We start from the raw sequence: 55830 nt of genomic DNA, 5'->3' as shown, positions 1-55830 counted from the left end.
GCCTGCTGCGGTTCGCGGCCCGCGCGGCCGCCCTCACCTGCTCCCGCGCGGGCGCGGAACCGCCGTACGCCTCCGAACTGGGCGGGATGTAGCGCGGCGCCCCGCGGGGAGTTCCCACGGGGCGCCGCATCCTGCCGAGTGCCTTCGGCCTGCCACCGTCGCGTGGCGTGAGCGGGTCAGGCCTTGCGGGCCCTCGCCGTCTTCTTCGCCGGCGCCGCCTTCTTCGTGGCGCCGGCCGCCTTCTTCGTCGTCGCGCTGTCGGCGGCCGTGGCCGTCCTGGCCGTGGCGGTCTTCTTGGCGGTCGACTTGGCCGCGACCGTCTTCCTGGCCGTCGTCCGCCGCGAGGCCTGCGCCGGAACGGCGTCGCTGATCCGGTCGGGGGAGAGGATCTCGCGCAGGAACTTGCCGGTGTGGCTGGTCGCCACTCCGGCGACCTGCTCGGGCGTGCCTTCGGCGATGACGAGACCACCGCCGGCGCCGCCCTCGGGTCCCATGTCGACGACCCAGTCCGCGGTCTTGATCACGTCGAGGTTGTGCTCGATGACGATGACCGTGTTGCCCTTGTCGACCAGGCCGGACAGGACCGTCAGCAGTTTGCTGATGTCCTCGAAGTGCAGACCGGTGGTCGGCTCGTCCAGGACGTACACCGTGCGCCCGGTGGAGCGGCGCTGGAGTTCGCTAGCGAGCTTCACGCGCTGTGCCTCGCCGCCGGACAGGGTGGTGGCGGACTGGCCGAGCCGGACGTAGCCGAGACCGACGTCGTTCAGCGTCCTGAGGTGGCGGGAGATCGACGGCACGGCCTCGAAGAAGTCCATCGCCTCCTCGATCGGCATGTTGAGCACGTCGGCGATGGACTTGCCCTTGTAGTGGACGTCCAGGGTCTCCCGGTTGTACCGGGCGCCGTGGCAGACCTCGCACGGGACGTAGACGTCCGGGAGGAAGTTCATCTCGATCTTGATGGTGCCGTCGCCCGCGCAGTTCTCGCAGCGGCCGCCCTTGACGTTGAAGGAGAAGCGGCCGGGCAGATAGCCGCGGACCTTGGCCTCGGTCGTCTCGGCGAACAGCTTGCGGACGTGGTCGAAGACCCCGGTGTACGTCGCCGGGTTCGACCGCGGGGTGCGGCCGATGGGCGACTGGTCGACGTGGACGACCTTGTCGACGAGGTCGTCGCCCTCCACGCGTGTGTGCCGCCCCGGCACGTTTCTCGCGCCGTTGAGCTCGCGGGCCAGGTGCGTGTAGAGGATGTCGTTGACCAGCGTCGACTTGCCGGAGCCGGACACGCCGGTGACCGCGGTGAAGACGCCCAGCGGGAAGGACACGTCGATGTCCTGGAGGTTGTTCTCGCGGGCGCCGTGCACGGTGAGCTGCCGGGACGGGTCGAGCGGACGCCTGATGTCGGGCAGCGGGATGGACTTCTTCCCGGACAGGTACTGCCCGGTCTGCGACTCGGTGTTGGCGAGCAGTTCCTTCAGGGAGCCGCTGTGCACGACCTTGCCGCCGTGTTCGCCCGCGCCGGGGCCGATGTCGACGATCCAGTCGGCGACCTTGATGGTGTCCTCGTCGTGCTCGACGACGATGAGCGTGTTGCCCATGTCACGCAGCCGGACCAGGGTCTCGATCAGCCGGTGGTTGTCGCGCTGGTGCAGGCCGATGGACGGCTCGTCGAGCACGTAGAGGACGCCGACGAGTCCGGAGCCGATCTGGGTGGCCAGCCGGATGCGCTGGGCCTCGCCGCCGGAGAGGGTCCCGGCCGCGCGGTTCAGCGAGAGGTAGTCCAGACCGACGTCGACCAGGAAGCGCAGTCGTTCGTTGACCTCCTTCAGCACGCGCTCGGCGATCTTCTTGTCGCGGGCGTTGAGCTTCAGCTCGCCCAGGAAGTCGGCGCAGTCGCTGATGGACATCGCGGCGACCTCGGCGATCGACTTCTCCATGATCGTGACCGCGAGGACCAGCGGCTTCAGGCGCGTGCCCTGGCAGGTGGGGCAGGGCACCTCGCGCATGTAGCCCTCGAAGCGCTCGCGGCTCGCGTCGCTCTCGGCCTCGCTGTGCCGGCGCTTCACGAAGGGGAGTGCGCCCTCGAACGGGGTCGTGTACACGCGCTCGCGCCCGTACCTGTTGCGGTAGCGGACCTCGATCTGCGTCTTGTGGCCGTGCAGCAGGGCCTTCCTGGCGCGCAGCGGCAGGCCCGCGAACGGGATGTCCGTCCGGAAGCCGAGCGCGTCCGCGAGGGCGCCGATCAGCCGGCCGAAGTAGTCCTTGGTGTGCCCGTGCGACCACGGGTGGATGGCGCCCTCGTCGAGGGACTTGTCCTCGTCCGGGACGATCAGTTCGGGGTCGACCTCCATGCGCGTGCCGATGCCGCTGCACTCGGGGCAGGCGCCGAAGGGCGAGTTGAACGAGAAGGAGCGGGGCTCCAGCTCCTCGAAGGAGAGATCGTCGTACGGGCAGTACAGGTGCTCCGAGTACATGCGCTCGCGCTCGGGGTCGTCCTCGGGGAGGTCCACGAAGTCGAGCACGACCATGCCACCGGCCAGGCCGAGGGCGGTCTCCACCGAGTCGGTGAGGCGGCGCTTGGCGGACTCCTTCACCGTGAGGCGGTCGATGACCACCTCGATGGTGTGCTTCTCCTGCTTCTTCAGCGTGGGCGGGTTGGAGAGCTGGATGGTCTCGCCGTCCACGCGCGCGCGGCTGTACCCCTTGGTCTGGAGATCGGCGAAGAGGTCGACGAACTCGCCCTTGCGCTCGCGCACCAGCGGCGACAGCACCTGGAAGCGGCTCCCCTCCGGCAGCTCCAGGACCTTGTCGACGATGGCCTGCGGCGACTGGCGCGAGATCGGCCGGCCGCACTCGGGGCAGTGCGGCTTGCCGATGCGCGCGAAGAGCAGCCGGAGGTAGTCGTAGACCTCGGTGATCGTGCCGACCGTCGAGCGCGGGTTGCGCGAGGTCGACTTCTGGTCGATGGAGACCGCCGGGGAGAGACCTTCGATGAAGTCGACGTCCGGCTTGTCCATCTGGCCGAGGAACTGCCGGGCGTACGAGGACAGCGACTCCACGTAGCGGCGCTGGCCCTCGGCGAAGATCGTGTCGAAGGCCAGCGAGGACTTGCCCGACCCCGACAGGCCCGTGAAGACGATGAGCGAGTCACGTGGCAGGTCGAGCGAGACATTCTTCAGGTTGTGCTCGCGCGCGCCACGGACGATGAGACGGTCGGCCACGCCGGTCCGCACCTTTCTTGAGAGAAGTGACAGGGGCGGGGCCCCCGTCTTTCTCAGACTAGGGGGAGCCACTGACAACGCCGGTCGGATTCCCGGTCGCATAACAATCCCCGACCATCCAGCATGCCCGACGCCGCACCCGACCATATAGCACGTGCATTCGAATTACGGGTCCGGTCCGCCCGCTTCACCCGAAGGAGTGGCGCGGCTAGGGTCGTCGTCATGATTGATCACGCACGTGACCTGGCGTCTGTACGTGACGCGACCGACCGGCTGCTCACCGCAGCCGCCGCACTGGACAACGCGGCCGTGGCCGAGTCGTCACGGCTGCCCGGCTGGAGCCGCGGCCATGTCCTCGCGCACATCGCCCGTAACGCGGACGCGCTCGTGAACGTCCTCGAAGGGCGCCCCATGTACGCCTCGGCCGTCGCCCGGGACGCCGACATCGAGCAGGGCGCCCCCCGCAGCCTCGACGTCCAGCTCGCCGACCTGCGCGACAGCGAGGCCCGCTTCCAGGCGACGGGGGCCGTGCCGGCGGACTGGTCACGCACGGTGGAGCTGCGCAACGGTGTCACCGACACCGCGGCCCGGGTGCCCTTCCGGCGATGGGTCGAGATCGAGCTGCACCACGTGGACCTCGGGATCGGGTACGAGCTGGACGACCTGTCGGCGGAGTTCTCCCAGCGGGAGATCGACTTCCTGGCCGCGCGCTTCGCCGGGCAGCCCGAGGTGGCCTCCACGCGGCTCAGCGACGGCACGCGCGCGTGGAGCACCGGCAGGCGGACCGCCGAGCCCGAGGTCACCGTCACCGGGTCGCAGGGCGAGCTGCTCGGCTGGCTCGCGGGGCGGCGTGACGGGTCCCGGCTCACGGTGACGGGCGGCGCGCTCCCGACGCTCCCTCCGCTGTAGGACATCCCCGTAGCCCCTGAGGATCCCGTCGGGCGTCGGCGGTCCGCTGAGCCTGGAGGATCCCCGTAAGGGCGTCGCGGTCCGCTGTCGGTCGTGAGCGGTCCTCGGGCCGCTCCCCGGCGATAGGCTGATCGCCATGACGTACAGCGGACAGGTGACGGTCGGCGGCCCGGCGGACGTGCACGAGCTCAAGGACCTGATGATCACCAAGATCGCGGTCGGCCCGATGGACAACAACGCCTATCTGCTGCGCTGTCGGGCCACCGACGAGCAGTTGCTGATCGACGCGGCCAACGACGCGGACACCCTGCTCGGCACGATCGGCGACGACGGCATCGCGTCCGTCGTCACCACCCACCAGCACGGCGACCACTGGCAGGCGCTCGCCGCGGTGGTCGCCGCCACCGGCGCCCGGACCCACGCCGGCCGGGAGGACGCCGAGGGCATCCCGGTGCCGACCGACGTGCCGGTCGACGACGGCGACGTCATCCGGGTGGGACAGGTCGAGCTCACCGCGCGCCATCTGGTCGGACACACGCCGGGTTCGATCGCGCTCGTCTACGACGACCCGCACGGTCACCCGCACGTGTTCACCGGGGACTGTCTCTTCCCGGGCGGCGTGGGCAACACGCGCAAGGACCCGAAGGCGTTCGCCAGCCTGATCCACGACGTCGAGACGAAGATCTTCGACGTCCTGCCCGACGAGACCTGGGTCTACCCGGGGCACGGCGACGACACCACGCTGGGCGCGGAGCGGCCGCATCTGCCGGAGTGGCACGCGCGCGGGTGGTGAACCCTCGGTACACAGCAGGCGCGCGGCGCTGAACGCACGCCCCGTGTGAAGCTTGTGCACGCACCGGCGTCCTGTGCGCGCTCCCGGCCCGTCTGCTCGCGGGGTCAACTGGTAGCAGCCCCGCCCAGGATGACGGCTCCTGCGCGGTACGGGCCGCCGGCCTCTCGTTCCCCGCCCTCGGCCGGCGGCCCAGGCACAGCGCAGGACCAGGCACAGGACCAGGCACAGGAACTGGCACAGGAACTGGCACAGGACCAGTACAGGAACTGGCATAAGAACAAGCACGGTGGCGTGCCGCGCGGTGCCTGTTCACACGCGCGCAACACCCGTTCCCACCATGCGGACAACCGCGGTCGTGACCTCGACAAACGCGGCTTCCGCTGCCAATCTCCCGCCATGCACCCTGCCGCTCGTGTTCTGCGCCGCGCCGTCGCCGGCGCCACCGTAGCCCTGCTCGCCACCGCCGTCGGCTGTGCACCGCAGCCGGAGGAGAACTCGGCCGCCAAGCCCTCCGGTCCGGGCGCGCGCAGCTGCGCGAAGGACGAACTGGCCACCAAGACTCCGGGCAAGCTGACGATCGCCACCGACGAACCCGCGTACGAGCCATGGTTCAAGGACGACAAGCCCGCCGGCGGCGAGGGCTTCGAGTCGGCGGTCGCGTACGCCGTGGCCAAGCGGCTCGGCTACGACAGCGGTGCCGTCGTATGGCAGAGCGTCCCCTTCAACAAGGCGTTCGCGCCTGGGGAGAAGACCTTCGACTTCGACATCAACCAGGTGTCCATCAGCGCCGAACGCGCGAAGGCCGTGGACTTCTCCTCCGGCTACTACGACGTACGCCAGGCCGTCATCGCGCTGAAAGGCTCCAAGGCCGCGAAGGCCACGAGCATCGCGGACCTGAAGGACGTGAAGCTGGGCGCCCAGGTCGGCACCACCAGCCTCGACTACATCGACGACGTGGTGAAGCCCGCGCGGGCCGCCGCCGTGTACGCCAAGAACGACCAGGCCAAGTCGGCGCTGAAGAACGGTCAGGTCGACGCCGTCGTCACCGACCTGCCGACCGCCTTCTACATCACGGCGGCCGAGGTGACCGACGCGAAGATCGTCGGCCAGTTCGAGAACCGGGCCGGCGCTGCGGAGCAGTTCGGGCTCGTGCTCGACAAGGGCAGCGCGCTCACCTCCTGCGTGACGGGGGCCGTGGACGCCCTGCGCGAGGACGGCACGCTGGCGAAGCTGGAGCAGCGGTGGCTCTCCGACGCCGTCGACGCCCCGGTCCTCAAGTGACGCTCACGAAGGACGAGTCCGGCCAGGAGGACGCGGACGACGGGGCCGGCCGGAGCGGCGACGCCACGGGGATCGCGCCCGGGGCGGACGACGCGTACACCCCGTCTCCGCGACGCCTGGAACGCGAGCGCCACAAGCGGGCCCGGGCGCGCCGCGCCACGGCGGTCGCCGCGCTCTCGACCCTGGTCACCGGTGTCGTCCTCTACCTGGTCGTGGTCGGCGCGCCGGGCTGGCCGCGCACCAAGGAGACGTTCTTCAACGGGCGGTACGCGCGCGAGGCGTTCCCCAAGGTGCTCGACGGGCTGTGGCTGAACGTCCGGCTGCTGCTGGTCTGCGGCACCGCCGTACTGGTCCTGGGGATGCTCATCGCCATCGCCCGGACGCTGCGCGGCCCGGTGTTCTTCCCGCTGCGGGTCCTGGCGGCCGCGTACACCGACTTCTTCCGCGGACTCCCCCTCATCATCAATCTGATGATCGTGGTCCTGGGCGTGCCCGCGCTGCGGCTGCAAGGGGTGACGGTCGACCCGATCCTGCTGGGCGGTACGGCGCTCACGCTGACGTACTCGGCCTACGTCGCCGAGGTGTTCCGCGCCGGCATCGAGTCCGTGCACCCCTCGCAGCGCGCAGCGGCCCGTTCCCTCGGCCTGAACAACCTTCAGGCGCTGCGGTACGTGATCCTGCCTCAGGCGGTACGCCGTCAGGTGCCGCCGCTGCTCAACGATCTGGTGTCGCTCCAGAAGGACACCGGTCTCGTGTCGATCGGCGGGGCGATCGACGCCGTACGGGCCGCGGACATCATCGTGGGCCGCAGCCTCAACTACACGCCCTACGTCGTCGCGGGCCTGGTCTTCGTGGCGCTGACCATTCCGATGACCCGCTTCACGGACTGGGTGACGGCCAGGATGGACCGTCGGCGGGCTCAGGGAGGATCCCTATGAGCGACACTCCGGTGCTGCGGATGGAATCCGTCCGCAAGACCTTCGGCGGCTCCGTCGTCCTGCGGGACGTCGACCTCACGGTCGCCCCGCACACGGTGACCGCGCTGATCGGCGCCTCCGGCTCCGGCAAGTCCACCCTGCTGCGGTGCGCGAGCCTCCTGGAGGACATCGACGACGGCGCGATCTGGCTGGACGACGAGGAGATCACCGACCCGCGTGTGGACCAGGACGCGGTACGCCGCCGTATCGGGGTGGTCTTCCAGGCGTACAACCTGTTCCCGCACATGACGGTGTCGCAGAACATCACGCTCGCCCCTCGCCGGGTGCACGGCGTCTCCCGCGCGCGGGCCGAGGAGCGGGCCGGGGAACTGCTGGAGCGGCTGGGGCTCGCGGGCCGGGCCGGGGAGTACCCCGACCGGCTGAGCGGAGGCCAGCAGCAGCGTGTGGCGATCGCGCGCGCCCTGGCCGTACGTCCCCGGCTGCTGCTCCTCGACGAGGTCACCGCCGCCCTGGATCCCGAACTCGTGGGCGAGGTCCTCGATGTCGTCCGCGATCTGAAGGACGACGGCATGACCATGGTGCTCGCCACCCACGAGATGGGCTTCGCCCGCGAAGTCGCCGACCAGGTCTGTTTCCTGGACGGAGGCGTGGTGCTGGAACGCGGCACCGCCGAGCAGCTCTTCGGCGACCCGCAGCAGGAGCGCACCCGGCGTTTCCTGCGGCGGATCGTGGAGGCGGGTCGCCTGTAGCTCGGCGGGGTTACGCGTCGGCCCGGACCGGGCCGGCCAGCGCGGCGACCCGCTCCACCCCGAACACGTACCCCTGCACCCCGCACCCGGCGATGACACCGTCGGCGCGCAGCGAGACGTAGGAGTGGTGCCGGAACGACTCGCGCCGGTGGATGTTGGAGATGTGGACCTCCAGCACCGGCAGGCCGTCGCAGGCGTTGAGCGCGTCCAGGATCGCGACGGACGTGTGCGAGTAGGCGCCCGGGTTGATGACGATGCCGCAGTGGTTCAGGCGGGTCTCGTGGATCCAGTCGACCAGTTCGCCCTCGTGGTTGGACTGCCGGAAGTCCACCGTGCCGCCGTGCGCGGCCGCCGCCTTGACGCACAGGGCCTCGACGTCGGCGAGCGTGTCGGAGCCGTAGATCTCCGGCTGGCGCTGCCCCAGGAGGTTCAGGTTGGGTCCGTTGAGGATCATGATCGGGGCGTTGGCCAGGGTGCGGGGCACGGTTCCTCCGGTCCGTTCGAGCGGTGCGTCCACCAGGGGCGGTCCTTCGGGAACGCCGTTCGGACCCGGTCTATCACGATGCCGCCGAACGTCGACCGCGCTCCCGCGCGCCCCCGTAACCCATGGTCACCGTGGGTAGTTGACGCGGCATGCACGATGTACACACCGTAAGGAAACCCGGCATGCTGCGGCTCGCGACCGCCTCGCTCGCCGGAACGGCCATCGAGTTCTACGACTTCTTCGTCTACGGGACCGCCGCGGCGCTGGTCCTTGGGCCCCTGTTCTTCCCGACGTTCTCGCCGCTGGCGGGGACGCTGGCCGCCTTCGGAACCTTCGGCGTGGGCTTCGTGGCGCGGCCGCTGGGCTCGGTGCTGTTCGGGCACGTCGGGGACCGGCGCGGACGGCGGCCGGTGCTCGTCGCGTCCCTGCTGCTGACCGGCGCCTCGACGGTCGCGGTCGGCTGCGTCCCGTCGTACGACACGATCGGCGTGGCCGCTCCCGTCCTGCTCCTCGTCCTGCGCTTCCTGCAAGGGCTGGGGCTCGGCGGGGAGTGGGGCGGTGCGGTGCTGCTGACCGCGGAACACGCGCCGGCGGAACGGCGCGGGCTGTGGGCGAGCTTCCCGCAGATCGGGCCCGCGGTGGGCTTCCTGCTGGCCAACGGCGTGATGCTGGTCCTGTCGGCGACGCTGTCCGACGCGCAGTTCGCCCAGTGGGGGTGGCGGGTGCCGTTCTGGGCGGCAGGGCTGCTGGCCACGGCGGGGCTGTGGCTTCGCTCGTCGCTCACCGAGAGTCCACGTTTCCTGGAGATCGACGACCCCGCTCGGGTACCGCTCGCCGAGGTCACACGCGACCACTGGCGGCTGGTGCTGCTCACGGCGGGCGCGCTCGCGGCCGGGTACGCGATCTTCTACGCCGTGACGACCTGGTCCCTCGCCTTCGGGACGGAACGGCTCGGGGTGGACCGCACGGTCATGCTCGCCTGCATCATGGCGGCGGTGGTGGTGAAGGGCGCGCTGACGCCGCTGGCGGCGGTGCTGGGCGACCGCTTCGGGCGGCGGCCGATGTGCCTGGCCGGGTGCGCGGGCTCAGTCCTGTGGATGTTCCCGATGGTCGCGCTCCTGGCCACCGGCCAGCCGCTGCTGATGTTCCTCGGCTTCCTGGGCGCGCTGATCGCGTTCATCACGATGTTCGCCGTGATCGCCGCCTATCTGCCGGAACTGTACGAGCCGCGGGTGCGCTGCACCGGCGCCGCGGTCGGGTACAACCTCGGCGGTGTCCTCGGCGGCGCGCTCACACCGATCGTGGCGACGGCACTCGCCGAACACGGCGGACGGGTCCCGTGGGGCGTCGGCGCCTATCTGACGGCCGTCTCGCTGCTCAGCCTCGCCTGCTTCGCCCTGCTGCCGGAGACCCGGCCGGTACGGGTGCCCACGCCGGCGCCGGTCTGGGACTGACCGCCGGTCCCGGGCACGCGCGGAGTCCGGCAGGCGACGACCGCGGCCGGCGGTACCCCGAGGAGCCGGCGCCGGTCAGGGGTTGATCGCCAGCTCCAGGTAGGCGGCGAACAGCACCAGGTGCACGCCGCCCTGGAGCGGCGTGGCCCGGCCCGGCACCACGGTCAGCGAGCTCACCACCACGGTCAGGGCGAGCAGCACCATGTGGGTGGAGCCGAGGCCGAGGACGAGCGGTCCGGAGAGCCACAAGGACGCGAGGGCGACCGCGGGGATGGTCAGGCCGATGCTGGCCATCGCGGAGCCGAGGGCGAGGTTGAGGCTGGTCTGCACCCGGTCGCGGCGGGCGCTCCGCAGCGCGGCGATGGTCTCGGGAAGCAGCACCAGCAGTGCGATGATCACGCCGACCACGGCCTGGTGCAGTCCGGCGGCCTGCACGCCCGACTCGATCGTCGGCGACACTCCCTTGGCGAGGCCCACGACTCCGATCAGGGCGAGGCCCAGCAGTCCCAGGCTGAGCTGTGCGGTGCGGCGGGACGGCGCCTCGGCGTGCTCGTCCGTGGTGATCACCCCGCCCTGCCGGGTGATCGGCAGGAAGTAGTCGCGGTGTCGCACGGTCTGGGTCGCCACGAACAGGCCGTACAGGATCAGTGAGGACAGTGCGGCGAAAGTGAGCTGTACGGAGGAGAACTCGGGGCCCGGCTTGCTCGTGGTGAACGTGGGCAGCACCAAGCTGAGCGTGGCCAGCGTCGCGACTGTCGCGAGGGCGGCGCCGGTCCCCTCGGGGTTGAAGATCGCCGTACCGTGGCGCAGCGAGGCGACGAGGAGGCTCAGGCCGACGATGCCGTTGCAGGTGATCATCACGGCCGCGAAGACCGTGTCCCTGGCCAGGGTCGAGCTCTTGGCCCCGCCGTCCGCCATGAGGGTCACGATCAGGGCGACCTCGATGATCGTGACGGCGACGGCGAGCACCAGGGAGCCGAAGGGTTCGCCCACCCGGTGCGCGACCACCTCTGCGTGGTGCACGGCGGCCAGCACGGCCCCGGCCAGGACCACGGTCACCAGGGCGACCACCGCGCCGGGCAGATCGCGCCCCCAGGTGAGGACGAGCAGGACGATCGCGATCACCGGCACGAGCGACGTCCACTGCGTGGTGAGCGACCTGAGCCGAGCGATCATGGAGCGATCGTCGCAGAGGCGTTCGTCGTTCGCATTTTGCGGCTGCGGGATCAGCATCGCCCCGTCCTGGAGGACGAGGCGATGCGTGGGGCACCCGGCGTAGCACCGGGAGCGGGTGGCGGCAATCAGCCGCGCACCCCTCCCCGTGGCGGTTGTTCCTACGCCTGACGTGGTCAGACGTCGATGCTGTCCTTCGGAGCGCCTTCGCCGGCGGCCCGCGCCGTCTCGGCCGTCGCCTGCTTCCGTGAGGCGCGCAGACTGGTGATCGTGGTGACGATCAGGACGGAGCAGATCACGCCGAGCGAGACCGGGATGCTGATCTCCGGGACGTGCACCCCGGCCTCGTGCAGCGCGTGCAGCACCAGCTTGACGCCGATGAAGCCCAGGATGATCGACAGGCCGTAGGAGAGGTGGACCAGCTTCCTCAGCAGGCCGCCGATGAGGAAGTACAGCTGCCTCAGGCCCATGAGCGCGAACGCGTTGGCCGTGAAGACGATGTAGGGGTCCTGGGTCAGGCCGAAGATCGCCGGGATGGAGTCGAGGGCGAACAGCACGTCCGTCGTACCGATCGCGAGCATCACGACCAGCATCGGGGTCATGACCCGCTTGCCGTTCTGCTGGATCCACAGCTTGGTGCCGTGGTAGCGGTCGGCCACGCCGAAGCGGCGCTCGGCGGCCTTGAGCAGCTTGTTCTCCTCGAACTCCTCGTCGTCCCGGTCGGCCCGGGCCTCCTTGACGAGCTTCCAGGCGGTCCAGATCAGGAAGGCGCCGAAGATGAAGAAGACCCAGCTGAAGCTGGCGAGGATCGCGGCGCCTGCGGCGATGAAGACGGCCCGCAGGACCAGGGCTATGAGCACGCCGACGAGGAGCACCCGCTGCTGGTACTGCGTGGGCACCGCGAATTTCGCCATGATCAGGACGAAGACGAAGAGGTTGTCGACGCTCAGCGACTTCTCGGTGATGAAGCCCGCGAAGAACTCTCCGGCGGGCTGGCCGCCACCGAAGAGGAACAGGCCGAGGCCGAAGAGGCCGGCCAGGGCGATCCAGACGACCGTCCAGATGCCCGCTTCCTTGACGGACACGTCGTGCGGCTTGCGGCCGATGAAGAAGTCGACCGCGATCAGGGCGGCCAGGCCCGCGATGGTAAGGACCCACAGGGTCAGGGAAACATCCACTGCGCCTCCGGCAGTACGTAACGGCAGGTAGTCAGCGTCGTCGCGCTGCCGGAGGTCTCTTCCACCCCGGGCCCGGCGCTCGGAGCGCCTGTGCAGCCGCACGGGCCGACGCCCCGGGATCTGGCCAGATCCGTATTGACGGGTACGCCGCAGCAGATAGGGAGTACTCCCCTCCGTACGGAAAACAGTACCCAATCACCAAGGAAAGGTAAAGCGATTGGCAAAAGAAAGACCAAATATGCAGGTCAGTGCACTTTACGTATGCTTGACGTAAGCGTGGAGGCCGCTATCCGTGCCAGCCGCGACGGGCCGCCGCCACCTGCGTGAGCACGCTCTGCAGGACCTGACTGCCGGGCGGTACGAGCGAGGGCTCGTACGTCCAGGCGTGCCCGACCCACGGGTCGGCGAGGTGGTCGTCCGGCAGCGGGGTCAGTCGCAGCAGCGAGCGCCACAACGGGTCCAGCAACGGACCGTAACCGGCGGCGTCCTCGCGGTCGGCCACCATCATCAGGTGGACACCGACGGCCGGACCCTCGTCCGCGAGATACCGCAGCTGGGTCACGGCACGGTCGTCGAAGCCGTGCGGAAAGTCGTTGACGACGAGCAACTGCTGCGAGGTGTCGAAGCCCGGCGGCAACGAGTCGGCCGCGCCGGCGCGCGCCGCCATCTGGACCAGGTCCACGCGCCGGGTGAGCAGGCCCAGGACGTCCGCCACACCCGCGGCGCCGACGGCGGGCGCAGCGGCCAGCACATCGGTCTGCGCCAGTGGCGCGAGCGAGCGTGCCGCCGAACCGGCCGGGTCGATCACGTGCACGGTGAACTCGCCCGCCGGGTGCACGGCGAGCAGCCGGGCCGCGTGCGCCACCGCTGTCTCCATCGCGAGGTGCCGCAGTTCATGGGCGTCGGCGAACGAACCGTCGGACGATCCGGCCTGTCCGCTGTCGATCCACAGACCGCGCTCCAACGGCAGCCTCACCAGCATCGGAATGCGCAGCTGAGAGGCTTCGGGCAGGTGGAGATCGCCGATGCGCAGCGCCATGGGCATCTCCATCGGCACCCGGTAGCCGTGCCAGACGGGGCTGCCCCAGCCGGCGTACGCCGGCGGCAGCGCGGGCTCGACGACCTCGGCCTCGGCGGTGAGCTGGGCGAGATCCCGGTCCAGGGCCTGCGTGGCCTGGTCGACGAGCCGGCTGTACTTGGCGTGGGCCGCCTCTCGTGCGGCGTCGCCCTGCCCGCCGATCCGGCTGCGCGGGTCGGACAGCACCTGGTCGAGCTCCTTGTCCCGGCGGGAGTCGGCGAAGTCGACGGCACTGCGGTAGGCGGCCGTGGTGCGGGCGAGGTCCTCGAACATGCCCCACACCTGGTTGTAGAGCCGCTCGTCCATGGACCAGCCGGTCGCATCGCCCGCGACGGGCCGCGCGGGCTGCCCGGGCGAGGCCGGGGGCGCGGTGGGCGGGGGCGTCGAGGTTGCGTTCTGCCGACGGGGATGGCTGTAGTCGATCGGACCGGTCCCGGTGGTCGGCGCGGAGGGCGCCGTGACAGCGGAGGGATCGGCCGGCGCGGCGGAGGGCGTGACGGTGGCGTCGGCCGACGTCGTGCCGCCCGGATACGCGGATGGCGGCCCGGGCTGCCCCGGTACCCCGGGCGACTGGAGGGCGTACGGGTCCTGGGGCACAGCAGTGGGCTGCGACGGTACGGGGCCGGTGGCGCCCTGGGCCGACGTGCCACCGTGTTCCGGGCCGCGGGCCGCGGGCTGCCGGGAACGGTCACCGTCCGCAGCGCGCGGGGAGGGTGCCTGGACCGAGCGGGCCAGGCCCTCGGCCACCGCCTCCTGGATACCGGCCGCGAGATGCCGGGCCTCGGGCAGGCCCTGGTCGGTGAGGAGTTCGGCGAGACCGCCCGCGTATCCCTGGCCGACGGCGCGGACCTTCCACGCGCCCTGTCTGCGGTAGAGCTCCACGGCGACGACGGCCGTCTCTGCGTCCAGGCCGGTCATGGTGTAGCTGGCGACCTCGCTGCCGTCCAGGCCCGTGACGGCGACGAACGGTGCCGCGACCACGCCGAAGCGGTCCGGGCCGATGGCGTCGGGCAGGGCGAGCAGCACGCTGAGACGGTGCACGGTCTCCGGCATGGCGGCCAGGTCCACCGCGAGGCGGTGGTCGGCGGCCGCCTGGCGGGAGACCTCGAGACCGGGCAGGGCGGGGGCGCCCGGGTGGGCGACCCACTCGGCACCGTGGATCCTGCCCTGCTCGTCGCCGAGCGTGGCGGCGGCCACGACCGGCCTGCCCGCCGAGACCCGGATCTCCAGACGGACCTGGGAGAGCGGGTGGTTCTGCCCCCGCACCAGCTCGGCCGTCATCGCCTTCGCCCCCTGCTGTCGCCGTGTCGTGTCGTGTGCCGCCTGCGCGGTCGTCCTACAGCAGCGGCAGGATCGCCGGCATCAGGTCCTGGAAGGTGCGGCCGTTGGCCGGGGTACCGAGGGCCGTCATCGACCAGCCGGAGCCGGACCGGTGCACCTTGGCCATGACCTGGGCGGTGTAGGAGCCGCCGCCCGCCAGCGTGTAGCGGGCGAGTTCCTGGCCGTTGGTCTCGTCGACCAGACGGCAGAACGCGTTCTGCACTTCCTGGAAGGTCTGGCCCGTGAAGGAGTTCACGGTGAAGACGATCTGGTCGATGTGGACCGGCACGCGCTGGAGGTCGACGAGCACGGCCTCGTCGTCACCGCCCTGGCCGACACCGCCGACGAGGTTGTCACCGGTGTGGCGCACCGAGCCGTCATCGCTGACCAGGTGGCGGAAGAAGACGACGTCGACGGGCTGCTTGTCCGCGAACAGGACGGCGGAGGCGTCGAGGTCGATCTCCCGGGTGCGCGAGCCGAACAGGCCCCGCCGGGGAGCCGCCTGCCAGCCGAGACCCATGCGGACCGCGGTCAGGCTGCCCCCGTCGTTCTTCTGCAGACTGATGGCCTGACCCTTGGTCATGTTGACGGTCACGGCTTCTTCCCCTCTCGAACTGTCCCCTGTTGCCGCGGATTCCGCGGGTTGTCCAGAACCCTACGCAGTGGCACGTACCGCGCCGAACCCCGGTCCGCACTTTGTGTCGGTCTTGCAACACAGTGCGCTACACCGGGGTCCGGCGGAGCATCGGGATCAGGCCAGGCCCGCTTCCCGCATCTGCCTCAGTTCCTTCTTCATCTCCGACACCTCGTCGCGCAGCCGGGCGGCGATCTCGAACTGGAGGTCCGCTGCGGCGGCGCGCATGCGCTGTGTCAGCTCCTCGATCTGCTCGGCGAGGTCGGCCGCCGGACGGTCGGTCGGCACCGTCTCCTTGTCCTTGCCCCTGGCGGCCTTGCCGGCCTTCGCGCCCTTGGCCGCCTTGCCACCGAGGGAGGGCACCGGGGCCTTCGTGCCGTGCCCGTCCTTCTTCGCCCGGCGATAGCCGGAGCCGAGCAGCTGCTCGGTGTCGACGTCCTCGCGGGCGATCTGCGCCACGATGTCGTTGATCTTCTTGCGCAGCGGCTGCGGGTCGATGCCGTGCGCCGTGTTGTACGCGACCTGCTTCTCGCGCCGTCGGTTGGTCTCGTCGATGGCCCGCTCCATCGCCGGGGTGATCTTGTCGGCGTACATGTGGACCTGGCCGGAGACGTTGCGCGCGGCGCGGCCGATGGTCTGGATCAGGGAGGTGCCGGAGCGCAGGAAGCCCTCCTTGTCGGCGTCGAGGATCGCCACCAGGGAGACCTCGGGCAGGTCGAGTCCCTCACGCAGCAGGTTGATGCCCACGAGGACGTCGAACTCGCCGGAGCGCAGTTCACGCAGCAGTTCGACGCGGCGCAGGGTGTCGACGTCGCTGTGCAGATAGCGCACCTGGATGCCGAGTTCCAGGAAGTAGGCGGTGAGGTCCTCGGCCATCTTCTTGGTGAGCGTGGTGACCAGGACGCGCTCGTCCTTCTCGACCCGCCCCCGGATCTCGTGGACCAGGTCGTCGATCTGCCCCTCGGTGGGCTTGACGACGACCTCCGGGTCGATGAGCCCGGTGGGCCGGATGATCTGTTCGACGACGCCGTCCCCGCGCGAGAGCTCGTACTTGCCGGGAGTCGCCGACAGATAGACCGTCTGTCCGACGCGCTCCTGGAACTCCTCCCACTTCAGTGGGCGGTTGTCGAGGGCGGAGGGCAGCCGGAAGCCGTGGTCGACGAGAGTCCGCTTGCGGGAGGCGTCACCCTCGTACATGGCGCCGATCTGCGGCACGGTGACGTGCGACTCGTCGATGACGAGCAGGAAGTCGTCGGGGAAGTAGTCGAGCAGGGTGTTCGGCGGCGAGCCGGGCAGGCGGCCGTCGAAGTGCATCGAGTAGTTCTCGACGCCGGAGCAGCTGCCGATCTGGCGGAGCATCTCGAGGTCGTAGGTGGTCCGCATCCGCAGGCGCTGCGCCTCCAGGAGCTTGCCCTGCTTCTCCAGCTCGGCCAGACGCTCCCCGAGCTCCTTCTCGATGTCGTTGACAGCCCGCTCCATGCGCTCGGGGCCGGCGACGTAGTGGGTGGCGGGGAAGACGTACAGCTGCTCGTCGTCACTGATGATCTCGCCGGTGAGCGGGTGCAGGGTGGACAGCGCCTCGATCTCGTCGCCGAACATCTCGATGCGGACGGCCAGCTCCTCGTAGACCGGGAAGATCTCGATGGTGTCGCCGCGGACCCGGAAGCTGCCACGGCTGAACGCCACGTCGTTGCGCGTGTACTGGATGTCCACGAAACGGCGCAGCAGCTGGTCGCGGTCGATCTCGTCACCGACGCGGAGCGGGACCATCCGGTCCACGTACTCCTGCGGGGTGCCGAGGCCGTAGATGCAGGAGACCGAGGCGACCACGATCACGTCGCGGCGGGTGAGCAGCGAGTTGGTCGAGGAGTGGCGCAGCCGCTCGACCTCCTCGTTGATCGAGGAGTCCTTCTCGATGTAGGTGTCCGACTGCGGGACGTAGGCCTCTGGCTGGTAGTAGTCGTAGTACGAGACGAAGTACTCGACCGCGTTGTTCGGCAGCAGTTCGCGGAACTCGTTCGCCAGCTGGGCGGCCAGGGTCTTGTTCGGCGCCATCACGAGGGTGGGGCGCTGGAGCTTCTCGATCATCCACGCGGTGGTGGCGGACTTGCCGGTGCCGGTCGCGCCGAGCAGGACGACGTCCTTCTCACCGGCCTCGATGCGCCGCGCCAGTTCGGCGATGGCCGCCGGCTGGTCGCCGCTGGGCTGGTAGGGGCTGACGACCTCGAAGGGCGCCACCGTGCGTTCGATGTGGGAAACGGGCCGCATGGAGTCCACCGTACGACCCCCCACTGACAACGGGGTCGGCTCAGCGGCCCTGCGCGGTCCCCGAGCGGCCTTGTGCCGGATCCCGGCGGGGCCGCAGCGGCACGCGGCGGCCGGGGTGCTCCACCGCGGGATGGGCCGGGACGCCGGGTTTGTGCTCGGCGGCGGGCCTGGCGGGCTTGCCCATGATCATCAGTGGATCGAACACCACGACGGCGCCGGCGAGGCAGAGGAAGGCGAGCGGGCCGATGAGCATCGGCGCCAGCAGTGACGCGGGCGAGTCGCCGGGGGTGGCGTCGGGCGTCGTATGGAGGTGGACGCTGAGGGCTGCCATCCCCGTGTAGTGCATGCCGCTGACGGCGAGCCCCATCACGAGGCTCGCGCCGACGCTCCAGAGCAGCCCCCTGACCTGGCCGGCCGCCCACAGGGCGGCGGTGGCGGCGACCATCGCGATGACGACGGAGGCGGCGACGGTGACGGTGTTGTACTCCAGCTTCCCGTTCAGCCGCAGGCCGGCCATTCCCAGGTAGTGCATCGAGGCGATGCCGAGGCCGGTGATCGTGCCCCCGGTGAAGAGGGCCGTTCCGCTGGCGCCCTTGTAGCCGACGATGAAGATCCCGACGCCCACCATGACGATGGCGACGCCGAGACTGGCGTACGTCGTCGGCTTGTCGTAGTGGATCGGCGCCTCATGGACCGAGAAGCCCATCATGGCGATGAAGTGCATGGTCCATATGCCGGAGCCGATCGCCGCCGAGCCGAGGGCCAGCCAGCCAAGACGCCAGGAGTGGGCGACGAGCAGGGCTCTGGTGGTGCACCGCAGGCCGAGAGCGCCACCGAGGCAGGCCATGAGAAACGCCACCACCGGTGTGACGAGCCCGTAGCTGAATCCGTCGACCGTGCCTTGCATGCGCGGCTGCCCTTCCGCCCTGTTGCGTCCTGGAATTCCCCGAAATGCGCCCCCCCTCCCAGGACCGCACGAGCGGTCAGGGTTCAGGCAGAGAGTATGACCCCCACTGGAATGGTCGAACGATTTTCCGGCAAAGAAACACGCCTTTGCCGCACATGTGCGGTACCAGTGAGCGGACTTGGGCAACTCCGTTCAATCCGTGGTCATGCCGCGCACCCCTCGCCGTCGACTCTCTGCTGTCACAGTTGAGCTGTCCGTGATCGCTCGACGCGAGGAGTTCGCATGTACGCGCGCGCACTTGCCGCCCTGACGACCGCGCTCCTGGCCACCATGGCCCTGCTGACCCCGTCCTCCGACGCCCGGGCCCACACCGACCCGCAGCCCACGGTCATCGCCCACCGGGGCGCTTCCGCCTATGCCCCCGAGAACACCCTGGCCGCAGTCGACCGAGCGGCCGCGCTGGGCGTCGGCTGGGTGGAGAACGACGTCCAGCGCACCAGGGACGGCCGGCTCGTGGTGATCCACGACGACAGCCTCACGCGCACGACAGATGTGAAGAAGGTCTTCCCCGGCCGCTCCCCCTGGAAGGTGAAGGACCTCACGGCCGCCGAGATCGCCCGCCTCGACGCGGGGCGCTGGTTCGGCCCCGCCTACGCGGGCGCGCGCGTGCCGACGCTGGAGCAGTACATGCGCCGTGTCGAGAGCAACCACCAGAACCTGCTCCTGGAGATCAAGAATCCGGAGCTCTACCCGGGCGTCGAGGAACAGATCCTCAAGCTCCTCGGCGACCTGGGCTGGCTCGACCGGGAGCACCTCGCCCACCGGCTGATCGTGCAGAGCTTCAGCGCGGACAGCCTGCGCACCGTCCATGGCCTGAGGCCCGGTATCAGGACCGGGTTCCTCGGCAGGCCGTCGGTGGCGGACCTGCACACGTACGCGGCGTTCGCCGACGAGATCAACCCCTCGAACGCCTCCCTGTCCCGGGCCTACGTGTCCACGGTCCACGCGCTGACCGGGCCGCACGGCAGCCCGATGAAGGTCTCCGCCTGGACCGTCGACGACGCGGCGACCGCCCGGCGGGTCGCCCGCTACGGGGTCGACGGGGTCATCAGCAACAAGCCCGACGTGGTGCGGCAGGCCCTGTCGGGGTGCTGACCCGCACCGGGCCCTGGAAGCCGACGTCGCGTTCCCTGGGTGCGTGGTCCGTGCCCGTTCGCGGCCTGCCGTCCGTGCCTGGTCCGTGCCGATTCACGGCCTGTCGTCCGTGCCTGGTCCGTGCCGGTTCACGGCCTGTCGTCCGTGCTCGTCGGCGGGGGCGCTGTCAGTGGCGGGTCGTACGGTGGGTCGCATGAACAGCCATGGGCAGTACGAGCAGCAGGTCGTGTGGACCGTCGTCCCCACCGACATCGGTCCGCTGCTGCTGGCCGCGACCGGGGAGGGTCTGGTCAACGTCGTGTTCCACGCCACGGACGAGGTACGCGACAAGGCGCTGGACCGGCTCGCGGGCCGACTGGGCACCGAGCCCGTCGAGGCGTCCGGCTCCCCCCTGCTGGCCGAGGCGATACGCCAGCTCGAGGCGTACTTCGCGGGTGAGCGGCGCGACTTCGATCTGCCGCTGGACTGGTCGCTGATCTCGGGCTTCAACCGGCAGGTGCTGCGGGAGCTGGCCTCCGGTGTCCCGTTCGGCGCGGTCGTCGGCTACGGCGATCTGGCGGGCCGCGTCGGCCAGCCGGGCGCGGCCCAGGCGGTGGGTGTGGCGATGGGTTCCAACCCGCTGCCCGTGATCGTGCCCTGCCACCGGGTCGTCGAGCGCGACGGCGGCATCGGCGGGTTCGGGGGCGGCCTGGAGACCAAGCGGAAGCTGCTCGCTCTGGAAGGGGTACTGCCCGAGCCGCTCTTCTGAGCCGCGCCTCTGCGCCTCGCCCCTCAGCCACCGCCTCTCAGCCCCGCCCTTCAGCCACTTCTCCGAGCCGCGCCTCTGCCGTCTGGTGTCGTCTGGTCTCGTGCCCCGCCCGCGCGAGGGTTTGACCGGGCGCGCCGCCCGCCAGAGATGAGGGAGAAACCGCAAGACAGGAGGCAGGCGCGTGGTGCTGAAGGTGTCCGAAGAGGTACGGGAAGCGATCGACGCCCGTCGACCGGTGGTGGCGCTGGAGTCCACGATCATCGCGCATGGGCTGCCACGCCCGCGCAACCTACAGGTCGCGCTGGAGCTGGAGGCGGCCGTACGGCAGGAAGGCGCCATACCGGCGACGATCGCCGTACTCGACGGGCGGCCCCACGTCGGCCTCGACAAGGACCAGTTGGAGCGGGTCGCGAACGAGGACGGGATCCGCAAGCTCGGCCATCGTGACCTGCCGCTCGCGGTGGCCTCCGGGGCGAGTGGGGCGACGACGGTGTCGGCGACGGCGCTGCTGGCCACGCTCGCGGGTGTACGGGTGTTCGCGACGGGTGGGCTCGGCGGGGTGCACCGCGAGTGGACGGTGACGCAGGACGAGTCGGCGGACCTGGGCCTGCTGGCGCGCACCCGGATCACGGTGGTGTGCGCGGGCGTGAAGTCCATCCTGGACGTGCCGGCGACGCTCCAGCGACTGGAGACGCTGGGGGTCGCGGTGGCCGGGTACGGCACGGACCGCTTCCCCGGCTTCTACCTGTCCGACTCGGGCCATCCCGTGGACTGGCGACTGGACACCCCGGAACAGGTGGCGGACGTGATGCGGGCGCAGGACGCGGTCGACGGTCCGGAGTCGGCGTTGATCGTCGCCAACCCGGTCCCCGAGGGCGAGCAGCTGGATCCCGAGCTGCACGCGCGCGTGCTCGCCGACGCGCTGCACGCGTGCGAGGAGGAGGGGATCACCGGACAGGCGGTCACACCGTTCCTGCTCGGCTACCTCGTGCGCCACACGGACGGTGCCTCGCTGAGCGCCAATCTGGCGGCCGTGCGCGGCAACGTACGGCTGGCGGGCCGGATCGCCGCGGCGTGGGCCGCGGGGTGACGCTCCGACGGGACGGCGCGCTGCTGGTCGTGGGAGACGTGGTCACCGACGTCGTGGCCCGGCATCGGGGGCCGCTCGCCTCCGGCACCGACACGGCCGCCGCGATCCGGACCCTGCCCGGTGGCGCGGGCGCCAACGTGGCGTGCTGGGCGGCCCACGGAGGCTGTCCCGATGTGCGGCTCCTCGGGCGGGTGGGCACGGACGCGGCCGCGTGGCACGAGCAGGAGCTGGCCCGCCACGGGGTGCGTCCGCGGCTCGTCGTGGACCCCGAGGCGCCGACCGGGACGGTGGTCTGCCTGGTCGACACGGGGGACGGGGGCGAGCGGACGTTCCTCACGGACAGCGGCGCGTCCCTGCGGCTCGACCCGGGTGACTGGTCGGACGCGCTGCTCGACGGGGTCGCGTGGCTCCATCTGTCGGGCTATCTGCTGTTCTCGGAGCCGAGCCGGGCGCTGGTGGCGGTGGCGCTGGAGTCGGCCCGCGCGCGTGGCGTGCCGGTGAGCCTGGATCCCGCGTCGGCCGGATTCCTCGTCGGTCTGGGTGTCGGCCGCTTCCTGGACCTCGTCGAAGGGGTGGAGGTCCTGCTGCCGAGCCGGGACGAGGCGTGTCTGCTCACCGGGCTGCCCGATGCGGCGGACGCGGCGGCCAAGCTGAGCCGCCACGTCCCGCTGGTGGTCGCCAAACAGGGTGCCGACGGTGCGCTGGTGGCGCGGTCCGGCGCCGTGCGGGCCCGCGTTCCCGCCGTGCCGGCGACGCCCCGGGACAGCACGGGAGCGGGCGACGCCTTCACCGGGGCCTTCCTCGCGGCCCTGCTCGCCGGCGGCGCGCCCGAGGAGGCGGCGGCCGAAGGGTGCCGGGCGGGGGCGCGGGCGGTAGAACGAGTGGGCGGGAGACCGCCCGGCTCCGGGTGAGGCGAGAGCGGCGGAGCGCGGAGCCGAAGCGCCGGGCCCGGGCGGGGGCCCGGGCCCGGACACGGCACGGTTCGGACACGAATCCGAGCGTGCCCGGCCCGGGCACGAATCCGTACGGTCCCCGGGCACGAGTCCCTGCGGGCCCGGGGCGCGGACAGGGGCACGAACCCGAACTCGGAGTCGGTGCCGGCCCGGGGCGCGGACAGGGGCACGAACCCGAACTCGGAGTCGGTGCCGGCCCGAACGCGGAGTCGATGCGGGCCCGAACGCGGAGTCGGTGCGGGCCCGAACTCGGAGTCGGTGCGGGCCCGAACGCGGAGTCGGTGCGGGCCCGAACGCGGAGTCGGTGCGGGCCGCGGCCACGCCGTGGGCAGCCGCCCCGCGAGGCGGCCCGGACACCTGAGGCCCGGATGTCCCGGGCCCGAATGTCCCCGGGCCGGACGTCCCGGACCTGGAGGCCCGGCGGCCCGGTTTTCGGGACCCGGCAGTCCGGGGCCAGGATGCCCCAGCCCCTTCCTCCCCAAGCCCTCCCAAAGCCCTCCCGAAGCCCTCCCGAAGCCGCCTCCGGGGTCCTCCCGAAGCCGTCCGGAGTCTGCTGGAGCCCCGCCCTCCAAGGCTTCCTCGTCCAGATCCGGCCTGCCTACGCCTTGCGTCCCCACGCCGAGATCATCGGGGCTGTGGCCAGGTCCATGCTGCCGGATGCCACGTTCGCCAGATGGCGGTCGATGTCCCCGTCCGTGGCCAGACCGGCGGTGACGAGTTGGCCGCGGATCTGACGGACCGTGGCGGACTCCAGGGCGGCGCAGGCGGGTGAGGTGACCGGGAAGTACGCGTCGGCCTCGACCTGGCGCAGCCCGGCCTCGCGCAGCAGGCGCGGGAGCTTGCGCCCGTAGGAGAGGTCGGCGCCACGATCGGCGAGGAGCTTACGGAATCCGTGCCGCAGCCGGTTCGCCAACCGCTGCTCGGGGCCGCGCTCGTCGGGGCACAGGAGGGGCTGAAGCGCGGGATCGGCGTCTTCGAGCAGGAGCCGTCCGCCGGAGCGCAGGGCTTTGATCATCGACTGCAACGCCCGCTCGCGGTCCGGTACATGAACGAGGACGAGCCGAGCGTGCACCAGGTCGAAACCCTCTACCGGCGGCTCCTGCGTACCCACGTCGTGGACTCGCACCTCGACCGGTGGACGGGCCACCTTGGCGAGCCGCGAGGTGTCGATGTCGGTCGCGACGACCTTGCCGGTCGGCCCGACCTTCTTGGCCAGCCAGGACACCACGGAGGTACCGCCGGCGCCGACTTCCCAGCAGCGCCAGCCGGGCCCGACACCGAGCCTTTCCAGGTGCCGGAAGGTCGTGGGGTCGAAGAGGTCGGCGAAGGCGTCGAATCGTTCTGCCGCCTCGGTCTGCTGATTGTCGAGGAGATATCCGTCGGTTCGCGTCATGCTGCGATCATCCCAGTTGCCCCGCTTGTCCCGGGTGGTCGACGCTCCGGGCGACGAGCCGCCCGGCAGCCCCGCAGCCCCCCAGCTCCCCAGCCCCGCAGCCCCCCAGCCCGGCAGCCCGGCAGCCCGGCAGCCCGGCAGCCCGGCAGCCCGGCAGCCCGGCAGCCCGGCAGCCCGGGCGGCAACGGCCCGGACGCGGTTCCGTCACAGCACGGGACCGGTTCGTCCACAGCCGGGTGCTGAGCGGAATCCTCCGTTCCCACAGGCTTTCCCGGCCTTCACCCAAGCCTGGCAAACTGGCACGCCAGGGCGCGGAAGTACGGCGCGGGGAGATCCACGCAAGGAGATCCAGATGTCCATGGCAGGGAATCTGCGGAAGGTCACAGGCCTCGGCGGGGTCGGCGGCCTGCGCAAGGTCGCACGGCTGGCTCGGCGGCGCCCGCGCGTCGACCTGAGCCATCCCGTGCGGTCCCCGCTGGGCTCCTCCGTGGTGAACTGCGTGACCTACCGGGACGGCGTGCGGGCTCCGGGCGGCCACGATCTGGTCGACGCCGTGGAGCGGGTGCGCAAGAGCGGCGACGGTTTCGTCTGGCTCGGCCTCCACGAGCCCACGGACCAGGAGTTCGCGGGCATCGCCGAGCTGTTCGACCTGCATCCGCTCGCGGTCGAGGACGCGGTCGAGGCCCACCAGCGCCCCAAGGTCGAGCGGTACGGCGAGACACTGTTCGCGGTGTTCAAATCGGTCTGCTACGTCGAGCACGAGGAACTCACCGCGACCAGCGAGGTGGTGAACACCGGCGAGATCATGGTGTTCGTCGGCCATGACTTCGTGATCACGGTGCGGCACGGCCGGCACGGCTCACTGGGTCCGTTGCGCGAGGAACTGGAGAGCAACCCCGCCCAGCTCGCGAAGGGTCCGTCCGCGGTGCTGCACGCGGTCGCGGACCATGTGGTCGACGACTACCTCAGTGTCACCGATTCGGTACACCTGGACATCGACCAAGTCGAGACGGACGTGTTCACGGCGGACGGCGGACGGGCCGACCCGGGTCGCATATATCAGCTCAAGCGGGAACTCCTGGAGCTGAAGCGGGCGGTGGTCCCGCTCGCCCGGCCGCTCCAGGATCTCTCCGACCGGCCGATGCGGGTGGTCGACCCGGAGATACAGGCCTACTTCCGCGACGTCTCCGACCATCTGCTGCGGGCCACGGAGCAGGTCGCCGCGTTCGACGAACTGCTCAACTCCATTCTTCAGGCGCACCTCGCACAGGTCACCGTCGCGCAGAACGAGGACATGCGGAAGATCACGGCGTGGGCGGCGGTGATCGCCGTACCGACGATGGTCTGCGGGCTGTACGGAATGAACTTCGACCATATGCCCGAGCTGCACTGGCGGTTCGGCTACCCCCTGGTCATAGGCGTGATCGTGGCGGCCTGTCTGGTGCTGTACCGCGGCTTCCGGCGCAACGGCTGGCTCTGACCGGCGGTCGCGGCGGGAGCGGCGTTCAGGCCGCGAAGCCCACGACCGAGGTGTGGGGATCGGCGAGGTCGAAGACCGACCGCCGATGCGGGGACCGCCGCGGAGGTCGCGCGCCTCCTGGAGCACCTTCCGGACCACGCTTCCGTACCGGATCAACCGCCCCACGCCGGGTGCCGTGGATCGTCGGCGCGCACCAGGACGTCGGCCGTGCCGGCGGGGCCGGTCTCCCGTTCGTACCGCTCGAAGGCGGGGAGCGTCCAGTGGTCGGCCTCGGGGGTACGGCGACGCAGGGCGGCCGGGGAGAGGAGGACGTGGACGGTCAGGTCGAACGGGAACCAGTGCCGCAGCAGGAGGGGGCCGTGCAGCAACAAGATGCCGCCGGGCGGGAGTTGGACGTAGGGGCTGCGGGTGGCGCGGTCGGTGACCGGGTCCCAGAGGTCGGGCAGGATCCGGCCGTCGCCGCCGGGTTCGAGGGGGCCGAACACCTCGCGCCACAGGGCGCCGGTGTCGAACCAGCCGTTGTAGTAGGCCTCCACGTCGTGGTGGCCGTACTCCAGTCGCAGCGAGGCAGGGCGCAGGAAGCCCTCCGTGGCCACGACGCGCGAAGGCCGACCGCGTACGCGCAGGGCTTCGGCGACCCGTTCGGCGAGATCTCCGGGGCGGGCCGCCGGGGCGCCGTCGAAGGCGATCCGCGGCCAGGGACTGCCGTCGCCCGGCTTCAGGTCGAGCAGCCGCTCGGCGAGGAGGTCGCCGAGCCGTTCCCAGGTGATCGCTTCGAGTCGCACACGGCCATGATGCCGCGTCGGCCCGGCATCCGGCGGTGGCCGACCGTACGCAGGAGCGGAGGTCCGTCGGCGGGGCGGTGCCCGACGGACCCGGGACGGCGTGGGAACGTGCCCAGCAGCGGGAATGAAGGCGGTATGGCGCTCCTCGCAACTCCTGAGACCAGTAGCGGACTTCTCGTTTTCCAGCCGCTGCGGCGAAAGCAGTGCGCCGGGTGCCGTCGTGGGCCGCTGCCGATGCTCGTCCTCGAAGGCGGGGTGCCGCGCTGCCTCGACTGTGCCGATCTGGGGCATCTGGTGTTCCTGCCGCGCGGCGACACGGCACTGACCCGCAGGACCCGGGAGGAGAGCGCGCTGTCGGCGGTGGTCGTGCGCTTCAACCGGCGCAAGGCCCGTTACGAGCGCCAGGGTGTCCTGGTCGAGGAAGCCGCGCTGGCCCGGGCCGAGGAACGCTGCCTCGCGGACGCGGAGGCACGGCGACGGCGCCGGGTACGGGACGCCCGGCGGCGGGCGGCCGAGGACGTGCGGTTCACGGACGCGTTCGCGGCGGAGATCCGGCGGCTGTTCCCCGGCTGTCCGGCAGGGCGGGCGCGGGCCGTCGCGGCGCACGCGTCGGCGCGGGGCAGCGGCCGGGTGGGCCGCAGCGCGGCCGGGCGGGCGCTGTCCGAGGCGGCGGTGGTCTCGGCGGTCGTGGCCTCCGTACGGCACCTGGACACGCCGTACGACCAACTGCTCATGGACGGTGTGCCCCGGCACGAGGCGCGGCGGCGGATCGCGGCGGACGTGCAGTCGGCGCTGGTCGCATGGCGGCAGGAGGAACGCGGCTCCGCCGGGTGAGCCACGGACGGGCGGGGCGGGCAGGGCGGCCGAGGCGGCAGGACGGACCGGGGCGGGGGCGAGGCGGGCGACGCGGGCGGACCGGGGCGGGGGCCGCGAGGCGGGCGACGCGGGCGGGCCGGACGGCGGCGCGCACGCCTCGGCGCTTCTCGACCATGACCACTGTTCACGTATGCGATTTCACTTGTGGTGACGGAAGGTGCCGGGCAAGATCTCGGCTCGACGGGCGGGAGCTGACGTAGAGATGATCGACGGACCGTACTTGGTACTGGCGGCGCTGGGTGTCCTCGGCTCCGCGCTGATGGCCGGGGTGTTCTGTGCCTTCTCGGTGCTGGTGATGCGGGGGCTCGCGGCGCTTCCGCCGGCCCAGGGGGTCGCCGCGATGAACGCGATCAACTCCTCCGCCATGACACCCGCGTTCATGATCGTGTTTCTTGGGGCGGCCGCGTTGTGCGCGGTGATCGCCGTGGTGACGTTCGTCCTGTGGCCCGACGACGGGACCATCGAGTTGCTGTCGGGCAGCGCGCTGTACCTGGTCGGTTCGTTCGGGGTGACGGTGGCCGCGAACGTGCCGCGCAACGAGCAGCTGATGAAGCTGGAGGCGGGCACCCCGGAAGCGGTCAGGTACTGGCCGGTGTACGTGCGCGAGTGGACGCTGTGGAACCACGTGCGGGCGCTGGCCTCGGCCGCCGCCGCGGTCGCGTACCTGCTGGCGCTGGTCTGAGAGGGCGCAGGTCCACGAGCCGGTACCGGCCCGAGGGGTACCGGCCCTGAGCCGGCACCGGTGGCGCGAAACGCTGTCGGCCACTCTGCGGGGGTGGGCGAGGGGACGTATCGTGGCGACAGGGGTGCCGCCCGATATGTACGGCCCGCCGCACGCGCAGGCAAGGAAGACGGCCATGGCCGATCCCAAGGGTTTCATGACCACGCCCCGCCAGGAATGGCCCCGCCGGCCCGTCGAGGAGCGGGTCCGGGACTGGGACGAGGTCTACGTCCCCGGTGCGCTGCTGCCCATCATCAGCAAGCAGGCCGACCGCTGCATGGACTGCGGCATTCCGTTCTGCCACGATGCCTGCCCGCTCGGCAACCTGATCCCCGAGTGGAACGACCTGGTCTCCCGGGAGGACTGGCGGGCGGCGAGCGAGCGGCTGCACGCCACGAACAACTTCCCCGAGTTCACCGGACGGTTGTGTCCGGCGCCCTGCGAAGCGGGGTGCGTGCTCGCGATCAACCAGCCGGCCGTGACCATCAAGAACGTGGAGTGCGCGATCGCCGACCGCTCCTGGGCTGAGGGCTTCGTCTCGCCTCGGCCGCCGGACCGGCTGTCCGGGCGGACCGTGGCGGTGATCGGCTCGGGCCCCACCGGGCTCGCCGCGGCCCAGCAGCTGACGCGGGCCGGGCACACCGTCGCCGTGTACGAGAAGGACGACCGGCTCGGCGGCCTGATGCGGTACGGCATACCCGAGTTCAAGATGGAGAAGCTCCATCTGGAGCGGCGGTTGGAGCAGATGCGGGGCGAGGGAACCAAGTTCCGCACGTCGACGGTGGTCGGCCGGGACGTCGGGGCCGCCGAACTGCGGACGCGCTACGACGCCGTGGTGATCGCCACGGGAGCCACAGCCTGGCGGGAACTCACGGTCCCGGGAAGGGAGTTGACCGGCATCCATCAGGCGATGGAGTACCTGCCGCTGGCCAACCGGGTGTGCGAGGGGGACCTCCAGGCGTCCCCGATGTCGGCCGCGGGAAAGCACGTCGTGATCGTCGGCGGCGGCGACACCGGAGCGGACTGTCTGGGCACGGCGGTGCGTGACGGGGCGGCGTCCGTCACGCAGTTGGACATCTACGCGCTGCCGGGTGCCGACCGCGACGAGGACACCGAGCCCTGGCCGACGTACCCGAAGGTCTACCGCCTGTCGGCCGCGCACGAGGAGGCCCGCGACCTGGAGACGGCGCCGGCGGCGGATGCGGACGCGCGGCTGTTCGCGGCGTCCACGCTCCGCTTCACCGGCGACGGGGACGGGCACGTGCGGTCGCTGCACCTGGTCGAGGTGGACGCGCAGCGGCGACCGCTGACCGGCTCCGTACGGACCCTCCCCGCCGACTTCGTGCTGCTGGCCCTCGGCTTCTCCGGACCCGTCCGGGAGGACGGGCTCATCGACCAGCTGGGCCTGGGGCTCGAGCCGCGCGGCACGATCAGCCGGGACGGCGACTTCGCGACGAACGTCCCCGGGGTGTTCGCCGCGGGGGACGCGGCCCGGGGACAGTCGCTCATCGTGTGGGCGATCGCGGAGGGACGGGCGGTGGCGGCGGCCGTCGACCGCTATCTGAACGGGAGTTCATGCCTTCCGGCACCGATCGGACCGTACGACCGGCCCATGGCCGTTTGAAATCCGCGTGGCCGTATGAACGGTCCGCGTGGCCGTATGAACGGTCCGCGTGGCCGTATGAACGGTCCGCGTGGCCGTATGAACGGTCCGCGGCGGTGGGGCCGGAGCTAGCGGCGCTCGTCCGTACCCGCCACCTTCGCCGTGGACAGCGCCACCCGGTTCCAGGTGTTGATGGCGAGGATCAGGGCCAGCAGGTGGGCCAGTTCCTGCTCGTCGAAGTGGGCCGCGGCCTGGGCGTAGACGGCGTCCGGGACGCCGGCGTCGGCCACCAGGGTCACCGCCTCGGTCAGGGCGAGGGCGGCCTGCTCCTTCTCGGTGAAGAAGTGGCGGGCCTCTCGCCAGACGGCGACCATGTGCAGCCGGTCCTCGCTCTCGCCGGCCTTGCGGGCGTCGTTGGTGTGCATGTGGAGGCAGTACGCGCAGTGGTTGAGGTGCGAGGCGCGGATCTGGACGAGTTCGACGAGGGCCGGGTCGAGTCCGTCGCGGGCGGCGGCGTCGAAGCCGATGAGGGCGCGGAAGACCTTCGGAGCGGCCTTCGCGAGGTTGAGGCGGCTCATCGCGTTCGTGTGCGGGCCGGTGTTCGCGTCCGTGTGCGTGTGCGTCGTCATGTGCATCAACCTACGGCCTGGAAAGACCCCTAGTAGGGTGCATTTTCATGACGGAATCGTGGGTCAATTCGGCGGAGCGGATCGGCAGTGACCTGCATCTGGAGCTGTCGCCGTCCGGCTCGGGCGGACGGCGGGCCGCGCTCATGCGGGCGCTGCGCGAGGCCGTGCGCAGCGGCCGGCTGACGCCCGGGACGCGGCTGCCGCCGTACCGCTCGCTCGCCGCCGATCTCGGCGTCGCCCGCAACACGGTGGCGGACGCGTACGCGGAGCTCGTCGCGGAGGGCTGGCTGACGGCCCGCCAGGGCTCGGGCACGCGGGTGGCGGAGCGGGCCGAACCCCTGCGGCGGGCCGCACGCGTGCCCAAGCAGGCACCGCCCCGCGCGCGTGGCCCACGGCACGACCTACGGCAGGGCACTCCGGACGCGTCGTCCTTCCCACGCGCGGCCTGGCTGGCCTCCTACCGGCGGGCCCTCCAGGAGGCGCCCAACGAGGTGTTCGGGCCGGGTGACCCCGCCGGCCGCGTGGAACTGCGGGAGGCCCTCACCGAGTACCTGGCACGCGCGCGTGGCGTCCGTACGGAGCCGGGGCGGATCGTGATCTGCTCCGGCTTCGCGCACGCTCTGCGGCTGCTGTTCGGCCAGGGCGCGGGAGGCGTGCTGCGCGGCCCGCTGGCCGTCGAGGCGTACGGGCTGGGCTTCCACCGGGAACTGCTCGCGGCGGCGGGCGTACGGACCGTTCCCCTGCCCCTGGACGAACACGGGGCGCGCGTCGACGGGTTGGGGCGTGAGCGGGGCGTGCTTCTGACGCCGGCGCACCAGTTCCCGACCGGCGGCCCACTGCACGCCGCTCGCCGGGCCGCGGTGATCGACTGGGCACGCGCGCGTGACGCGGTGGTCGTCGAGGACGACTACGACGGGGAGTTCCGCTACGACCGCAAGCCGGTCGGCGCCGTCCAGGGTCTCGACCCCGACCGGGTGATCCACATCGGCTCGGTCAGCAAGAGCCTGTCGCCGGCGCTGCGGCTGGGGTGGATGGTCCTGCCGCAGCGGTACGTCGGCGCCGTACTGGCCGCCAAGGGCGAACGCGAGGCGTGGGCGAGTGTGCCGGACCAGTTGGGCCTCGCCGACTTCATCGTCTCGGGGTCGTACGACCGTCATGTGCGGCGGATGCGGCAGCGTTACCGGAGCCGCCGCAACCGGCTCGTCGAGGCGCTGGCCACGCGGGCCCCGCATGTCGAGGTCACCGGGGTCGCGGCCGGTCTGCACGCGGTGCTCCGGCTGCCGCCGGGAACCGAGCGGTCCACGGTCAAGGCGGCCGTCTGGCAGGGCGTCGCGCTGGACGGCCTCGCCGCGTTCCGGCACCCGGAGACGGACATGGCGGCGCCGGACGGGCTGGTGGTGGGGTACGCGACACCGCCGGAACACGCGTACGGGGCGGCGGTCGAGGCCCTGTGCGAGGTACTGCCACCACCGTGAGCCCGTGTGTGCCCCGGCGGGACCACCGCAGCCCACAGAGAACCGGGGCGGGGCGCCACGGCGGCCGTGACCCGACCAGCACGCGTGAGCCCCGGGGGGCCGCGGACCACCAACCCCCATGAACCCCGGGGGCCACGGACCACCAACACCCATGAGCCCCGGGGGCCTGGAACCCACGGCACCCACGATCCCCCGGAGCCCCGCCCCCGGCCCTCGTGTCCTACGCCCCCCGTGTCCTACGCCCCGTCCTCCACCGCCCTTCACACTCCTACGCTTTGCGGCCCACCGCCCCGTACCCGGGGATGATCCCGTCGTCCTGTCCCGGAACCGGTTCGCCCAGTTCCGGGTGCCACTCGGGCACGACCGAGACGCCGGGCTCGACCAGTTCCAGACCGTCGAAGAACCGGCCGAACTCGTCGCGGGAGCGGAGCGCCAGGGTGACGCCCGCCGCGCGGAGCTTCTCGGTCGCAGCCGCCGACTCCTCCGGGGTGAAGTCGGCGGTGGCGTGGGTCATCATCAGGTAGCTGCCGGAGGGGAGTTCGGCCAGCAGCCGGTCGACCAGCTCGTGTGCGCCGTCCGCGTCGGAGATGAAGTGCAGCAGTGCGACGAGGGAGAGCGCGATCGGCCGGTCGAAGTCGAGGATCTTCGCGGCCCCCTCGACGATGGCGGCCGGGTCCCGCACGTCGGCCTGGAGATACTCGGTGACGCCCTCGGGCGTGCTGCGCAGCAGGGCCGCCGCGTGGGCCAGCACGATCGGGTCGTTGTCGCAGTAGACGACGCGGGCGTCGGGCGCGACGCCCTGGGCGATCTGGTGCAGGTTCGGCTCGGTCGGGATACCGGTGCCGATGTCCAGGAACTGCCGTACGCCGTGCTCGGCCAGCCAGCGGGTGGCGCGGTGCATGAAGGCGCGGTTGACCCGGGCCATGACCGGAACGCGCGGGTCGAGGGCGAGCATCTGCCTGCCCATCGCCTCGTCGACGGGGTAGTTGTCCTTGCCACCGAGGTACCAGTCGTACATCCGCGCGGGGTGGGGTCGGCTGGTGTCTATCTGGACGGCGCCCGTGGGGTGGTCCTGTCCGGTCATGCGGCACTCCGTAAGAATCGAACGTGGTGGTGGTCGGTGATCAATTCATAACCAAAATAAGGAAGTCGGGTCGGACATCGGCTCAGCAGAAGGGGTCGAGCGGCAGCGCAATCAGCCAGGTCGTTCAGGACAGCAGGAAGTCCGCCTCACCCGCCTTCGCGCCCTCGATGAAGGCGGTCATCTCGTCGGACGTGTAGATCAACGCGGGGCCGTCGGGGTCGGTGGACTGCCGGACGGCGATCCGGCCGTCCGCGAGTTTCATGGCCTCCAGGCAGTTGCCCCCGTTGCCGCCGCTCCAGGGCTTGTGCCAGCCCTCGCTGCCCAGCTCCCTCGCGGGCATCCCGTTGTAGATCCGCTCGGTGCGGATCCTCGCTTTGGCGTGGGACTTGATGCGATCCATTCACAGCTCCTTGCGGAGATCCCGGAGGATCTCCTTCGTGCGATGTGCAGTAGCGGCCTGCGCCGCCATGCGGTCCATGACCTCGAGGTGGGCCGCCACCTCGGTGCGCGCGTCGAGGTAGACGGCGCCGGTCAGGTACTCGCTGTAGACCATGTCCGGAAGTTCGGGCATGGCGAATCGGAACAGCACGAAGGGCCCGTAGGTGCCCGGATGCGGCCCGTTCGCGAACGGGGCGATCTGGAGCGTCACGTTGGGCAGCCTCGTGGCGTCGAGCAGTTTGCCGATCTGGGCCCCCATCACCTCCGCGTCACCGACCGGGCGGCGCAGCACGGTCTCGTCCATGACGACCCACAGCCGGGGCGCGTCCTCACGGGTGAGCAGTCCCTGGCGTTGCATGCGCAGCGCGACATGGCGCTCTATGTCGTCGGGACTCGTCTGGCCGACGGCGCCCGATCTCAGCACCCCGCGCGCATAGTCCTCGGTCTGGAGCAGTCCGGGCACGAAGTGCGGCTCGTACTGGCGGATGAGGCCGGCCGCGCCCTCCAGGCTGACGTGCATGGAGAACCAGCCGGGCAGGATGTCGTGGAAGCGCTGCCACCAGCCGGGCTGGTTGGCCTCCTCGGCCAGTTGCACGAAACCCTCGGCCTCGGCGTCGGTGACGCCGTAGGCCTTCAGGAGCAGCTGCAGGTACGGGATCTTGAGCGTGACCTCGGCCATCTCCATGCGGCGCACCGTGGCGGGGGCGACGCGAAGGATACGGGCGGCCTCCTCGCGCTTGAGCCCGGCGCGTTCCCGCAGATCCAACAGGCGCCGACCGAGGACGACCTGTCCCACGGTCGGCGCGGACCGCGGTTCGCTCACGCTCCACCTCCACGAAGAGCCCTGACCGGCTGGTCGGTCGCACAGCGCGTCGACAGCCCGGCCGGTCCGGTGACCAAGGAACGACAAAAGAATCGTGACAGCCCTACGGCGCCATTCGAAGACCCATTCGAAGATCTGGACGGATCTCCGGTGATCCCAACTGGCGCCGCTCAACGTGCTGTTGCGAGCAGTCTGCCACGCCCTTCCACTTCGTCACACAGCACTCTGCATTTTTCAGAGTGACACTTGCCAAGTGTTCACGGCGGGGCGATAGTGGCAAGCGTGATTCCGTCCGCGCCCTTAGGAACAGACGCAGCCGCAGGCCGCCCCCTCGGTCTCGGCGCCGCGGTGTCAGGCCCCGTCAGGGCCGCCACCGAGCGCCGGTTCCGTTTCGAGCTGGCCGCACATCCGGGTTCCCCCGCCCAGGCCAGACGTCTGACCCGGGCCCGGCTGACCGGGTGGTCGGTGTGCGAGGACACCTGCGACACCGCGGCTCTGGTCATATCCGAGCTGGTCACCAACGCGATCGTGCACACCGCGAGCAGTCATGTCGTCTGCGAGCTGCACGACGGCGACGAACGGGTGCGGATAGCCGTGCGCGACGAGGGCTGCGCACCGGGTGAGCCCCACCCGTCCCCGCAGCGGCCCGAGGAGGAGCACGGCCGGGGACTGCTGCTGATAGAGGCCCTGTGTCACTCCTGGGGCGCCCAGGAACACGGCACCGGCCTGCTGGTCTGGGCGGAGCTCCGGCGCCGGACGGAAACCCCGCGCCACCACGACGAGCCCCGCCACGAGCCGCACGAACTCCGCCACGAGTCGCACGACGAGCCCCGCGGCGACCTGGGCTGGGGCACCCGCCCGAAACCCGGTTCGCCCGGCGTCCCGGGTGACGAGGACGAGCCGCGGCAGAAGTGGCGCGGACCGGGGATCACGGGAGTCCTGCCGCTCCAACGAGGCCAGGAGCGGAGCGACGCGTGAGCGCTACGCCCGGCCCCGGCCAACTGCTCACCCTGGACACGCTGGTACGGCTGCGGCGCGGTGCGCAGACCCCGCCCGCCCCGCGCCGGCTCGCCGTCCCCGACGACATGACCGCCCCGCTGGGCTGCGACGCGGTGGCGGTGCCCGCACACTTCGGACCGCAGGTACTGCCCCGGCTGCCGCGCGTGGGATGCGTCTACGCCGACGGGACGCACTGGTGGTGGATCGTCCCGTCCGACTCCGACTACGCGCTGGAGTGGCCCGCCCCCGCGCACTACGCGACCGGCGCTGTCCTCCCGGACGCCACGCGCTCCCCCGTGCTCATCCACCGGCCGGACGACTCGGTTCCGTACACCCCGCCGATCCCGCTCTACCTGACCCTGTGCCGGCTGACGGGGACCACACCGAACTGGTCGCGCCCGATCAGCGCGTGAGGCCCACGCGGGCGGCGCCTCCCAGGCGGTCGTGGGCGACCCCCGACCTCCACCTGCCTCTCCGGTCGTCCCCAACCGCCTTCACCCGCGCCACCATTGCCGCCGGCACCACCGGCACCACCGGCATTCATACGATGTCGCCGGCGCCGCCCCCCGCGTACGCCCGCGCGCCCCCGCCGCGTGGATGTGCGCCCTGCCCTGACGAGGCACCTCCCGCCATAGTGGCCGTTTGTCCACGACCGGGGGAGGTCGACGGTGGCAAAGCGGCGCGACACGGGCCAACCCGAGGTGTCCGAGTCGGAGCGACTGCTCTTCGGCGGCGCCCTGCGTTACGACATGGGCTGGAACCAGCACGCGAACGCCTTCCTCGAACTGAACTTCCACGCCATGCTGACCCGGCTGCCAGCGCTCCTCGCCTCCAGCTTCCGCCTGGCCCGGCAGGCCGACCCCGCCGCCGCGCGGACCGTGCTGGCCGCAGAGGCGGCCCGGGGTCTGGCGCAGGCGGTGGGCCTGCTCGCGGTCAACAGCGTGCTGGGCCGGCTGATGGGTTCCGGCCCGATCGACGACCGGCTGCGCGGCGCCGTCCCCGCCCTGGTCATCATGGCCGCCGTGCTGCTGGTCGGGGCGCTGCTGCGGGCCGCGTCGACGTACGCCACCGGCCGGCTGGAGCCCAAGGTGGAGCGGGTGGCGACCGAGCTGTACCTGGAGCGGGCGGCCTCCGTGGAGCTGGCCGCGATCGAGGACCACGCCTTCCACAAGCTGCTGGACACCGCGCAGTACGGCGCCTCCTCCGCCCGCCGGATGATCATGTATGGCACGCGCGTGGTGAACGCGATGATCTCGCTCGTCACCGCGGCCGGTGTGCTGACCGTGCTGCACCCGGCGCTGCTCCCGCTGCTGGTGACGATGACGCTGCCGAGCGCCTGGAGCGCGCTGGTCAACGCCCGGCGCCGCTACGAGTCCTTCCACACCTGGGTGCAGCACGCCCGTGCCGGACAGCTCATCAGCAGTCTGCTCACCGAGCCGGCGGCGGCGCCGGAGATCCGGGTGCACGGGGTCGGCCCGTTCCTGCTGCGCCACTTCCGCGCGATGTCGGAGGCCGCGGAGGCGGAGCAGGCCCGGCTGGCCCGGCTGTCGGCCCGCACCGGCCTGATCGCGGCGGCCTGGACGGGCCTCGCGACGGTGGCGACGTACGCGACGCTCGGCGGGCTGCTGGTCACCGGCACGATGGCGCTGTCCGTGGCGGGCACGGCCGTGATCGCGATCCGCACCGGCTCCGCGAGCCTGGACACGCTGGTCCTGGAGGTGAACGCGCTGCACGAGGAGGCCCTGTTCGTGGGCGACCTGGAGCGCCTGTACGTCGAGGCGGCCGAGCGGGCCATCCCGGCCGGGGGCGCCGCGCTGCCGGAGGATCCGCGGGAGATCAGGTTCGAGAACGTCACGTTCAGCTATCCGGGCGACTCCACCCGTCCCGCGCTGGACGACGTCAGCCTCGCCGTCCCGATGGGCCGGATCGTCGCGCTCGTCGGCGAGAACGGCTCGGGCAAGACGACCCTGGTGAAGCTGCTCGCGGGGCTCTACAAGCCGGACCGGGGGCGGATCCTGTGGGACGGCGTCGACACGGCGACCGCGGACCGGCACCGGCTGGCCGAGCGGATCGCGATGCTGGCGCAGGACTTCAAGCGGTGGCCGTTCACGGCCCGGGTCAATGTCGCCGTCGGCCGTTCCTCCGCGTCCCCGACCGAGGAGCGGCTGACCACGTCGATCTCCGAGGCGGGCGCGGAGGAGGTGGTCGCCGATCTGCCCCGGGGCCTGGACACCCTGCTGGCCCGGAACTTCAGCGGCGGGCACGAGTTGTCGGGCGGGCAGTGGCAGCGGCTCGGTATCGCGCGGGCCGCCTTCCGGCGTGGCCGCATCCTGATCGTGGACGAGCCGACGGCGGCTCTGGACGCGCGGGCCGAGCTGGAGGTCTTCGAGAAGATCCGGGCGCTGGCCGGCACCGGGCAGACGGTCGTCCTCATCACGCACCGGCTGGCGTCCGTGCGCCACGCCGACCTGGTGCACGTGCTCGACCAGGGCCGGCTGGTGGAGTCCGGCACCCCCGACGAACTCCTCACCAGCGGCGGGGTCTACGCCGAGCTGTACGCGCTGCAGGCCGAGCAGTTCACGACGAAGCTGCCCGCCCCGAAGGCGGGCTGAGTCGCCTCACTCCGTGTCGCCGGCGCGCAGGATCACCAGGAACGTGTCCGTCGCGAGGTCCATGACCACCTCGGCGGGCACGCCCTCCTGACGCCGCGCGTGCGCGAACTCCTCCGCGGGCCACGAACCTCGCGGCCCACCCGCGGGAAAGCGTTCGAGCACTGTTCGCCCGTTCACCACCCTGCACCTCCAGAAAGCGTCGTACGTGTAGGAGTTAACGCTTCCCAGGGGTCGAACGGCTCGCTCGGTGACGGGACTGAGACGTAGCTGACACGCGACCACCGCGGAGTGTGAGGGTCCGGTCACTTGGTGAACGGTTGGACACCGTTCATGTCAGTCCTCGTACTCGTCGTGATAGAGAACGCGCTCACTGCCCGCGGGAGCACCGAGAGCCGACGCGCGTCCGGCGGGCTCCTCCCACTCCTCCTGCCGTCCCAGCGCCGTCAGGTCCAGCAGGCTGGTGGTCGAGCCGAGGCCGTCGAGACCGCGTTCATAGGTCGAGTAGGTGTGCAGGACCCGGTCGCGGTCGCGCAGGAAGCAGCTGAGGCCCGGCCGCTCCACGAGCTCCCCGTCGCGCTCCAGGGTCACCTCGAAGTCGTCGTTGAAGTCACCGAGGGACGCGGAGTACCAGGGCAGGGTCCAGCCCATCCGCGCCTTGAACGGCAGGATGGTGGTGTACGGCGCCCGGGACACGGCCGCGAACGTCGTACCGCGGGCCCGCAGATGCGCGAGGTGCCCGATCTGGTCGAGGAACGCCGAGCAACTGCGGCAACCGGCGTCCCACTCGGGCGCGAACATGAAGTGGTAGACCACGAGCTGCTGTCGTCCCTCGAAGAGGTCGAGGAGGGTGGCCTTGCCGTCGCCGCCCTCGAAGACGTACTCCTTGTCGATCTCGACCATCGGCAGCCGGCGCCGCTCGGCGTTGAGCGCGTCCCGCGCGTGTGTCACCACCTTCTCCTTGACCAGCAGTTCCTCGCGCGCCGCGCGCCACTGCGCGCGCGAGACGACCTCCGGAAGCGACATGACTCCTCCTGTGCGACGGTCCGTTCCCAGGGGTGACCGCCGAAGGGAGCGGAACTCATCGCGGCGCCGGAAGTTTTTTCCGCGGCTGCTCAGGTTCCGTAGTCCCGGACGCGCCGGCCGTGCCTCCGGTCCAGCAGTGACGGCATCCGCTCCCCCAGTTCCCGCACCACCGCGGCGACGTCGATCGTGAGCAGTTCACGGTCGCGCATCAGAATCCGCCCGTCGACGATCGTCGTACGGACGTCGGCGGCGCGGGCGCTGTGCACGAGGGTCGCGGCGAGGTCGTGGACGGGCTGGGTGTGCGGTCGAACAATCGATTCTTCCCGCATGACGAGGGCGAACGGGCCCGCTACGGCGCCTACGCCCTCTACCGGCGCGCCGCGGAGGCGACAGCGCTGCGCGCACTGGCGGACGGACTCCTGGCGGGCGACGGCCGGACACGGGACGTGATGGTGCTGGGCGACCTCAACGACGAGGTGCAGGCGGCGACCACACAGATCCTGCTCGGGCCGCCCGGCTCCGAGCTCGGCACCACGGGCTACGACAGGCCCGACAGGAGCGACGCGACCCGCCTGCGGGACGTGGCCCCGCTCATCCCCGCCGACCGGCGCTACTCGCGCGTCGACTCCGGCCGCCGCGAGCTGATCGACCACATCCTGGCGAGTCACCGCCTGGTGCGCCGGGTGACGGCGGCCGGGACCGGGCTGCCGGAACAGGCCGCGCCGCACCTGCCCTCGATCGTGCCTGACCCGGCGGAGCGACGCGGGGCACCGGGGCCGGACCACGCGCCGGTGTGGGTGCGGGTGGAATAGCCAGGGCTTGTCGCGCGGGAGGCTCGGGCCGCGCGGCGGACCGGTCTCAGACGGCGAGGGGCAGCCGTACGGATGCCGGCCCCGTCCGTTCGCGCACCCTCTCAAGCTCGCGCAGGAGTTCGGTGAGGCGTTCGGCGTGGTGGGGCGCGAGGCGGCCCGTGTCGTCGAGGTGCACGGCGCACGCGGTGGCGGTGTCGACGAGCCGTTCGAGCAGTGCCGCGACCTCGTCGGTGCCCTCGGTGTGCCGGGCGAGGGCGGGCAGTCGTGAACGGGTGAGGCGAACCCGGCGGCGGACATGCGAGCGGGTCCGGGGGCGTAGCCTGCCCCCGGACCCTGTGGATGCCGCCCATACGGCACGCCGGCACGCTTGAGGACCCAGGTCAGTCGTTATGTCGCCGCGTCCTGCCTTTGGACCACCACGCATCGAGCTGCGCGGACCGGACTTGAACCGGCATTTCGACGTGCTGGGGCCTGGGCCCGGTCGATCCGGCGATCGGCGGCGAATGCTGAGTCTGGAGCAAGAGTCTGAGATTGAACGCGGCCGGCTCGGTGTCCCGCCGCCACATCACGACAAGCTTCAGCTTCAGCTTGCGCTCCTCGCGCGCCCCGGCCGTGGTGCGTGGTGGCCGGGGAGATCTGGAGGCTACCCGAAGAGGTAGCCGAACACGGCGTCACCGACACGCTGGTCGACGACTTCGGTGCCGTTCGCCTCCTCGCGGGCGAACTTCACGGCCTGCTGCAACTTCTCCACCCGGTCGAGCAGTTCGTTGACGCGTCGCGCCGGGAGCGCCCCCGAGAACTTCACGGTCGTCCAGTACCCGACCGGAATGTCCTCGTAGTAGACCTCGACCTGCGCCGGGTGCTTGTCGGTCGCCTCCGCCTTCACATGGTTGCGGGGCACCTTCTTGGTCCGCAGCGTCCGCACCGGTTCGGTCTTCCAGGCGTCCGTGGAGGGGTCCTGCACCCAGGACTCGGAGGCGTCGAGGACGGGCAGTTTGCGTACGAAGGTGTTGAGATCGACGAGCTGCTTCTCGAGGAAGAGCAGGTAGGACACGGGGACGTCCGCGACGAGCACGCGCCCGTCCACCGTCACGTCCGCACGGGCGGCACAATTGGCCCAGTCCTTCGTGGCGGTCACGTCGAACAGCCGGGTCAGGGTGGCCGCGGTGTCCCGCAGCACGTTCTCGGCCTGCACCTGCACCCGCGTCGACTCGGGCGGCAGCTGCTCGCCCTCCTCGTCCTTGGGCTGGTACGTACGCGAGATGCCGGCCAGCAACGCGGGCTTCTGCAAGCCGTGATGGGCCGCCGTCAGGTCCTGGTGCGCCTTGGACTTGATGCCCTTCTCGACTGCGATGATCTGATTGAGTTTCGCCACGAGAGGGACCGTAGCAGCGGCAACTCTCGCCTCTCGAATGATTATTCGCCGGTGCCGCTGCCACGGAGAGCCGCGTCGGCCACGCGGGCCTGGATGAGTGTCCGCGCCTCGGTGACCGCCCGGTCCAGAGCCGCGGGCTCCGGTCGCAACTCCCCGAGGATGACGTCGATCCGCCGCAGACCGGCCCGTTCGGTGGAATGGGCCGGACGAATGGATCGGGCCACGACACGGATCACGGCGAACCTCCCGGGGCCGGGGCCTGTCGGCGGGATCGCCGCGCTGTCGAGCGGATTTCCCGGCGGTCGCTCCATGACCGCCCGGGAAATTCGGGTGCGGTGGGCTGCGCGGGCGCCGATGATCGGGAGGTTGCCCGTGGGCCGACGGGATCGGCCGACGCGGGATCCGGAACGTCGTCCGCCGCAGCCCCTCGAGGAGCCCACGTTGATCCGACGCACCACCGTCCCCGGTCTCTTTCCACCCCCCGCCTACTCCCACGCCTCCGTCGTCGAGGCCGGCACGAAGCTCGCGTTCCTCGCCGGGTCCGTGCCGCTGGACGCGGACGGGAAGCTGGTCGACGAGGGTGATCCGGTGCGGCAGGCACGGCGGGTGATCGCGAACCTCGAGGCGCAACTGGGCGCGGTGGGCAGTGACTTGGCGCATGTCGTGTCGACCGACGTGTACGTGGTGAGCGGTGACACCGCGGTGCTGTCCGCCGTCTGGGACGTCGTCGAGGCGTCCGGGCTCAGCGGCGGGCCGCACTCGTCGACGCTGGTCGGTGTGGCCTGTCTGGGGTACTCGGGCCAGCTGGTGGAGATCACGGCGACGGCCGTCGTGCCGGAGGACCCGCCGGTACACCGTGAGTCGGCCGTCGTCGTGCTGCGCCGGGCCGCCGCGCCCGACGCCGCCGGCGCGGCCGACGTGTGGCTGCGTTCGTTCACGGCCGCGCTGCCCACGATCGTCAGGCCCCGGTCCGACGAGGAGGTGCGCGGCTACTTCCGGGACGTGGTGGTGCCGTCGCGCGAGACCTGGGTGGCCGAGGCCGAGGACGGCATCGTGGGGGTCATGGTGGTCGACGGCGAACTGCTGTCCCAGCTCTACCTCGACCCGCGGTGGCGCGGGCGCGGCCTCGGCGACCGGTTCGTCACGCTGGCCAAGGAGCGCAGTCCGCGGGGCCTGACCCTGTGGACCTTCCAGATCAACAAGCCCGCCCACCGCTTCTACGAGCGGCACGGCTTCGTGGCCGTCGAGCACACGGACGGCGGCGACAACGAGGAGCGCGAACCGGACGTGCGGTACGTGTGGCGGCCGTAGCCCCGCAACCGCCGTCCCGCGACTCCCGGGGCACGGCCGAGCTGCGCGAGGGTACGGACGGCCCGGTCCGTGCGACGGCCGTCGGGGCTATGTCCGGAGCCCCGCCGCCTTCGCCGCCGTACCCAGCACCTCGCGCAGCATCTCGGGAGTGAGCCGGCCGGTGAAGGTGTTGCGCTGGCTGACGTGGAAGCAGCCGAACAGCTCCAGCCCGTCGAGCGGCACGCGGGCGCCGTGCGCGAAGGCCGGGCGTGGCCGGGGCACCGTCCAGCCCGCAGCGGCGAACGCCGGCAGCGCCGCCTGCCAGCCGAACGCGCCGAGTACGACCACGGCCCGCAGCGTCGGCCGCAGCAGCTCCAGCTCCCGGACCAGCCACGGCCGGCAGGTGTCGCGTTCCTCGGGCGTGGGCTTGTTGGCGGGCGGGGCGCAGTGCACGGGCGAGGTGACCCGGACGCCGTACAGCTCCAGTCCGTCGTCGGCGGCGACGGAGGTGGGCTGCGAGGCGAGGCCCAGGTCGTACAGCGCCTGGTACAGCACGTCCCCGGAACGGTCGCCGGTGAACATCCGGCCCGTACGGTTGCCGCCGTGGGCGGCGGGGGCCAGGCCGACGATCAGGAGCGAGGCGTCGGCGGGTCCGAAGCCGGGCACCGGGCGCCCCCAGTACGTCCGGTCGGCGAACGCGGCCCGTTTGGTTCGGGCGACCTCCTCGCGCCAGGCCACGAGCCGGGGACACGCGGCACAGCCGGTGATCCGGGCGTCCAGAGCGGCCAGGCTGTCCATGAATCCACCGTAGCCCCGCCCGGAATCCGCCGAAGGCCCGCCCGCCGGCTTCGCGGACCCGGGTGACAGCTCCGCCGGGGGCGCCGAAGTCGGAAAAAATCCCGGCGGACCGGCGAGGGCCCGGCGGCTAGAGTCGGGACCATGGTTTCTGAGGACTCGGACCACGGGGCGGCCGAACCGCACGGGACCGCGGACGCGAGCGGCACCGCGGCCCCGCAGGGCACCGCGGCGGGTGCCGCCGAGGGCGGCGCGGACGCGTCGGACCCGCAGGTCGCCGCCGCGATCGCCGCCGCCGAGGCCGCCAGACCCCCGAGCGGCGCGTCCGTGCGCATCGACAGCTGGATCTGGTCCGTACGCCTGGTCAAGACCCGCTCCCAGGGCGCCACCGCCTGCCGGGGCGGACACGTGCGGGTGAACGGCGAGCGCGTCAAGCCCGCGCACTCGGTCCGCGTCGGCGACGAGGTACGCGTACGCCAGGAGGGCTGGGAGCGGGTCGTCGTCGTCAAGCGGCTGATCCGCAAGCGGGTGGGCGCCCCGGTGGCCGCCCAGTGCTACGTCGACAACAGCCCGCCGCCCCCGCCCCGCGAGGCCGTCGCCCCGGCCGGCATCCGCGACCGGGGCACCGGGCGCCCCACCAAGCGGGACCGCCGCGAGATCGAACGCCTGCGTGCCCTGAACGGGCTGCGCGGCCCGGGCGGCCGTCCCGAGGGACGGTGACCACGGGCCACGAGGGTCACACCCGGTGCCGCCGTACCGGTCGCAGCAGGTCGGCGTTGTGCCCGCGCCGGGCCCAGGCGATCAGGGCGAGCGGCACGAGCAGGACGAGCGGTGTCGCCGCGTTCTGCCCGTCGAAGACGGTGAGCTGGACGACGAACGCCCCGATCATCAGCGCGCCCAGCGCCAGGGCGGCCACCGACTGGAGCACCGGCACCAACAGGGCGATGGCGCCGGCCAGTTCGAGCGCGCCGATGGTGTACATGCCCGCGCTGCCCCAGCCGATGCGGTCGAATGACTCGGCGGCCGACGGGTGCGCGATCAGCTTCGGCAGCGCGCTCGCGATCCCGTAGAACAGGGCGAGCAGCACCTGGAGCGCGCGCAGGGCGATCCGGGCGCGGCGGCCGCGGGCGGTCGCGGACTCGGCCACGACGGCGCGGTTCGGGACGTCGGCGGCGGGAGCGGCGGTCTCGGACATGGGGGTCTCCTGTGTGAGGTGGTCCGTGGTGCTTTCACAGAGGTAGACCGCCCTGCGGCGCGGAACTCATCGTTGTCCGGGACCTGTCGCGTCACCTGCCGGGAGGCGCAGCCTGGATGGATGACCGGGTGACAGGCCGGACGGGGGCCGGCTACAGCGGGAACCAGCCGTGGCCGACGTACCAGTGGCCGCCCTCGCGCAGATGGTCCACGACGACCCGCTCCAGCCGGGTGCGGCGCGACAGCCGCTCCAACGGCACGTCCTCGGTGCCGAAGACGAAACGGACCGGCGTCAGGTCCTCCGGCTCCGCCGGCAGATGACTGAGCCGGAACCGCTCCTGGAAGCGCACGATGTTGGAACGCTCCGGCAGGTACGTCCTGAGCTGGGGGTCGAGCAGCCAGGAACCGCAGGTCACGACCTGGTAGGGCTCGTCGGGGTAGTGGCGGGTGAAGAAGTCCCGCGCCAGCGCGAGGGATCGGTCGCAGGCCTGAGGTGTCAGCGGCCCCGAGAAGTCCGGGATGTGCAGGCCCAGCCCGAGGTCGCCCGGCCCGAGGGGAAATCCCTCGGCGGCGATCGAGCCGCTCGTCCACGAGCCGATCCGGCCCCGCTGGAACTGCAGCCGCCCCAGCTGGTAGAGCTCGCCGCGGAAGTGCAGGGACAGCCAGCGGGGGCGCAGCATGCCTCCCGTGCCGTACCACCTGCGGTGCGCGGCGACGTTCCGGCCGGTGTCCGCCAGGGTGCGCCGGGCGACCTCGGCCGGGATGCCGCGGTCACGGTGGTGGGCGCGCACCGACGGCAGCGCCGCGACCAGGACGAACAGGGGGAAGAACCGCTGGAGGGGGCCCGGCGCCCAGTCGAGCTCGGGCAGATCGGCACCCCCGCGGATCTCGCCCGTCCCCCGGACCAGCTCCTCGACGGACCGCTCCAGGACGCCCCGCAGCTCCGGGTCGTCCACGACCCGTCGGCCCAGCCGGACGACTTCGTTGATGTCCTCGTGCGGTACGGCGAGGTCGGACAGCTCTTCGGCAAGCTCATCGGTATCGGGCAGCACGCGGTGGACCCCCTCTGCGGACCGCTTGGAGAACGCCCGCACCGAAGAGTACGTTGCAGGAAGGAGTGATGATCCGATGCGTACGGGAAGTGAACCTACGACTGCGCGCAGTGCGCTGCGGCTGCGTCTGGGGCTGACCGTGTGGGGACTGGTCTGGGCGGTCTTCGGGACCGTGGCCTTCGCCCTCGCCGGGCGTCCCGGCTGGGCCGCCGCCTGTGGGGCGCTGTGGCTGGTCGTCACCGTAGACCTGTGGATGATCGTCAAGCACCTTCGGCAGGGACCGCACTACCAGCCGGGCCGCGACATCCCGCCGTACCGGCCGCCGGAACACCGCCTTCCCTGACCGCCCCCTCCCTGACCGGGAACAGCCCGGCCCGGGCGACCGGGTCCGACGGCTGCCTCGGGAGTCGGCGCGGGCCGGGCGACGGCCTCAGGAGTCGAAGCGGGCCGCTTTCAGGTACTGCGGCTTCGGGTCCAGCGCGGCAGCCAGCCGGAAGTGGCGCTTGGCCTGGTCGTGCCGTCCCTGGCGCTCATAGGTGCGGGCGAGCGCGAAGTGCGCGAACGCGTTGTCCGGCTCACGCTCCAGGACGATCGTGAACTCCAGCTCGGCGGGCCGCAGTTGCGCGGCGGCGAAGAAGGCTCGCGCGCGCAGCAGCCGGGCGGCGGTGTTCTCCGGGTGCGCCGCGATGACGCCGTCGAGCAGCTTCACCGCGCCCCGCGGGTCCCGCGCGGCGAGCAACTGCTCCGCGGCGCGGAAGTCGATGACATGCGTCTCCGGAGTACGTCCGGTCGAACCGCTGGTTTCGGGCACGCGAAATTCCTTCCCTCGCTACCGCCTTTCAACGCCCGGAGCGCGTACCCCTATTCCCCGGCAGATTCCGGTCCCGGCTCCGCGCGCGCCCTGCGCTCCAGATCCGCCCAGACCTCCCGCACACGCCGTTCGAGCTCGGCGAGCGGCACGTCGTTGTCGATGACGACGTCGGCGATCTCCAGGCGCTTCTCGCGGGTCGCCTGGGCGGCCATCCGGGCACGGGCGTCCGCCTCGGTCATGCCGCGCAGCCGAACGAGCCGGTCGAGCTGGGTCTCGGGGCTCGCGTCGACCACGATCACGAGGTCGTAGAGCGGCGCGAGGCCGTTCTCGGTGAGGAGCGGGACGTCGTGGACGACGACGGATTCCTCGGCGGCGGCCCGCTCCAGCTCGCTGGAGCGGGCGCCGACCAGGGGGTGCACGATCCCGTTCAGAACGGCGAGCTTCTGCGGGTCGGCGAAGACGACGGAGCCCAGTTTCGGCCGGTCGAGGCCGCCGTCCTCGGTGAGCACGTCCTCGCCGAAAGCCTCGACGACCGCCGCGAGCCCGGGGGTTTCGGGCGCGACGACCTCCCGTGCGATGCGGTCCGCGTCGATCAGCACCGCCCCGCACGCGACGAGCAGCCGCGACACCTCGCTCTTGCCGGCCCCGATGCCACCGGTCAGGCCCACTCTCAGCATGAGGCGAAGCTTAGGGCCCGACGCCGACAGCGTGTCCCGCGGGCCTCAGTTGTCGCCCTCCCGCTCCGCCAGGAACTTCTCGAACTCGCGCCCGATCTCGTCCGCCGAGGGGATGTCGACGGGCTCGGCGAGCATGTTGCCCCGGCTCTCGGCCCCGGCGGCCGCGTCGTACTGGTGCTCGAGGCCCTGGACGAGGGCGGTGAGCTCTTCGTCGCCCTCCTGGACCTGGCGGTCGATCTCCGTCTGCGTCCGGTGCGCGTCCGTGCGCAGGGCGTGCGCGATGCCCGGCAGGACCAGGCCGGTGGCGGCCGTGACGGACTCCAGGACGGTGAGCGCGGCGTCCGGGTAGGCGGAGCGCGCGACGTAGTGGGGCACGTGCGCGGCGACGCCGAGGACGTCGTGGCCGCCCTCGATGAGCCGGTACTCGAGGAGCGCGGCGGCGCTGCCCGGCACCTGCGCCTCGTCGAAGGCGCTGCGGTGGCCCGGGATGAGGTCGGTGCGGTTGCCGTGCGGGGTGAGGCCCACGGGGCGGGTGTGCGGGACGCCCATGGGGATGCCGTGGAAGTTCACGGAGAGCCGGACGCCGAGCCGCTCCACGATCTGCTGGACGGCGGCGGCGAAGCGCTCCCACTCCACGTCCGGCTCGGGGCCGGACAGCAGCAGGAAGGGGGCTCCGGTGGTGTCCTGGACGAGCCGCACGTCGATGGCGGGCTCGTCGTAGTCCGTCCACTCGTCGCGGCGGAAGGTCAGCAGCGGGCGGCGGGCCCGGTAGTCCACGAGCCGGTCGTGGTCGAAGCGGGCCACGACCTGGTGCGGCAGCGAGTCGAGGAGCCGGTCGACGATCTGGTCGCCGGTCTCGCCCGCGTCGATGTACCCGTCGAAGTGGTAGAGCATGACAAGTCCGGCCGACTCCTGGGCGAGCGCCATGTCGACGACGGCCAGCCCCTTCGGCTCCCATGCGTACAAACCCTGCGGATCAAGCACTTGGACCGCTCCTCCTCGTGTTCAAAGGACTCCAACACCGTCAGGGGCACGGGCATTCCCGGCCCGTGCCCCTGATCAGCCGACTCCCCACCGCCCCGCGCGCGTGACTCCTCACCGCCCGCGCACGGCGGCGCGTGGTCCCTGCCGTCCCGGCGTGCGGCGGCGCGTGAGGGCGGCGGTCGCCGCCGTCATGACGACAGCACGCGCGCGTGGAGAGCGGTCACCGCCCGGCGCGCCGAGGTGAACGCGCCGTGCTGCCAGGCGTCGGTGTAGCTGAGCCAGTCGCCGGCGAAGTGGACGCGTCCGGTGGGCTCGTTCAGCGGCTTGTAACGGGGGGCGTCGGGGCCGCCCGGGGTGCTGTGCCAGGCCGCCTCCAGGTGGGGCGTCTGGCGCCAGTGGTGGGAGAAGGAGGAGACGAGTTCGGTGCGGTACTTCTCCCCGTAGATCTTCACGCCCGCGGCCACCGCGCGCTGCTCGCGCTGCCTGGGCGTGAGCGCGGCGTAGGCGTCGGCGTCGGCGCCGTAGTTGTAGTAGCCGATGAGGACGCCCCGCTCGCCGTGGAAGCCGTACGACGGGTGCCAGATGTGGGTGACGTCCAGGTCGGTCTCGGTGATACCGCCGTAGATGCGGTGATCGAGCTCCCACCAGCGGGACCGGTACTCCAGGCCTATCTTGGCCGCGGACGACGGGGCGATCGACTCCAGCGCGCTCTGCACCCCGGAGCCGAGGTTGTGCGGGACCTTGGCGAGGATGTTGGGCGGCAGGGCGGCGATGGCGTAGTCGGCCTCGACGACCTTCGTGCGGCCGCCCTGGGTGTAGGTGACCGAGACGCCGCCCGCCTTGTCGGTGATCTTCGAGACGACCGCGCCGGTGCGGACGCGGTGGGCGCCGACCGCGCGGGTGAGCGCCTGCGGTATCCGGTCCATGCCACCGACCGGCTGGAACATCAGCATGGCCTGGTCGAAGCCGAACTCGAAGGAGAAGTAGCGGCCGACGCCGTCGGCGAAGACCTCGGAGGCGGTGGGGACGTCGCCGAGCAGCACGCCCGGTGTACCGGCGGCGGCCGGGACGGTCGTGTACCCGCGACGCTCGCCGCCCTGGTACGTCAGCTTGTCGCCGAGCTCGCCCCAGTCCGCGAGGAACTCGACGAGCCGCTCCCGGTCGGCGGCCGTCAGTTCCCCGTCGAGGGCTCCCCGGTCGGTGGCCTTGGCGAGCAGTTCCGCGACATGGCCGTGGACGTCGGCCTTGGCGGTGCGGTGGCGCACCGGCGCGTCCATTCCGGTCGACTCGTTGTAGAGGTACGCGTCGGCGTTGACGTTGGTGAACACTTCGATGGGGACGCCGAGTTCACGGCAGTAGTCGAGGGTGACCATCCACTGCGCGATACGGGCGGGTCCGGCGTTCATGTAGTGGCCGTCCGCGAACCGGGCGGTCTGCCGGTGGCCGTCGAGGTCGACCGTCGTGTCACCGCCGCGCACGGTGAGGTTGCGGCCGCCGGTGCGGTCTCTGGCCTCCAGGACCGTACAGTCGTAGCCCGCCTTGCCGAGTTCGTACGCGGCGGCGAGTCCGGCGATACCGCCGCCGATGACGACGACCTTCGCGGCGGCCCGTCCGGTGAGCGTGAAATCGCTCGCGCTCAGGGCCCGGAAGGGCTGTTCACGCCCGGCCGCCTGCGCGGTCGGGGCGAGGCCGAGGGCTCCCATGGTGGCGAACATGGCGCCGGCGCCACCGGTGAGACCCACACTGCGCAAGAACGAACGCCGACTCGTACCCGGCCCGCTCCGAAGCTGTGCCATGACTGGGCTCCCCTCTCGATCTTGAACGACCGGGGCAGCCTCCCAATGGCCGGTTACGGCCCGTCGGTTACTCGTGTATCCCGCGGGTTTCCGCGCCCGCACACGTCCAGCCGGCTGGACACCGGGCCGGGACGCATCGAGGGCCCGCACCCGGTGGGGGTGCGGGCCCTCGATGAGAGCTAGCTACTGCTCAGCGATCAGCTCTGGCCGCCGGCCAGCTTCTCGCGCAGCGCGGCAAGCGCCTCGTCCGAGGCCAGCGCGCCGGACGTGTCGGCACCCTCGGAGGAGTACGAACCGCCACCGCCACCGCCACCGGACGCGGACGGAGCGGCAGCCTCGCCACCCTCGGCGGCCGCGGCGGCGTCCGCCTCGCGGGACTTGATGACCTGAGCCTGGTGCTGCTCGAAGCGCTGCTGCGCCTCGGCGTACTGGTTCTCCCAGACCTCACGCTGCGACTCGAAGCCCTCGAGCCAGTCGTTGGTCTCGGGGTCGAAGCCCTCGGGGTAGATGTAGTTGCCCTGGTCGTCGTACGACGCGGCCATGCCGTACAGGGTCGGGTCGAACTCGACCGAGGCCGGGTCGGCACCGAAGGACTCGTTGGCCTGCTTCAGCGAGAGGCTGATGCGACGACGCTCGAGGTCGATGTCGATGACCTTGACGAAGATCTCGTCGTTGACCTGGACGACCTGCTCCGGGATCTCCACGTGGCGCTCGGCCAGCTCGGAGATGTGGACCAGACCCTCGATGCCCTCGTCCACGCGGACGAACGCACCGAACGGAACCAGCTTCGTGACCTTACCCGGGACGACCTGACCGATCTGGTGCGTACGGGCGAACTGCTGCCACGGGTCTTCCTGCGTCGCCTTCAGCGACAGGGAGACGCGCTCGCGGTCCATGTCGACGTCGAGGACCTCGACGGTGACTTCCTGGCCGACCTCGACAACCTCGGAGGGGTGGTCGATGTGCTTCCAGGACAGCTCGGAGACGTGAACCAGACCGTCGACGCCACCCAGGTCCACGAAGGCACCGAAGTTGACGATCGAGGACACGACGCCGGAGCGGACCTGACCCTTCTGGAGGGTCGTGAGGAACGTCTGGCGGACCTCGGACTGGGTCTGCTCCAGCCAGGCACGGCGGGACAGGACCACGTTGTTGCGGTTCTTGTCCAGCTCGATGATCTTGGCCTCGAGCTCCTTGCCCACGTAGGGCTGGAGGTCGCGGACACGGCGCATCTCGACGAGAGAAGCCGGCAGGAAGCCACGGAGGCCGATGTCGAGGATGAGACCACCCTTGACCACCTCGATGACGGTGCCGGTGACGATGCCGTCCTCTTCCTTGATCTTCTCGATGGTGCCCCAGGCGCGCTCGTACTGGGCGCGCTTCTTCGAGAGGATCAGGCGGCCTTCCTTGTCCTCCTTCTGGAGAACAAGGGCCTCGATCTCGTCGCCGACCTTGACGACCTCGTTCGGGTCGACGTCGTGCTTGATCGAGAGCTCGCGGCTCGGGATGACACCTTCGGTCTTGTAACCGATGTCGAGCAGGACCTCGTCCCGGTCGACCTTCACGATGACGCCGTCGACGATGTCGCCGTCGTTGAAGTACTTGATCGTCTCGTCGATCGCGGCGAGGAATGCTTCCTCGTTACCGATGTCGTTGACCGCAACCTGCGGGGTGGTGGCGGTGGTCTCGGTGCTGCTCGTCATGTGGGAAAGGGCTCCGGTACGGACATTGAAGTCGTAGGTACTGCTACGCCGGGAGCCCGTATCGCTCTGAAGAAGCCGGACAGCCAAGGAAGCGCCACACCGAGAAAACTCCGGTGGCGCCTCGAGAACCGAGGGGACATACAACAGATGCGAGCGCAGCCTGCTAGGTCTGAGGTGCGCAGGCCCGCAGCGCAACTTGTAGCATACGGGGGCAGCCGGGCAGGGTCAATGCGCGAAGGCGCACACCCGGGGCGAATCACCGCATTCCCGGCACAATTACCGTCCCACAAGGCCACGCGGGCCGAAAAGACCCCCCGAGTGACACGCCTCGGCGGGTCGCACGGAAGTGGCCGCAGACTAATACGCGGGAGCCGATCATCCAAGAGCCCGAAGCCTTCGAAGCGGAAGCCACCCGACGCGACTCGGACGCCACGGAGAGCGTCCGGGCCAACCGGGGCTGGTGGGACCGCAACGCGGACGAGTACCAGGTCGAGCACGGAACCTTCCTCGGCGACGACCGCTTCGTCTGGGGCCCCGAGGGCCTGGACGAGGTGGAGGCGGAGCTGCTCGGGCCGCCGGAGGAACTCAAGGGCAAGGACGTCCTGGAGATCGGCGCCGGCGCGGCCCAGTGCGCGCGCTGGCTGGCCGGCCAGGGTGCCCGCCCGGTCGCCCTGGACATCTCCCACCGCCAGCTCCAGCACGCGCTGCGCATCGGCGGATCGTTCCCTCTCGTGTGCGCGGACGCGGGCGCGCTCCCCTTCGCGGACGCCTCCTTCGACCTGGCGTGCTCGGCGTACGGGGCGCTGCCGTTCGTCGCGGACCCGGTGCGGGTGCTGCGCGAGGTGCGCCGAGTGCTGCGGCCCGGCGGCCGCTTCGTCTTCTCGGTCACGCACCCGATCCGCTGGGCGTTCCCGGACGAGCCCGGCCCCGAGGGGCTGTCGGTGGCCGCCTCCTACTTCGACCGCACGCCGTACGTGGAGCAGGACGAGGAGGGGCGCGCGGTCTACGTGGAGCACCACCGGACCGTCGGCGACCGCGTCCGGGACGTCGTGGCGGCCGGTTTCCGCCTGGTCGACCTGGTGGAACCGGAGTGGCCGGCCTGGAACACCGCCGAGTGGGGCGGCTGGTCGCCGCTGCGCGGGAACCTGATCCCGGGTACGGCCGTCTTCGTGTGCGTACGAGACTGAGCGGGTGATCCGTTACGACGCCCTGGACGCGCTGCCGGTACGCGCCGCCCTGCCCGCCCTGGACGACGCCTTGGCGGGGCACGGCACGGCCGTCCTCGTGGCGCCGCCCGGCACCGGCAAGACGACGCTCGCACCGCTCGCCCTGGCCGGTCTGACCGGCCGGGGCCCGGCGCGGCGGGTGGTCGTGGCGGAACCGCGGCGGATCGCGGCGCGGGCGGCGGCCCGGCGGATGGCCTGGCTGCTGGGCGAGAAGGCCGGCGAGAGCGTCGGCTACACCGTGCGCGGGGAGCGGGTGGTGGGGCGGCACACGCGCGTGGAGGTCGTCACGACCGGGGTGCTGCTGCAGCGGCTCCAGCGGGACCAGGAGCTCGCGGGCGTCGACGTGGTGGTACTCGACGAGTGCCACGAGCGGCATCTGGACGCGGACACGGTGGCGGCGTTCCTGTGGGACGTGCGCGAAACCCTGCGGCCCGAGCTGCGGCTGGTGGCCGCCTCCGCGACGACCGACTCGGCGGGCTGGGCCCGGCTGCTGGGCGGGGCTCCGGTGGTCGAGGCGCGGGGGGCCGCGTACGAGGTCGAGGTGGTCTGGGCACCCCCGGCGCGTCCGCTGCGGCCGCCGCACGGGATGCGGGTCGACCCGGCGCTGCCCGCGCACGTGGCGTCGGTGGTGCGTCGGGCGCTGGCCGAGCGGTCCGGGGACGTGCTCTGTTTCCTTCCGGGCGTCGGCGAGATCGCGCGGGTCGCGGGGCAGCTCGGGGATCTCGGAGACAGCGCAGGCGCCGGGGGCATCGACGTGCTCCAGGTGCACGGGCGGGCGCCGGCGGCCGTGCAGGACGCGGTACTGGCGCCGGGCGCGCGGCGCCGGGTGGTGCTGGCGACGTCGGTGGCGGAGTCGTCGCTGACGGTGCCCGGGGTGCGGGTGGTGGTCGACTCCGGGCTGGCGCGGGAGCCGCGCGTCGACCACGCGCGCGGGCTGAGCGCGCTGGCGACCGTACGGGCGTCGCAGGCGGCGGCGCGGCAACGGGCCGGGCGGGCCGGGCGCGAGGCGCCGGGCGCGGTGTACCGGTGCTGGTCGGAGGCCGAGGACACCCGGCTGCCGCGCTTCCCGGCACCGGAGATCAAGGTGGCCGACCTGACCGCGTTCGCCCTCCAGACGGCCTGCTGGGGAGATCCGGAGGCGTCCGGGCTGGCACTCCTCGATCCCCCGCCGGGCGGCGCGATGACGGCGGCGCGGTCGGTGCTGACGGCGATCGGGGCGGTCGACGCCACCGGCCGGGCCACGGCGCGCGGGGTCCGGATGGCCCGGCTGGGCCTTCATCCACGGCTGGGGCGGGCGTTGCTGGACGCCGCGGCGTCGGTCGGCGCGGACCGGGCGGCCGAGGTGGTGGCGCTGCTGAGCGAGGAGCCACCGCGGGAGTACGGCGACGATCTCGCGGCGGCGCTGCGCACGGCCCGGCGCGGGGGCGACGCCTACGCGGGGCGGTGGCGGACGGAGGTACGGCGACTGCGGTCCGCCGCCGTCGGATCGGCCGACGGGTCCGCCGGTGGCTCTCCCGCGCCGGTGGCGGACGTCGAGGCCGGGCGGGGCGCCGGGGAGGACCGGCTCGTCGGGCTGGTCGCGGCGCTCGCCTTCCCGGAGCGGGTCGCCAGGGCGCAGGGCGGGTCCTATCTCATGGCCTCCGGGACGCGGGCCGAGGTCCGGGAGGGCTCAGGGCTGGGCGGGGCGCCCTGGCTGGCGGTCGCGGTCGCGGACCGTCCGCTCGGCAAGGGGCACGCACGCGTGCAGCTCGCCGCGGTGGTGGACGAGGACATGGCCCGGCGGGCCGCGGCGCCGCTGTACGGCGAGGGCCAGGAGGTGCGCTGGGCAGACGGCGACGTCGTCGCGCGGCGGGTGGAGCGGCTCGGCGCGGTGGAGCTGGCCGTGCGGGCCCTGCCCGACGCCGACCCCGCTCTCGTACGGGACGCGCTGCTCGAAGGTCTGCGGCAGGAGGGGTTCGGGCTGCTGCGGTGGACGCAGGACGCGGCCGCGCTGCGCCGGCGGCTCGCCTTTCTCCGGCTGCACCTCGGCGACCCGTGGCCCGACGTCGGCGACGACGCGCTCCACGCGCGCGTGGACGAGTGGCTGGAGCCGGAGCTCGGCCGGGCGCGGCGGCGCGCGGACCTGGCGCGGATCGACGCGGGGCAGGCGCTCGCCCGGCTGCTGCCCTGGGCCACCGGGGACGCCGCCCGCCTCGACGCACTCGCCCCCGAGCGGATCACCGTACCCAGTGGGTCCAGGATCCGGATCGACTACGGCGATCCCGCACAGCCCGTGCTCGCGGTGAAGTTGCAGGAGATGTTCGGGCTCCAGGAGTCGCCCGCCGTCGCGGGGGTGCCGCTCCTCGTGCATCTGCTCTCGCCCGCGGGCCGGCCCGCCGCCGTCACCGCCGACCTCGCCTCCTTCTGGCGGGACGGCTACAAGGGCGTACGGGCCGAGCTGCGCGGCCGCTATCCGAAGCATCCGTGGCCCGAGGACCCCGCCGCGGCGGAGCCGACCCGGTACACCAACGCCCGGCTCAGGCGGTGACCGGCTCGGGGTCCGGGCTCGGCTCCGGTGCCGGACCGGCGGGGCGGCGGCCGCGCGCCTCCAGCCAGAGGGAGAGGGTCAGCAGCAGCGCGGCCAGGGCGAGGAAGCCCCAGGGCAGGTAGGACGTCAGCAGCAGGACCAGGGTGCGGTTCGACTTGACCAGGGCGACCGTGTGCTCGATGTAGTCCTCGCGCATCTTCACGTGTCCGGCGAACGCCGTCACCTTCTCGCGGCCGCCGAGCAGGGTGCCGCCGCGCAGTTCCTCCTGGTGGATCTCCTCGCCGTAGACGGGGGCGCCGGTGACCGGTTCGACCCAGAATCGGCGGACCGTGGTGTACCAGCGGGTCGTGCCGGTCTTCGCGACCGACTCCGGGGTGACGCCCTGCACGGGCATGATCTTGGGCAGGGGGACCCGGGTCCAGGGGACGGTCTGTTCGAAGTAGTAGACCTTCAGGCCGCGGAAGGTGCGGGTGCCCTGGTAGTGGATGGGGGCCGACGTGCGGGTCTGGGCGTCGAAGTACTCGTAGTCCCGCTTCTCCGTCAGGAAGGGCCACTTGAACTCGATGCCCTCGCGCCTGACCGGGTCGCCGTCGACCATCTCGCCGGTGGCGTGCACGGGTTCCTGGGTGTGGGCGTCGAAGATGTAGCGCTCCGGCAGCTTGGAGACCATCTTGCCGTCGGGTCCCTGGACGTAGGACAGGCCGTCCCAGACCACGACGTCCCGGCCGGCGGTCCGCTCGATCCGCTCCGACGCGTCCACGTCACCCTTCAGGGTCTGCACGATGGTGACCTCGGAGACCTTGCGGGCCCGCATCGTGCCGTAGTCGAGGAGGGTGGCGCCCTTGGCCTCCAGGACCACGTCCTGGTACTGGTTCGCCGGGATCTTGGCCAGGCGCGGGAAGGCGTACCAGCGCAGCAGCGGGGACAGCGCCGCGAAGAACACGGCGAGGGCGAGCAGGACCAGGCCGGCCTTGCGGCGCATCTCGGCCTCCCTCCCGGGTGGACGGCTTCGGCGGACGGCTCAGGGGACGTACCGCCGCGGGACGTACGGCCGCGGGTGTGGCGGCTATGGGTGTGGCGGCTATGGGTGTGCGGGCACCGTCGTCAGCATGGGTTTCGGGGACGTGCTGCCGGCCGGTGACCCGAGCGCGGTGAGGGCGAGGACCAGGGCGAGCGCCAGGGCGAGACCGGTCGCGGCGGCGATCAGTGCGCGCATGCGGAACCTCCCGACGGACCGGACCTGATACCTCGTCAGATCGGGCACCGTAGCAACGGGCGGCCGAGATGAGAACACGTCGCGCACACGGAACAGGGCGTCCC

General features: G+C 71.7%; 53 protein-coding genes and 3 pseudogenes (1 of these 56 only partly in view). 27 read left to right on the top strand and 29 right to left on the bottom strand.

The features are described 5' to 3' along the window. Positions 1–92 carry the 3' end of a carbohydrate kinase gene (locus ACFV0T_RS25890; RefSeq protein ID WP_385783594.1) on the top strand. 820 nt of this gene lie to the left of the window's left edge, so the window shows 92 of its 912 coding nt (coding positions 821–912); its start codon lies beyond the left edge, outside the window; its stop codon occupies positions 90–92. A gap of 84 nt (positions 93–176) precedes the next feature. On the opposite strand, the gene uvrA is transcribed toward ACFV0T_RS25890, so the two are convergent. Continuing rightward, positions 177–3215 (bottom strand): excinuclease ABC subunit UvrA, encoded by a 3039-nt coding sequence (uvrA, locus tag ACFV0T_RS25885; RefSeq protein WP_385783592.1) that lies wholly within the window; start codon positions 3213–3215, stop codon positions 177–179. A gap of 222 nt (positions 3216–3437) precedes the next feature. Here uvrA and ACFV0T_RS25880 point away from each other — a divergent pair, with 222 nt between their 5' ends. From ACFV0T_RS25880 to ACFV0T_RS25860, 5 genes are all read left to right on the top strand, one after another. Next, positions 3438–4124: a maleylpyruvate isomerase family mycothiol-dependent enzyme gene (locus tag ACFV0T_RS25880; RefSeq protein ID WP_385783589.1), complete on the top strand. Its 687-nt coding sequence runs from the start codon at positions 3438–3440 to the stop codon at positions 4122–4124. Between the two features lie 136 nt (positions 4125–4260). Beyond that, on the top strand, positions 4261–4917 hold the full coding sequence (locus ACFV0T_RS25875; RefSeq protein WP_385783586.1) for an MBL fold metallo-hydrolase: 657 nt from the start codon (positions 4261–4263) through the stop codon (positions 4915–4917). A gap of 396 nt (positions 4918–5313) precedes the next feature. Continuing rightward, a complete protein-coding gene (locus tag ACFV0T_RS25870; RefSeq protein ID WP_385783583.1) occupies positions 5314–6198 on the top strand; it encodes an ABC transporter substrate-binding protein in 885 nt (294 codons plus the stop codon). Beyond that, complete coding sequence (locus ACFV0T_RS25865; protein ID WP_385783580.1) at positions 6195–7136, top strand: amino acid ABC transporter permease; 942 nt, start codon at positions 6195–6197, stop codon at positions 7134–7136. The genes ACFV0T_RS25870 and ACFV0T_RS25865 overlap by 4 nt, the downstream gene beginning before the upstream one ends. Beyond that, on the top strand, positions 7133–7885 hold the full coding sequence (locus tag ACFV0T_RS25860) for an amino acid ABC transporter ATP-binding protein (protein WP_385783577.1): 753 nt from the start codon (positions 7133–7135) through the stop codon (positions 7883–7885). Before ACFV0T_RS25865 ends, ACFV0T_RS25860 begins: the two co-directional genes overlap by 4 nt. 10 nt (positions 7886–7895) lie before the next feature. On the opposite strand, the gene aroQ is transcribed toward ACFV0T_RS25860, so the two are convergent. Then, entirely contained in the window at positions 7896–8369 is a 474-nt protein-coding gene (gene aroQ / locus ACFV0T_RS25855; protein ID WP_385783695.1) for a type II 3-dehydroquinate dehydratase, read from the bottom strand. Positions 8370–8551: 182 nt separating this feature from the next. Between aroQ and ACFV0T_RS25850 the strand changes: the two genes are divergently transcribed. Next, the gene (locus ACFV0T_RS25850) at positions 8552–9823 is read left to right on the top strand and encodes an MFS transporter (RefSeq protein ID WP_385783574.1); all 1272 of its coding nucleotides are present in this window, start codon (positions 8552–8554) and stop codon (positions 9821–9823) included. Between the two features lie 75 nt (positions 9824–9898). Here the strand turns inward: ACFV0T_RS25850 and ACFV0T_RS25845 are convergent, their stop codons facing one another. The 6 genes from ACFV0T_RS25845 to ACFV0T_RS25820 all read right to left on the bottom strand — a co-directional run bounded on the left by ACFV0T_RS25845 (position 9899) and on the right by ACFV0T_RS25820 (position 18381). Continuing rightward, positions 9899–10999, bottom strand: coding sequence for a calcium:proton antiporter (locus ACFV0T_RS25845; RefSeq protein ID WP_385783571.1), 1101 nt, complete (start codon positions 10997–10999; stop codon positions 9899–9901). Positions 11000–11172: 173 nt separating this feature from the next. Then, positions 11173–12174, bottom strand: a complete 1002-nt coding sequence (locus ACFV0T_RS25840; RefSeq protein ID WP_385783569.1) for a TerC family protein — start codon at positions 12172–12174, stop codon at positions 11173–11175. Between the two features lie 286 nt (positions 12175–12460). Then, the gene (locus ACFV0T_RS25835; RefSeq protein WP_385783566.1) at positions 12461–14533 is read right to left on the bottom strand and encodes a TerD family protein; all 2073 of its coding nucleotides are present in this window, start codon (positions 14531–14533) and stop codon (positions 12461–12463) included. 55 nt (positions 14534–14588) lie between these two features. Next, the gene (locus ACFV0T_RS25830) at positions 14589–15167 is read right to left on the bottom strand and encodes a TerD family protein (protein WP_385783563.1); all 579 of its coding nucleotides are present in this window, start codon (positions 15165–15167) and stop codon (positions 14589–14591) included. Positions 15168–15323: 156 nt separating this feature from the next. Further along, on the bottom strand, positions 15324–17474 hold the full coding sequence (uvrB, locus tag ACFV0T_RS25825; RefSeq protein ID WP_385783561.1) for an excinuclease ABC subunit UvrB: 2151 nt from the start codon (positions 17472–17474) through the stop codon (positions 15324–15326). A 40-nt stretch (positions 17475–17514) separates the two neighbouring features. Beyond that, complete coding sequence (locus tag ACFV0T_RS25820; RefSeq protein WP_385783559.1) at positions 17515–18381, bottom strand: MHYT domain-containing protein; 867 nt, start codon at positions 18379–18381, stop codon at positions 17515–17517. 282 nt (positions 18382–18663) lie between these two features. Here ACFV0T_RS25820 and ACFV0T_RS25815 point away from each other — a divergent pair, with 282 nt between their 5' ends. From ACFV0T_RS25815 to ACFV0T_RS25800, 4 genes are all read left to right on the top strand, one after another. Beyond that, positions 18664–19536, top strand: a complete 873-nt coding sequence (locus ACFV0T_RS25815) for a glycerophosphodiester phosphodiesterase (RefSeq protein ID WP_385783556.1) — start codon at positions 18664–18666, stop codon at positions 19534–19536. A 193-nt stretch (positions 19537–19729) separates the two neighbouring features. Next, positions 19730–20284 (top strand): methylated-DNA--[protein]-cysteine S-methyltransferase, encoded by a 555-nt coding sequence (locus tag ACFV0T_RS25810; protein ID WP_385783553.1) that lies wholly within the window; start codon positions 19730–19732, stop codon positions 20282–20284. Positions 20285–20465: 181 nt separating this feature from the next. Then, positions 20466–21374: a pseudouridine-5'-phosphate glycosidase gene (locus ACFV0T_RS25805; protein ID WP_385783550.1), complete on the top strand. Its 909-nt coding sequence runs from the start codon at positions 20466–20468 to the stop codon at positions 21372–21374. Continuing rightward, a complete protein-coding gene (locus ACFV0T_RS25800; RefSeq protein WP_385783547.1) occupies positions 21371–22285 on the top strand; it encodes a carbohydrate kinase family protein in 915 nt (304 codons plus the stop codon). Before ACFV0T_RS25805 ends, ACFV0T_RS25800 begins: the two co-directional genes overlap by 4 nt. A gap of 640 nt (positions 22286–22925) precedes the next feature. On the opposite strand, the gene ACFV0T_RS25795 is transcribed toward ACFV0T_RS25800, so the two are convergent. Further along, positions 22926–23720: a methyltransferase gene (locus ACFV0T_RS25795; RefSeq protein ID WP_385783544.1), complete on the bottom strand. Its 795-nt coding sequence runs from the start codon at positions 23718–23720 to the stop codon at positions 22926–22928. Positions 23721–24072: 352 nt separating this feature from the next. Between ACFV0T_RS25795 and ACFV0T_RS25790 the strand changes: the two genes are divergently transcribed. Further along, positions 24073–25200: a magnesium and cobalt transport protein CorA gene (locus ACFV0T_RS25790; RefSeq protein WP_385783541.1), complete on the top strand. Its 1128-nt coding sequence runs from the start codon at positions 24073–24075 to the stop codon at positions 25198–25200. 152 nt (positions 25201–25352) lie between these two features. On the opposite strand, the gene ACFV0T_RS25785 is transcribed toward ACFV0T_RS25790, so the two are convergent. Continuing rightward, positions 25353–25985 carry a uridine kinase gene (locus tag ACFV0T_RS25785; RefSeq protein WP_385783538.1) on the bottom strand — a complete coding sequence of 211 codons (633 nt, stop codon included), beginning with the start codon at positions 25983–25985 and terminating at the stop codon, positions 25353–25355. Positions 25986–26120: 135 nt separating this feature from the next. Between ACFV0T_RS25785 and ACFV0T_RS25780 the strand changes: the two genes are divergently transcribed. The 3 genes from ACFV0T_RS25780 to ACFV0T_RS25770 all read left to right on the top strand — a co-directional run bounded on the left by ACFV0T_RS25780 (position 26121) and on the right by ACFV0T_RS25770 (position 29206). Further along, positions 26121–26819 (top strand): DUF2293 domain-containing protein, encoded by a 699-nt coding sequence (locus tag ACFV0T_RS25780; RefSeq protein ID WP_385783536.1) that lies wholly within the window; start codon positions 26121–26123, stop codon positions 26817–26819. A gap of 244 nt (positions 26820–27063) precedes the next feature. Continuing rightward, the gene (locus tag ACFV0T_RS25775; RefSeq protein ID WP_385783534.1) at positions 27064–27543 is read left to right on the top strand and encodes a DUF1772 domain-containing protein; all 480 of its coding nucleotides are present in this window, start codon (positions 27064–27066) and stop codon (positions 27541–27543) included. Positions 27544–27718: 175 nt separating this feature from the next. Then, complete coding sequence (locus ACFV0T_RS25770; protein ID WP_385783532.1) at positions 27719–29206, top strand: glutamate synthase subunit beta; 1488 nt, start codon at positions 27719–27721, stop codon at positions 29204–29206. A gap of 107 nt (positions 29207–29313) precedes the next feature. Here ACFV0T_RS25770 and ACFV0T_RS25765 read toward each other — a convergent pair whose 3' ends face one another. Next, on the bottom strand, positions 29314–29814 hold the full coding sequence (locus ACFV0T_RS25765) for a carboxymuconolactone decarboxylase family protein (protein ID WP_385783529.1): 501 nt from the start codon (positions 29812–29814) through the stop codon (positions 29314–29316). Between the two features lie 47 nt (positions 29815–29861). On the opposite strand from ACFV0T_RS25765, the gene ACFV0T_RS25760 reads away from it, so the two are divergent. After that, complete coding sequence (locus ACFV0T_RS25760; protein WP_385783526.1) at positions 29862–31289, top strand: PLP-dependent aminotransferase family protein; 1428 nt, start codon at positions 29862–29864, stop codon at positions 31287–31289. A gap of 268 nt (positions 31290–31557) precedes the next feature. Here the strand turns inward: ACFV0T_RS25760 and ACFV0T_RS25755 are convergent, their stop codons facing one another. The 3 genes from ACFV0T_RS25755 to ACFV0T_RS25745 form a co-directional block, all read right to left on the bottom strand. After that, a complete protein-coding gene (locus ACFV0T_RS25755) occupies positions 31558–32373 on the bottom strand; it encodes an SAM-dependent methyltransferase (protein ID WP_385783523.1) in 816 nt (271 codons plus the stop codon). A 124-nt stretch (positions 32374–32497) separates the two neighbouring features. Then, the gene (locus ACFV0T_RS25750) at positions 32498–32773 is read right to left on the bottom strand and encodes a DUF397 domain-containing protein (protein WP_385783520.1); all 276 of its coding nucleotides are present in this window, start codon (positions 32771–32773) and stop codon (positions 32498–32500) included. After that, the gene (locus ACFV0T_RS25745) at positions 32774–33634 is read right to left on the bottom strand and encodes a helix-turn-helix transcriptional regulator (RefSeq protein ID WP_385783517.1); all 861 of its coding nucleotides are present in this window, start codon (positions 33632–33634) and stop codon (positions 32774–32776) included. A 273-nt stretch (positions 33635–33907) separates the two neighbouring features. On the opposite strand from ACFV0T_RS25745, the gene ACFV0T_RS25740 reads away from it, so the two are divergent. The 3 genes from ACFV0T_RS25740 to ACFV0T_RS25730 all read left to right on the top strand — a co-directional run bounded on the left by ACFV0T_RS25740 (position 33908) and on the right by ACFV0T_RS25730 (position 37245). After that, positions 33908–34612 carry an ATP-binding protein gene (locus tag ACFV0T_RS25740; protein ID WP_385783515.1) on the top strand — a complete coding sequence of 235 codons (705 nt, stop codon included), beginning with the start codon at positions 33908–33910 and terminating at the stop codon, positions 34610–34612. After that, a complete protein-coding gene (locus ACFV0T_RS25735; protein ID WP_385783512.1) occupies positions 34609–35046 on the top strand; it encodes a hypothetical protein in 438 nt (145 codons plus the stop codon). Before ACFV0T_RS25740 ends, ACFV0T_RS25735 begins: the two co-directional genes overlap by 4 nt. A 336-nt stretch (positions 35047–35382) precedes the next feature. After that, positions 35383–37245, top strand: a complete 1863-nt coding sequence (locus ACFV0T_RS25730) for an ABC transporter ATP-binding protein (protein ID WP_385783693.1) — start codon at positions 35383–35385, stop codon at positions 37243–37245. A gap of 6 nt (positions 37246–37251) precedes the next feature. Here ACFV0T_RS25730 and ACFV0T_RS25725 read toward each other — a convergent pair whose 3' ends face one another. The 3 genes and pseudogenes from ACFV0T_RS25725 to ACFV0T_RS25715 form a co-directional block, all read right to left on the bottom strand. Continuing rightward, entirely contained in the window at positions 37252–37422 is a 171-nt protein-coding gene (locus tag ACFV0T_RS25725; protein WP_385783509.1) for a hypothetical protein, read from the bottom strand. A 156-nt stretch (positions 37423–37578) separates the two neighbouring features. Beyond that, positions 37579–38268, bottom strand: coding sequence for a DUF899 domain-containing protein (locus tag ACFV0T_RS25720; protein ID WP_385783506.1), 690 nt, complete (start codon positions 38266–38268; stop codon positions 37579–37581). A gap of 89 nt (positions 38269–38357) precedes the next feature. Then, positions 38358–38576, bottom strand: a pseudogene (locus ACFV0T_RS25715) (amidohydrolase); the annotation flags it as partial. On the opposite strand from ACFV0T_RS25715, the pseudogene ACFV0T_RS25710 reads away from it, so the two are divergent. Continuing rightward, positions 38484–39080: pseudogene (locus ACFV0T_RS25710) on the top strand (endonuclease/exonuclease/phosphatase family protein); the annotation flags it as partial. The pseudogenes ACFV0T_RS25715 and ACFV0T_RS25710 overlap by 93 nt on opposite strands. A 7-nt stretch (positions 39081–39087) precedes the next feature. Continuing rightward, complete coding sequence (locus ACFV0T_RS25705; protein WP_385783503.1) at positions 39088–39348, top strand: hypothetical protein; 261 nt, start codon at positions 39088–39090, stop codon at positions 39346–39348. Between the two features lie 375 nt (positions 39349–39723). On the opposite strand, the gene ACFV0T_RS25700 is transcribed toward ACFV0T_RS25705, so the two are convergent. Continuing rightward, positions 39724–40455 carry a hypothetical protein gene (locus tag ACFV0T_RS25700; protein ID WP_385783500.1) on the bottom strand — a complete coding sequence of 244 codons (732 nt, stop codon included), beginning with the start codon at positions 40453–40455 and terminating at the stop codon, positions 39724–39726. 41 nt (positions 40456–40496) lie between these two features. Continuing rightward, complete coding sequence (locus ACFV0T_RS25695) at positions 40497–40679, bottom strand: hypothetical protein (protein WP_385783710.1); 183 nt, start codon at positions 40677–40679, stop codon at positions 40497–40499. Here ACFV0T_RS25695 and ACFV0T_RS25690 point away from each other — a divergent pair. Further along, a pseudogene (locus ACFV0T_RS25690) lies at positions 40615–41229 on the top strand (RidA family protein); the annotation flags it as partial. The gene ACFV0T_RS25695 and the pseudogene ACFV0T_RS25690 sit on opposite strands and share 65 nt — an antisense overlap. A gap of 57 nt (positions 41230–41286) precedes the next feature. After that, on the top strand, positions 41287–41766 hold the full coding sequence (locus tag ACFV0T_RS25685; RefSeq protein ID WP_385783690.1) for a GNAT family N-acetyltransferase: 480 nt from the start codon (positions 41287–41289) through the stop codon (positions 41764–41766). An 87-nt stretch (positions 41767–41853) separates the two neighbouring features. Here ACFV0T_RS25685 and ACFV0T_RS25680 read toward each other — a convergent pair whose 3' ends face one another. Continuing rightward, entirely contained in the window at positions 41854–42543 is a 690-nt protein-coding gene (locus ACFV0T_RS25680; RefSeq protein ID WP_385783497.1) for a uracil-DNA glycosylase, read from the bottom strand. Positions 42544–42684: 141 nt separating this feature from the next. On the opposite strand from ACFV0T_RS25680, the gene ACFV0T_RS25675 reads away from it, so the two are divergent. Beyond that, positions 42685–43260 (top strand): RNA-binding S4 domain-containing protein, encoded by a 576-nt coding sequence (locus ACFV0T_RS25675; RefSeq protein ID WP_385783494.1) that lies wholly within the window; start codon positions 42685–42687, stop codon positions 43258–43260. Positions 43261–43276: 16 nt separating this feature from the next. On the opposite strand, the gene ACFV0T_RS25670 is transcribed toward ACFV0T_RS25675, so the two are convergent. Beyond that, positions 43277–43735, bottom strand: coding sequence for a DoxX family protein (locus ACFV0T_RS25670; RefSeq protein ID WP_385783492.1), 459 nt, complete (start codon positions 43733–43735; stop codon positions 43277–43279). A gap of 151 nt (positions 43736–43886) precedes the next feature. Beyond that, complete coding sequence (locus ACFV0T_RS25665; RefSeq protein ID WP_385783489.1) at positions 43887–44786, bottom strand: acyltransferase domain-containing protein; 900 nt, start codon at positions 44784–44786, stop codon at positions 43887–43889. A 76-nt stretch (positions 44787–44862) separates the two neighbouring features. Here ACFV0T_RS25665 and ACFV0T_RS25660 point away from each other — a divergent pair, with 76 nt between their 5' ends. After that, a complete protein-coding gene (locus ACFV0T_RS25660; RefSeq protein WP_385783487.1) occupies positions 44863–45129 on the top strand; it encodes a DUF6343 family protein in 267 nt (88 codons plus the stop codon). Positions 45130–45216: 87 nt separating this feature from the next. Here the strand turns inward: ACFV0T_RS25660 and ACFV0T_RS25655 are convergent, their stop codons facing one another. From ACFV0T_RS25655 to rpsA, 5 genes are all read right to left on the bottom strand, one after another. Further along, on the bottom strand, positions 45217–45597 hold the full coding sequence (locus ACFV0T_RS25655) for a tetratricopeptide repeat protein (protein ID WP_162469890.1): 381 nt from the start codon (positions 45595–45597) through the stop codon (positions 45217–45219). Between the two features lie 50 nt (positions 45598–45647). Further along, on the bottom strand, positions 45648–46274 hold the full coding sequence (gene coaE, locus ACFV0T_RS25650) for a dephospho-CoA kinase (protein ID WP_385783483.1): 627 nt from the start codon (positions 46272–46274) through the stop codon (positions 45648–45650). 45 nt (positions 46275–46319) lie between these two features. After that, positions 46320–47258, bottom strand: coding sequence for a PAC2 family protein (locus ACFV0T_RS25645; RefSeq protein WP_385783480.1), 939 nt, complete (start codon positions 47256–47258; stop codon positions 46320–46322). Between the two features lie 188 nt (positions 47259–47446). Then, complete coding sequence (locus ACFV0T_RS25640; protein ID WP_385783688.1) at positions 47447–48973, bottom strand: flavin monoamine oxidase family protein; 1527 nt, start codon at positions 48971–48973, stop codon at positions 47447–47449. 278 nt (positions 48974–49251) lie between these two features. Continuing rightward, positions 49252–50757: a 30S ribosomal protein S1 gene (gene rpsA / locus ACFV0T_RS25635; RefSeq protein ID WP_385783477.1), complete on the bottom strand. Its 1506-nt coding sequence runs from the start codon at positions 50755–50757 to the stop codon at positions 49252–49254. A gap of 377 nt (positions 50758–51134) precedes the next feature. Between rpsA and ACFV0T_RS25630 the strand changes: the two genes are divergently transcribed. Both ACFV0T_RS25630 and hrpB read left to right on the top strand, forming a co-directional pair. Continuing rightward, a complete protein-coding gene (locus ACFV0T_RS25630; RefSeq protein WP_385783685.1) occupies positions 51135–51944 on the top strand; it encodes a class I SAM-dependent methyltransferase in 810 nt (269 codons plus the stop codon). 4 nt (positions 51945–51948) lie between these two features. Then, positions 51949–54510 (top strand): ATP-dependent helicase HrpB, encoded by a 2562-nt coding sequence (hrpB, locus tag ACFV0T_RS25625; protein WP_385783474.1) that lies wholly within the window; start codon positions 51949–51951, stop codon positions 54508–54510. On the opposite strand, the gene ACFV0T_RS25620 is transcribed toward hrpB, so the two are convergent. Beyond that, positions 54500–55492, bottom strand: coding sequence for a DUF3068 domain-containing protein (locus tag ACFV0T_RS25620; RefSeq protein ID WP_385783472.1), 993 nt, complete (start codon positions 55490–55492; stop codon positions 54500–54502). The two genes, hrpB and ACFV0T_RS25620, sit on opposite strands and share 11 nt — an antisense overlap. A 99-nt stretch (positions 55493–55591) precedes the next feature. Continuing rightward, positions 55592–55726, bottom strand: coding sequence for an SPW_0924 family protein (locus ACFV0T_RS25615; protein ID WP_385783469.1), 135 nt, complete (start codon positions 55724–55726; stop codon positions 55592–55594). Positions 55727–55830 lie beyond the last annotated feature (104 nt).

Origin of the sequence: Streptomyces sp. NPDC059582 (assembly GCF_042735715.1) — a bacterium.
In the GTDB taxonomy this organism is placed as follows: Bacteria; Actinomycetota; Actinomycetes; order Streptomycetales; family Streptomycetaceae; genus Streptomyces.
Note: the sequence above shows the minus strand (reverse complement) of the source record. Positions and strands in the feature narration are given on the sequence as shown.

Excerpts from the sequence above, each read along its gene's own strand:
- ACFV0T_RS25845 (WP_385783571.1), bottom strand. The coding sequence starts at position 10,999 with ATGATCGCTCGGCTCAGGTCGCTCACCACGCAGTGGACGTCGCTCGTG.
- ACFV0T_RS25835 (WP_385783566.1), bottom strand. The coding sequence starts at position 14,533 with ATGACGGCCGAGCTGGTGCGGGGGCAGAACCACCCGCTCTCCCAGGTC.
- ACFV0T_RS25870 (WP_385783583.1), top strand. The coding sequence starts at position 5,314 with ATGCACCCTGCCGCTCGTGTTCTGCGCCGCGCCGTCGCCGGCGCCACC.
- ACFV0T_RS25680 (WP_385783497.1), bottom strand. The coding sequence starts at position 42,543 with ATGGACAGCCTGGCCGCTCTGGACGCCCGGATCACCGGCTGTGCCGCG.
- ACFV0T_RS25660 (WP_385783487.1), top strand. The coding sequence starts at position 44,863 with ATGCGTACGGGAAGTGAACCTACGACTGCGCGCAGTGCGCTGCGGCTG.
- ACFV0T_RS25815 (WP_385783556.1), top strand. The coding sequence starts at position 18,664 with ATGTACGCGCGCGCACTTGCCGCCCTGACGACCGCGCTCCTGGCCACC.
- ACFV0T_RS25640 (WP_385783688.1), bottom strand. The coding sequence starts at position 48,973 with ATGTTCGCCACCATGGGAGCCCTCGGCCTCGCCCCGACCGCGCAGGCG.
- coaE (WP_385783483.1), bottom strand. The coding sequence starts at position 46,274 with ATGCTGAGAGTGGGCCTGACCGGTGGCATCGGGGCCGGCAAGAGCGAG.
- ACFV0T_RS25770 (WP_385783532.1), top strand. The coding sequence starts at position 27,719 with ATGGCCGATCCCAAGGGTTTCATGACCACGCCCCGCCAGGAATGGCCC.
- ACFV0T_RS25795 (WP_385783544.1), bottom strand. The coding sequence starts at position 23,720 with ATGACGCGAACCGACGGATATCTCCTCGACAATCAGCAGACCGAGGCG.
- ACFV0T_RS25875 (WP_385783586.1), top strand. The coding sequence starts at position 4,261 with ATGACGTACAGCGGACAGGTGACGGTCGGCGGCCCGGCGGACGTGCAC.
- ACFV0T_RS25760 (WP_385783526.1), top strand. The coding sequence starts at position 29,862 with ATGACGGAATCGTGGGTCAATTCGGCGGAGCGGATCGGCAGTGACCTG.
- ACFV0T_RS25755 (WP_385783523.1), bottom strand. The coding sequence starts at position 32,373 with ATGACCGGACAGGACCACCCCACGGGCGCCGTCCAGATAGACACCAGC.
- ACFV0T_RS25880 (WP_385783589.1), top strand. The coding sequence starts at position 3,438 with ATGATTGATCACGCACGTGACCTGGCGTCTGTACGTGACGCGACCGAC.
- ACFV0T_RS25860 (WP_385783577.1), top strand. The coding sequence starts at position 7,133 with ATGAGCGACACTCCGGTGCTGCGGATGGAATCCGTCCGCAAGACCTTC.
- ACFV0T_RS25615 (WP_385783469.1), bottom strand. The coding sequence starts at position 55,726 with ATGCGCGCACTGATCGCCGCCGCGACCGGTCTCGCCCTGGCGCTCGCC.
- ACFV0T_RS25675 (WP_385783494.1), top strand. The coding sequence starts at position 42,685 with ATGGTTTCTGAGGACTCGGACCACGGGGCGGCCGAACCGCACGGGACC.
- ACFV0T_RS25730 (WP_385783693.1), top strand. The coding sequence starts at position 35,383 with ATGGGCTGGAACCAGCACGCGAACGCCTTCCTCGAACTGAACTTCCAC.
- ACFV0T_RS25820 (WP_385783559.1), bottom strand. The coding sequence starts at position 18,381 with ATGCAAGGCACGGTCGACGGATTCAGCTACGGGCTCGTCACACCGGTG.
- uvrB (WP_385783561.1), bottom strand. The coding sequence starts at position 17,474 with ATGCGGCCCGTTTCCCACATCGAACGCACGGTGGCGCCCTTCGAGGTC.
- ACFV0T_RS25790 (WP_385783541.1), top strand. The coding sequence starts at position 24,073 with ATGTCCATGGCAGGGAATCTGCGGAAGGTCACAGGCCTCGGCGGGGTC.
- ACFV0T_RS25850 (WP_385783574.1), top strand. The coding sequence starts at position 8,552 with ATGCTGCGGCTCGCGACCGCCTCGCTCGCCGGAACGGCCATCGAGTTC.
- ACFV0T_RS25750 (WP_385783520.1), bottom strand. The coding sequence starts at position 32,773 with ATGGATCGCATCAAGTCCCACGCCAAAGCGAGGATCCGCACCGAGCGG.
- ACFV0T_RS25620 (WP_385783472.1), bottom strand. The coding sequence starts at position 55,492 with ATGCGCCGCAAGGCCGGCCTGGTCCTGCTCGCCCTCGCCGTGTTCTTC.
- ACFV0T_RS25775 (WP_385783534.1), top strand. The coding sequence starts at position 27,064 with ATGATCGACGGACCGTACTTGGTACTGGCGGCGCTGGGTGTCCTCGGC.
- ACFV0T_RS25810 (WP_385783553.1), top strand. The coding sequence starts at position 19,730 with ATGAACAGCCATGGGCAGTACGAGCAGCAGGTCGTGTGGACCGTCGTC.
- ACFV0T_RS25780 (WP_385783536.1), top strand. The coding sequence starts at position 26,121 with ATGGCGCTCCTCGCAACTCCTGAGACCAGTAGCGGACTTCTCGTTTTC.
- ACFV0T_RS25670 (WP_385783492.1), bottom strand. The coding sequence starts at position 43,735 with ATGTCCGAGACCGCCGCTCCCGCCGCCGACGTCCCGAACCGCGCCGTC.
- ACFV0T_RS25720 (WP_385783506.1), bottom strand. The coding sequence starts at position 38,268 with ATGTCGCTTCCGGAGGTCGTCTCGCGCGCGCAGTGGCGCGCGGCGCGC.
- rpsA (WP_385783477.1), bottom strand. The coding sequence starts at position 50,757 with ATGACGAGCAGCACCGAGACCACCGCCACCACCCCGCAGGTTGCGGTC.
- ACFV0T_RS25765 (WP_385783529.1), bottom strand. The coding sequence starts at position 29,814 with ATGACGACGCACACGCACACGGACGCGAACACCGGCCCGCACACGAAC.